The organism is Paraprevotella xylaniphila YIT 11841 (genome assembly GCF_900683745.1).
In the GTDB taxonomy this organism is placed as follows: Bacteria; Bacteroidota; Bacteroidia; order Bacteroidales; family Bacteroidaceae; genus Paraprevotella; species Paraprevotella xylaniphila.
Genome location: NZ_LR215980.1, coordinates 1,666,361 through 1,724,031, shown reverse-complemented (window position 1 = coordinate 1,724,031; position 57,671 = coordinate 1,666,361). Strand labels below are relative to the sequence as shown.

Here is a 57,671-nt window from a genome sequence, read left to right as displayed (position 1 = left end):
TGGGGTCTATGTCTTCGAGCGGTTGTTTCGGGAACTTGGCACGGTATTGGGCGAAGCGGTCGTCCAACAGAACCTTTTGGATGAAGTTGCCGAATATGGGCAAGGCCGTCCGGCTGCCTTGTCCTAAGGCTCCGGTACGGAAGTGTATGCTCCGGTATTCTCCTCCGACCCATCCTCCTGCGACTAACTTGGGCGTTACGCCCACGAACCAGGCATCGGAATGGTTGTTGGATGTACCGGTTTTACCTCCAAAATCGGTGTATTTCAGTACCGGGTGGATGTAGCTCCACAGAGCAGCCGTAGTTCCGCCCGGCTCAGTCAGGCCTCCCCGCAAAAGCCGCTGCATAAAGAAGGCGGAACGGTATGGGATTGCCTGTTGCTCTTCCAGTTCTGCTGCATAGATGATGTTGCCGTCGCGGTCGAGAATTTTAGTAATAAGAATGGGCGGATTCATCTTGCCGTCGTCGATGACCGTGCAGTAGCCGTTGACCAGTTCCAACAGATTGACATCGGAGGAACCCAAGCTTAGCGACGGAGTCTCGTGCAGCGGTGATTCAATTCCCATGGCATGTGCGGTTTGTGCCACGTTGTGGATACCCAGTTCATACCCCAACTTGACTGCAACGCTATTGATGCTCTGTGCAAAAGCCGATTTAAGCGGCATCGCAGCCCCAGAGAAAGTCCCGTTGGCGTTATGGGGAGTCCATTTCGTGGGTTCTCCGTTTACCGTGTCCGGGTACTGTTGCCATTCGTCGATACGGGTGTCGCAGGGGGTCAGTCCTTGGTTCATCGCTTCTGCATATACAAAGAGTTTGAAGGTTGAACCGGGTTGGCGCATGGCGGTGACTTTGTCGTATTTCCACGAGCCAAAGTCGATGTCGCCCACCCATGCCTTGACTTGGCGGCTGTCCGGTTCTATGGCTACGAAACCGCAATGTAGGAATTTGACCATATAACGGATGGAGTCCATGGTGCTCATCTCTTCTTCTTTCGGACCGTCGTAACTGAATACCTTGACCTTGTGGGGCAGATTCAGATAGTAAGCGATGGAGTCCGGTTGGTCGGGGAAACGGGTTTCGAGATATTTGTATGCTGTCGTTTTTTTAGCTAAGTCCTCGATAAAGTTTGGAATCTCCCGGTGTCTTTCGTCTTGCCACGGGTTTGTGTTGCCCCAATGTTGCTTGAAACGTTGTTGGAGTACCTCCATTTGTTGGATGGCAGCCTCTTCCGCGTATTTTTGCATACGGGTGTCCAATGTGGTGTATATCTTCAGACCGTCGGCATAGAGGTCTAATTTGTTTTCTTCATCTATGCCGGCTATCGCGCCTTTCTTGCACAGCATGTCGATGTACTCCGGCAGGGTCGCACGGAAGTAAGGTGCGATACCGTCATAACTGCTTTCTTCTTTGCGCGGGCTGACTATCATAGGTAATGCCATGAGAGAGTCCAGTTGTGCACGGGTGGCTTTGTGTCCATTGATGACCATATGCCCGTGGTCATACAAATTGGTCAGTACCACATTACGTCGTTTGGTACTGTTCTTGGGATTGAGCTTCGGGTTATAGTTGGATGTCGCCTTCAATAAGCCTACCAGTGTGGCGGCTTGTTCGTAGGTCAGTTGGTCGGGAGTCGTGTTGAAGTATGTGCGGCATGCTGTCTTGATGCCGAATGAATTACTGCCGAAATCCACGGTGTTGAAATACATGGTGAGTATTTCTTCTTTGCTGAATATTCTTTCCAGTTTTACGGCTACAATCCATTCTTTGGCTTTCATGACTAAGATTTTCACCCCGGGGATTTTGCCTAAAAGGCCGGTTGAGTATTGTGTGCGTACTCGGAACAGGTTTTTGGCCAGTTGTTGGGTGATGGTACTGGCACCGCGGGCACGTCCGCTTGCGATGTCTTTTACCGCTGCGAAAAGCCCTTGGAAGTCTATACCATGGTGACGGTAAAAACGTTCGTCTTCAGTATCGATGAGGGTCTGGATGATAATGGGGGAGATATCTTCGTACTCGACCGGAGTTCGGTTCTCGCTGAAAAAACGGCCGATAAGTACACTGTCGGCACTGTATATCTCGGACGCTTCATTAGTGACCGGGTTTTTAATGTCTTTAAATCCGGGAGATTTCCCGAACAGGTAGAGAAAGTTGAGGTCAACGGCAATGAGAAGTAAAATAACCGATAGGACACAGGTGGTGGCCCATACCACGGTTTTCTTGTACCAAGGGCCTCGATAGAGGTTGGTGAATCCCCTTCCGGCCTTTTTCAACCAATGGATTGTCTTTTGAAGAATGCGACTCATGTGATTTGACTTATGTAGGTTGAATGATGTTTAATAGGAGCAAATTTAGAAAAAGTTTATGGCATAATCTCTTTTTCCATGAGTTTTTTTATGGCTTCCGTTTCATCCGGATGAAACCAATGAATGCTTTCGTCGCGGCGGAACCATGTCATTTGCTTGCGTGAGTAAATGCGGGTGTTTTGTTTGATTTTCTCCACAGATGTTTCCAAAGTCCAGGAACCGTCTATGTATTTGAATATTTCCTTATATCCTACGGTATTGAGGGCGTTGGTATGCCTATAGGCTATGACTTTCCGTGCCTCTTCCACTAATCCGTCTGTTATCATTTGGTCCACGCGCCGGTTGATACGTTCGTATAGTTCTTCCCGTTCCCGTCTTAATCCGATTTTAAGGATGTCGAACGGACGTGCCTTGGGTTGGTTGGTGCGAAAGCTTGAATAAGGTTTCCCCGTCATGTAGCATATCTCCAATGCGTGAATGACACGTTTGGGATTTTTGTGGTCTACGAGGTTGTAGTATTCCGGATCGAGCAGTTTCAGCTCTTTGCAAAGTTGTTCCAACCCCACTTCTTCGTATCTTTCCAACATAAGGCGGCGGGTTTCTTCGTCTACGGTAGGAATGTCGTCGATACCCTTGCAAACCGCGTCGATGTACATCATGCTTCCACCTGTCAGTAGGGCGTATGGATGTTGGGAGTAGAGGCCGTCCAACAAACGAAGTACGTCTGTTTCGTATTGTGCCGCACTATAATAGTCCGTTAGCCCGAGTGTGCCGACGAAATAATGTCTGACACGCTGTTGTTGCGCTTCAGTTGGTGCTGCGGTTCCGATAGGCAGGTCACGGAATAGTTGCCGTGAATCCGCGTTGATAATAGGAGTATGAAGAAACTCAGCCAACGAAAGGCTGAGTTCTGTTTTGCCCACTCCCGTAGGTCCTATCAATACGACAAGTCGGGGCTTCATGAATCAATGATAAGGGTTACCTTCGCTGATCTCGAATCCTTCCGGGTCGAATTCTTCTGTGTCGAAGCTCTCGCTTCCGTAGAAATCTTCGTTTAAATCTTCCGAGGGTTTGGTGGTCTCCTTATTCAGGAACTCTTCCAAACCCATGGATTGTTGCGGAGCTTCGCCATGGCTTCGGCTACATACCGGCTGTTCCTGCGTCTTTCTGAAACTAATTTCAGTCAGCTCAATGAAAAACATACGGTTGTCTAACGGGTCGAAAACATAGACCATACGTTGTTTTTCGTCTTCCAACAGCTCGTTGAGCCGTGTCTTTTTCATCAAATACAGGTCTTCGTCCGAGCGGCTTGTGCCCATGTCTTCCAACAGAATCTCCTGTTCTTGTTCCCACTCTTGGTTACAGATGAAAAAAGAAGTAGGCACATTGTCTGCATAGTGGCACGAAGACAATATGGCCTGATGCAGGTCGTAAAAAGTGGCCTCGGCATCTATTTTGATTTCTCTGATAAAATCTTCTACTTCATTAGAGATAATGGTAAAACGGTATACCATGGCTTTTTATGATATTTAGTGGACAAATCCTCTTTTGGAGTTTTCGATGAACTCGATGATATAGTCTATTTCCGGACTGGCAGGCACTTCTTCCTGTACTTTTTGCAAGGCTTCGTTCAAAGGTACGCCCCCCTGGTAAATAATGCGGTAAGCATTATGTATGTTTTCTATCAGTTCGTTGCTAAAGCCTCTCCGTCGTAATCCGACAAGATTCAGACCGCAATAGGCAACCGGCTCGCGTGCACATATAGTATAAGGTGGAATGTCTTGGCTGAAACGTGTACCTCCGCCTACCATCGTATATCCACCCACACGGCAGAATTGGTGCATCAGTACGTTGGCACTGATGATGGCGTGGTCGTCGATGATGATTTCACCGGCCAGTTTGGTACCGTTGCCGATGATACAATCGTTTCCTACGAAAGCATCGTGGGCTACATGTACGCTTTCCATCAGCAAATTACCACTGCCTACGCAGGTTTTTCCTTTTGCCGCCGTACCACGGTTGATTGTTACGTTCTCACGGATTTTGTTATTGTCACCGACTTCGGCTGTGGTTTCTTCTCCCCGGAATTTCAAATCTTGAGGCACGGCACTGATGACAGCTCCCGGAAAAATGACATTGCCGTTGCCGATGCGTGCTCCGTATAGTACGCTTACACTGTTCATCAACACGTTATTGTCGCCTATTTCCACGTTTTTGTCAATGAAACAAAACGGGCCTATTTCGCAATTTTCACCGATTTTAGCTTCCGGATCTATGAAAGCCAAAGGACTTATTTTGCTCATAAATTCTATCTTACTTGTTTTTTACGATTTGTGCAGTAAACGTAGCTTCGGTCACAATGCTTTCTCCCACAAACACATAACCACGCATGGACGAAATGCCATGACGTACCGGAGCCAACAGTTCTACTTTAAAAAGGAGTGTGTCCCCCGGAACCACTTTTTGGCGGAATTTCACTTGGTCTATGCGTAAGAAGTAGGTGCTCCAACGTTCCGGTTCATCTACCGAATTCAACACTAAAAGACCGCCTGCTTGAGCCATGGCTTCGATTTGCAGCACACCGGGCATGACCGGTTCCTGTGGAAAATGTCCGGTAAAGAACGGTTCGTTGCTTGTTACGTTTTTAACAGCCACGATGGTCGTAGGTCCGAGTTCTATAACTTTATCCACAAGTTGCATGGGATAACGGTGGGGGAGAAGTTCGCGGATACGATTGACATCCATTACCGGCGGTTCGTTACAGTCGTACCCCGGAGCCTGTATTTCATGCGCCCGAATTTCTTTGCGGATCAAGCGGGCAAACTTGTTATTGATGGTATGTCCGGGACGGGTAGCGATGATACGCCCTTTGATGGGCTTGCCAATCAGTGCCATGTCACCGATAATGTCAAGCAATTTGTGGCGTGCCGGTTCGTTTTCCCATACCAGAGGCTTGTGGTTCAAATATCCTTTTTCTGTGGCATCATGATGGGGAACTCCGATACTGTCGGCCAATTTGTCCAACTTTTCTTGAGACATCTCATTCTCATAAATCACGATCGCGTTGTCCAAGTCTCCGCCTTTGATGAGACCGGCAGCCATCAGTTGTTCTACTTCACGAACGAAAACGAAAGTACGGCTCGGGGCGATTTCAGATTCGAAATTCTCCATGTTGTCCAAAGTGGCAAATTGGCTGGAAAGCACTTTGGAATTGAATGAAATCATCGCCGTGATGCTGAACTGTTCATCCGGTAGGATTGTAATGCAAGAACCGGTTTCCTCGTCTTTGACTTCTAACTTTTTACGGATGATATAGTAGTCTTTGACTGCGTTCTGTTCGGCTATGCCTACACGTTTGATGTTCTCCACGTAAATTTCCGCGCTTCCATCCAGAATGGGAACTTCAGGGCCGTTGACTTGCAAAAGGCAATTGTCCACTCCCATGGCGTATAAAGCAGCTAAGGCATGTTCTACTGTACTGCAACGGGCTTCTCCTCGTCCCAAGACGGTGCCGCGTGTGGTTTCTACCACATTTTCGGCTACGGCGTCAATAATGGGACGTCCGTCCAGGTCGATTCGTTGTATTTTATATCCGTGGTTTTCGGGAGCAGGATTGAATGTAACGGTCAGATTCAGACCTGTATGCAATCCTTTGCCGCACAAAGAAAAACTTCCTTGCAATGTTTTCTGTTTCAGCATAGCTCTTTATTTCTTCTTATTCAGTATTTCTTTTAATTCTTCTATTTCTTTTTTCAAATGGTTCACATCCGCATACATCTCAGGCAGTTTTTTGTACACAACACTTGAACGTGCAAAATTTTTAGCTTCGATGGCAGGAGAACCTTGTACGGTAACGTGTCCCTTGCGTATGCTCCCGGCAATACCGGCTTGGGCACCGGATTTGACTTCATCACCGATGACCGCATGCCCTGCGATACCCACTTGGCCGCCGAACATGCACCATTTCCCGATTTTAGTAGAACCGGCCACGCCTACTTGGGCTGACATCACCGTATTTTCCCCGACTTCTACGTTATGGGCAATTTGGACCAGATTATCCAACTTGACTCCTCGGCGTACGAACGTGGATCCCATTGTAGAACGGTCCACACAAGTATTGGCACCGATTTCCACGTCGTCTTCTATGGTTACGATTCCGATTTGCGGAATTTTGTCATAGCCGTTCTCGGTCGGTGCAAAACCGAAGCCGTCCGCACCGATTACGCAGCCCGCATGCAAAATGACCCGATTGCCGATTTTACAATCGTGATATACCGAAACATTGGAATACAGTACACAGTCTTCGCCCACCGAAGCATTATCGTACACGGTGGTATGGGGATATATTTGTGTACCTTTACCGATATGCACGTTTTCACCGATATAAGCAAAAGGGGCAATGTAACAGTCTCCGTCGATTTGAGCCGTAGGTGCGATATATGCCAATGAATCAATGCCTTTTTTCTTGGGCTTGCTCATCTCATACAAAGCCAATAATTTGGCTACGGCCTCGTATGCATTGTCCACACGAATCAGCGTGGCTTGGGTTTCTTTTTCTAATTCAAGATTCCGGTCCACCAATACAATACTGGACTGTGTGTCATAGAGATAATGAGTGTATTTAGGATTGGACAGAAACGATATGGCTCCCGGTACACCTTCCTCTATTTTGGCAAAAGTATGTACCGATGCGTTTTCATTTCCCTCAACTGAACCCTGTATGAATTCTGCTATCTGCTTAGCGGTAAATTCCATGGTCTTTAGTTATTGTCATTACTAATTTTGCAAATTTCGCAAAAAAAATCGAATTACACCATATTTTGAGATAATAAAATAAACGGCAAGCCCGATTTAAGCCACCTTTCCCCGTAGCCAAGATGTATAGTAAAGGATATATAAATATGGATGGGGCTTATAAAAGTCAGCCGTCCGGTATTTGGATTCCCAGACGGCTGTCAAATAATAACATGATGACTCTGTGCTTATAACTTTTTTAATTGCACTGCCATTTTTTGTTGCACTTCACGTGCCTTTTCACCGGCTACGACAGCGAAGCTTTCTGTGGAATCGGCATAAATGATGGCCCGGCTGCTGTTGACAATCAAGCCGCAAGTGCTGTTCAAGCCGTATTGGCAGACTTCTTCCAATGAGCCTCCTTGTGCACCGATGCCCGGCACGAGCAGGAAGTGGTTGGGGACGATTTTGCGGATGTCTTCAAACATGCGTCCTTGGGTGGCACCCACTACGTACATCATGTTTTGGTCGTTGCCCCATTCTTGGCTTTTCCGCAGGACCTTTTCAAACAGACGTTCGCCTTCAGCGTCAGTCGTCAACTGGAAATCATGCGAGCCTTTGTTGCTGGTCAGAGCCAGAAGAATGACCCATTTGTTTTCATAACCTAAAAACGGGGTTACGCTGTCTTCGCCCATATAAGGAGCTACCGTCAGGGCATCGAGTTGCATTTCCTTAAAGAAAGTACGGGCATACATTGCCGAGGTATTACCGATATCTCCCCGTTTGGCATCCGCGATGATGAACTGGTCGGGGTAGTTCTTGTTCAGGTATTGAATCGTCTTTTCAAATGCGAGCCAACCTTTTACGCCCATGCTTTCATAAAATGCCAGGTTAGGCTTGTAAGCGATACAATAAGGTGCGGTGGCGTCGATGATGGCTTTGTTGAAGGCGAAAACGGGGTCTTCTTCCTTTAGCAGGTGCGAGGGGATTTTTTGAATGTCAGTGTCCAATCCTACACACAGGAAAGATTCTTTCCGTTTGATGTTCTCAAAAAGCTCTTGTTTGTTCATGTCGTATATGTTTTTTAGTTCGTTTTCTTTTGAATAAAATAATAACCGGAATAAATAAAGTTCAGGTTCTTGTCTCCTGCATATCCGGATAGTGAGAAGTCGGTGAGGATAAAAAGATTGTCTTTTTGCCTGCCGGTGAACTTTTGTGGAGGAATCGTATCCATGGCACTCCATTTTCGGATGTCGGACGGGTGGACGTATATCGTGTCTATCACTTGATGCCCGTCGGTAAGTTCTATAGGCATGACTTCTTCTTTCCAATATTTGCAAGGGATGGAGTCTTCGCTCTTATGATATGCGACCAGTTCCGAATATCCGGTGTTTAATTCCATTTTGACAGAAGATGGCGATGATGCCTCAAAATGGAGGTATGTTCCTTTTGCTATGACTTCCGTACCATTTTTCTTTTGGCTGAAATGCGCTTCGGAGTTTTCTTTAATACATTTCTCCGCTCCCCAATAATTGATGTCGGGAGCGACAAGACGATGGATTTCTTTGTCTTTGAAAGTATAATCCAGTATTTTGAGACGGCTGTTAGTGAGCCGGGCTGTTTCCTGCGGAAGCGATGCTAGCCAGTCCAGATATTGCTCTTCGTCCATGGGGAGTTCCCCTTTATATGATGTTTGGATTTGGATTGATAAGGCCTGGAACATGTAACGGTGGGTGAGCCGGGCATAATTTACCGGAAGTACGGATGTGAGCAGAAAGATGCCGGCAAACGACACGGCAATCCATTGAATGCGCTGTGCCCGTAGAACGAATAAGCCGATACAGACTATGTAAAACCAGATGTTCAGAGTCAGAAGATACAGGCGGTTGAGCGTGATGCCGTAATCGTTGAGTCGTCTGGCGATGCCGATAGTCATCAGTACTAACAGGGGCAGGATGGCGATGGGCAACCCACGCGCCACACGTTGCTCAAAACGTGAAAGTCCCTGGCGGAGAGAAGGGTACATGCAGAATTCTACTCCGATGCAACCCGCAGTCAGTGCGATGACTAACCAGGAAACCCATCCGTTCGGTAATTGCCATTGGACGAGAATCTTCAATGCGTAGACATAAAGTACCAATAAGTAACATCCCAATAACGGAAGGAACAGATAGCGAATCACTTTGCTGAGGTATGCAGAAGTATAACCGGTACGGTCGTGTTTGGCTTCTCCGGCCGGGATTTGCCCTAAAAACAGCAATGAGGGTAAGGTCAGGCAAAACACAATGAGCCATGTGGTATAGAAGTTACTATTTACTTCCCAACCGAATAAGCCGGAGAAGGATGCTGTCAGCAGGCAGAGGCCGCCGCACATGATACCGCCGATTATCCATGAAGTAACGGCATGGGATACCAGTTGTAGGGTGAAATTCCATGAGGGAATATCGTCTTTTTCACGGAAAAAAGGAAGTGTGAAGATACTTAATCCCAAAGCCGTCAGGGCGGAACCGTGGGCAAGTCCTGTTTCCAAGAAAGGAAAGTCTTCCGGCAATAGGTACAAGTATCCGGCGTCCGCTAATAGGAGCAAATGGAGTAGCGCGTTGGCGATGTATACGATACGTTTACGTTTCACTTCCTCTCCCCATAGGCGAAGGGAGAGAGAGAGCAAACTTCCTACAGTCAGATAATAATTAATGGTGAAAGTCTGACGTTCCGTGAACAACTCGTCTTTCCCCCAGCATACTACTAATAAGAAAACAGCGAGCGATACTGTAAAGCCGACCGTGACCGGAAAACGTTTCAAGCATTGCTCGACGCTTTTTATGATAATCTGCCGGGTGAAAAACTTTTTCATGTCCTTTACCGTTTAGAGTTCGCTTTCTTTCATCCGTTCGGCATTTTCCGCCACGGTCAGTTGGTCGATGCAGTCTTGGATATTGCCGTCCATGAACGAAGGCAGGTTCTGCATGTTATAGCCGATGCGGTGGTCGGTGATACGGCTTTGCGGATAGTTGTACGTACGGATTTTGGCCGAACGGTCACCGGTGGACACCATTGTCTTCCTTCGGTTGGCAATGTCGTCGATATATTTCTGGTGTTCTTTGTCGTAGATGAACGTGCGCAGGCGTGCCAAAGCTCTTTCCTTGTTCTTGGGTTGGTCACGCGTTTCAGTACATTCTATCAGGATTTCCTCGGTCTCTCCCGTATTGGGGTTTTTCCACAGATAACGTGCACGTACGCCGGATTCCACCTTGTTCACGTTCTGTCCGCCTGCGCCGCTGGAGCGGAAAGTGTCCCATTTGATTTCGCCCTCGTTGATTTCCACGTCGAATTCTTGGGCTTCGGGCAGTACGGCCACCGTTGCGGCCGAAGTATGTACACGGCCTTGTGTTTCCGTAGCCGGTACGCGTTGTACGCGATGTACGCCCGATTCGTATTTCAGCGTGCCGTACACCTTTTCTCCCGTTACGCTGAAGATGATTTCTTTAAAGCCGCCCGCAGCTCCTTCCGTAAAGCTAGAGATAGCTATCTTCCAACCTTTCATTTCGCAGTATTTGGTGTACATGCGGAACAAGTCGCCTGCGAACAGTGCGGCTTCGTCTCCTCCCGTTCCTCCCCGTATCTCCATAATGACATTTTTGTCGTCTTCCGGGTCGGCCGGGACGAGGAGCAACTTGATGCGTTCCTCCGTTTCGGGGATATGTTTTTCAGCGGCCGCCATTTCTTCGCGCGCCATCTCCTTCATTTCCGGGTCGTCTTCGATGGCTAGCATTTCCTTGGCGTCTTGCAACGTTTGCAGGCTGTCCATATATTCTTTGCGGGCTTTCATGATATCGCCCAAGTCCTTATATTCTTTAGTCAGCTTTACGTAGCGTTTTTGGTCGCTGATCACATTCGGGTCGGTAATCAAAGTGCCCACCTCCTCGTAGCGGCTTACCAGCCCCTCCAATTTGTCTAATATAGAATTGTTTTCTGCCATAATATCAAGTTTCCGGCTGCAAAGATACGGAGAAAAAATGAAAGGACGTAAAAGGCCGCGACAATATAATGGGAGGACGAAGCCGAAAAGGATTTTATAACGAATTGATTTCTTCCGCGCTCAGTCCGGTGATGTCGGCAATATCATCGGTGGGGTATCCTTTGGTTTTCATGCGTCGTGCATTCTTAAGGCGTTCATTCATTTCCCCTTCGTTTTTACCTTGTTCGATACCTTTGGCTATTCCTTTGGCCATTCCTTGTTCTATTCCTTTAACCATTCCTTGCCGCATTCCCAGTTCCAATCCTTCTTGCTTGGCGAAGTCGAGCACGGCAAGGTGGTCGCGGTACACTTTGATGCTTTCGTCATATTTCATGCGGTCCTCTTTGCTGAGCGAAGCGATGTCTACGATTTGTTCCAGTTTTTCAAACACCGATTTACGGGCTTTGAATGGGAGTCTTTGAAATGTTTCCATATTTTTCAGTACATAAATCCAACGTTCAAAATCAGTTTGGCATTCATCTTCTTCCTTGGTGAAGCAGGGGAGCTGCAGGAAAATGAAACGGAGCTTGTCGGAGAACACTTCGTTCGTATCCCGGTCGGACAAGACGATGTCCGTGCGGAATTTGCCGGGTGAGTGGGACAGGTGGAAATTCATGAAGAAGATGCCATACACGGCTTTCAGGTTGAATTTCCATTCGGCACCCCGTTCCCCTTGCCGGGCGATGGCCTGCGAGAGGTAGTACAAAGCCCGTTCACGGAAAAAGGTCTGTTCACGGTTTTGCATTTCCACGATGAACTGTTCACCGTCCTCATTCGTACAATATATGTCATAGATGACACCCCGGTCGCCGGAAAAGTCCGGCAACAGCTCTTTGTCCAAGAATGTGATGTCCGTTATCCGCTTTTCTCCTACTAACAAGTCGTTCAAGAAGTCTATCAACAATTCTTTGTGGATGGCTTGCCCGAAGATGCGCTTAAAACCGACATCGGTAAAGGGATTGATGAATCTTGCCATATTTTTCGCTTTTGACAGTAATCAAGGCAAAGTTACAAAAAAGAATTGAAAACCAAGGGGATGTTGGTCTTTTTGTCAACTCCTTGCGGGTGGAGGATAAAAAACGAGAGGGGGCAAACGCCCGTAAACCGGACTGCCCCCTCTCTTCCGAAACATGGGTTTATCGTAACATCAGTTTTTGTGTCTTGCGTCCGGCTTGCAGGATGTAGACGCCCCGGAGGCCGGAAGTCGAAATTTGCGTGTCTCCTGAGGCTTCGCTCTGGTGGAGCAACGTGCCTTGCAGGTTGTAAAGGCGCAAGGTCGTGGCGGAGCGTATGCCTTCGATGCGGATGATGCCGCCGGTCGCGTAGATGCGTACCTCTTCGGCCTCCACCGGGACGATATCGGTGTAGGGGGCTGCGGTGAAGGTTACGGTTTCGCGGATGCCGGAACCGTCTGTGGCTGCGGCTTCCACCGTCACTTGGCCGCCCGTGGCATTGTCTTTCAGGCTTACGGTGCCGTCTTGTGCGACGGTGGCCAACGTTTCACCCTCCACGACGCTCCATTGTACGCGTTTGAGCGTGGTGCTCATCGGCAGTACGACCGCTTGCAGGTGCAGTTGCGGTTGTTCTTGGTCTAATTTCAATTCTGCTTCTTGCGAAGTGATGACCACGCTCTGGGCCATGGTGACGTCAAAGGCATCGGCAGAGCAAACCACGTTGGACCGGTTGCGGGCATCATCCGCCGAAGCCCGTTTCTGCGGCACGTCGAAGCGTACGGCCAAGGCGTAGTATGTGGCTTCGTCCGAAGTCCGCGCGTGGGTGTAGCTCAGGGTATGGCCGGACACGGCGGCCAGTTCGGTGAGCCGCTCGGGCGACGGGCCGCTCAATATCACGTATTGCATCACGTCGCGTCCTTCGTATGGGGTCCAGCTCAGGTTGATGTCGTGCCCCATGGCGCGGTTCACCATCAGGTGGGCGTTGGCATGTACCGCGCTGCTCCGGCTCTCGCCGCCGTAGTTCGTGGCCATCGTGATGAAGTAACGCTGCGAGAGCAAGGCCGGAGTAGAGGTCTCGTCCACATAGCTTCCGTCCGTCAGCGGGACTTCGCCCAACAGTTCGTAACGGTCGCTCACGGCCGTCTCGCGGTAGATGCGTACCGTCCCCGGTTGCAGGGGCGCAGGCAGTTCCGTGGGGATGCTCCAACTGATACGGTTGCATCCGGTAGCCTCGTCGGTGCCTATTTGTCCGATGACGGGCACAAAGCCGCTGCCTGTCACTTCCACCTGGGTGTTCTGGTATATTTCGCCGAACACGTCGTCTGTTGCTTTCACGTTCAGGTCGTAGGAACCGTCCCTTTCCGGGAAGATGAACGTGGCTTCGGCCTGTCCCTCTTCGTGGATGAATGCCACGCCTTCGTCGCGCAGGACTTCAAAGGCGACCTCGGATGAGAGCAAGTGTTCCGGCAGGGTAGCCTGTACGGGAGTGCCGGCCAGGACTTGCTGTGGCAGGTCGATGGCCATGCCCGGCAGGTCGAGGATTTCGATTTGTGCGCGGCTCACGATGTCGTCCACGGTCAGGGTGACGGTCTTCAGTCCGGATGTGCTCCATTTGATGGTGTTCCCGTCTATCACGCCTCCGTCGGTGTCGATTTGCGGACTGCCCAAGATGGTAGTCTCGAACGGGATGGGCCAGCTTACGCGTCCTTTGCCCGGCAGGCTCAGGAGCGATACGGCCTGCGCCGTGTACTCGTAGACGGGCGAGAAGTCCGAGTGGGCATTCCATGCGTCCACCGCCTGCACTTGTATTTCATACGTCTGTCCGGCTTCCAGGGCCGTGGTGGGGATGGTGAAGCGCGTGGCCGTGCGGTAATGCACATAGCCCGGTTCGCCCGTCTGTGCCTTGTTGTCGGTCAGGTTCAGGGGTGAGATGACGTAAGCCCCTTCGCCCGATGCGCCTTTCTTCTTTACGCTCAGGTTGTAACGCAGGCTGTGCGAGGGTGTTTCCTTGTCCGTCGCCCCGTCCCAATATATCGTCAGGCCGTCCGTCGTTTGGCTGGCGTAGACGTTTTGCGGCACGGTGGGCGCGGTGTTCTTGAACGAAGAACGGATGCGGAGGTTGGCATCGTAGTCGGGCGTGCCATCGCCGTCTACGTCGAGATAAGAACCGGAAGGCGTTGACGAACCGATGTTGCCGGGGATGAGTTCGAGTGACAAACCGGATACGATATTCTCCATGTAGGTCAGTGTCCCGTCTTTGTCTTGGAAAATGAGGCTGTCAGGGTTGGTGGCCGACACATATTCGGGCAGGCCGTCGTGGTTCAGATCCACGGTCGGTTCCCCCGGCAGGGGAGTGCGTTCCGTAAAATCGAGTTCCGCATCGCAGAGGTTGGCATAAAACATCTTTTCCTTAGAATCCTTATAAATCAGGTCGGGTCGTCCGTCGCCGTTCACGTCAGCGATGCCGACAAGAGTGAGCGAACTGCTTTGTGTGGGTAGCTCGTGTGCCTCAAACTTCCAATCGCCTTGGTTCAGGTAGAGTCGTTGACGATAGATGGGGGTACCCCGGTCCCAACGGTATGCAGCCACGATGTCCAAATAACCGTCGCGGTTGAAGTCAGCCACGGCGACAGGCTCGATGTATTCCTCACCGCTGTATAGCTTTTTCTCTTCCCACACGCCGTTTGCGGTATTTTTGTACATCAGGGTGTTCTCTATGAAGTCCACGCGTCCGTCGTTGTCCATGTCACCGATGGGTGTAAGGTAATTATATTGTCCTATCTGGCTGTTGGACGTGTTGAGGCAAATCTCCCCTTCGTAGGCATGGAAGTCCATGTCGCCGTCATTCAGCAAGAATCTTTTTTGTTGGTCGCTTACTTTCAGGTAGTTGCTGTAGATATCGGGCCGTCCGTCCCGGTTGAAGTCGACCACATAGCCGCCGTGGCTGATGTTCAAGTCGGTGTTGAACGACTTCATCAGTTCCTTGAACGTACCTTGCGTGTTGGTGTAGAACCTTTCAGAGAATCCTTCCGCCCATCCGTCCTGGTTGAGGTCGAACACATTGCCGCTGTAGCCGTCTTCGTTGGTTTCCGTGCGGAACGGGACTACCTGTACGCCCTGCGTAAACGTGTGCCCGTCGAGCGAGAGGGTAACGGTTTTCTGTCCGAAACTCTCGAACGAGATGTCGGCCGACCCATCTGCGTTTTGGCTGACGATGCGTCCGTCGGGTTGCAGGTTGTATTGGTAGTTCGCGCCTTCACGGGCGTAAATTGGTGCGATATGCAAGGTGTCCGCTGTGCTCAACTCGTTGACCGAAGCCGTGAAGGCCGGGCTGACCAGATGGTTTTCAAACGAGGTCTCTTTGCTCCACGCGCTGCCGATGCCGTCCGGACTGATGGCCTGTACGGCAATATGGTAAGTGCCTTCCGGCCACGTCCCGGCATTAAGCATCAGGTAGGTGGCGGAGCCTGCATTACCATTGGCGAACGTGCGGCGGCTTCCGTCGGCATTGGATTGCGCCTGCACGATGTCGCCACGTCCCGGGGCTGTGCCTACTCGGACTTCATACGTGAGTCCCGGTTCTTGCGAAGGTGCTTTCCATTCCACCCGAATCAGTCCGGTGGTCGCGTCCACGGCACAGGTCGGGGCTTCCGGGGCGGCCACTGTGGCAGGTTGAGCGTTTTCCAGAGTGTAGAGATAATGTTCCATATTGTTGGGGGTGATGAGGAAATCGGGTTTTCCATCGCCATTCAAGTCGGTTATGAAAGGATTTTCTTTGTTGGACAACATGTAACCTTCGGGGAGAAGCATGGTCCCGTTCAGGTTGAAGTTCGCGTCCCATTGGAACAAATAGAAGTCATATTGTAAGTAGCCTTGGGTGTTCGTGACTTCTTTCACAGCCGTCAGCCCCGGTTTTCCGTCAAGATATGCGACCTCGTGAAAGGTGTATTCGCCTTCCATGCCCTGCTCCGACTTCTTGAACGTGCCGTCGCCTTGGTTGCGCAGGAAGATGATGAAGGCGTAGGTGGTTTGTTTGGTTTTGTCTATGGTGAGTAGAAGGTCTTGATGGCCGTCACCGTCCAGGTCGCAAACCTGCACATCCGTGAGGTTGGAGTTGTTGGTGAGTCGTTCCGTCTCATACCCTGACGGTGTACTGCGCATCAGGTTCACGTCGCCCGTGTTTGCATCGAAGAGCACGTAATCCGTCAGGCCATCGCTGTTCACCTCGCAGGCAGTGACCGACGTGCCCATGGAAGCTGTGTAGTAACGTCCGTCCGGCAGTGAGATGAAGCCCGCGCCGTTGGGTGAGAAGAGGTCGGGGTAGCCGTCGGCGTTCAAATCCAAGGCTTGCATGCGGTCGCTTTCCTGGGCGTAAGACGTGCCGCGTTCGGGAATCCATGCCCCACTGAATATGGTGTTGTCCACGCGGAACATGCCGCTTCCTCCGCTACTGTAGTCCATGCCTTCCAACTCGTCGGCATCCGTGACGATAGGGAGAGGCTTTTCTTGGAATCCGTCCGCTGTCTGCAACAGGATATACGGGGCGTAGAGGGTTGGCCAACTTTGTATCCGTTTAAAGAATACCAAGTCCATGCGTCCGTCCCGGTTGAGGTCTGCTTGGGTGAGTTGGCTGCCTAAGGAGGGGCAGCTTGTGGCTTTGTAGCTTCCGTCGGGTTGGCTCAGGTACATCTTCGTGTCGTTTCCGTCGGAAGCGATGAAGTCCGGTTTGCCGTCCCCGTTCAGTTCGAGGAGATGGTCGATGGTAAGCACGTCGTCTGCCACGCGCTCTACCACCGTGCCGTCCAAGGCAAACCATGCAGTGAAGCGTTCCTTGTTGTTTTCTGTGCCGAGATATTCCATCTTTCCGTCCCCGTTCACATCATAATACATGCTCTTCAGGGTAGGCGGGGTTCTATCCAGAGGCGTAAGTTCTTGTCCCGCGATGGGGCGTATGCCTGTAAATGCCAGGCATGTGGCAAGGGTGAATAAAGTAGTCGTTCTCATAATGGTTGGTTTTTATGTTTTATCGAACTGTTCCTTTCAGATGTGCGTTTTTCTGCTGTTTTCGCAGTGGTTCAAAATTAAGGGATAAAAACATGTAGTTCAATACGTAAACAGTATTTTGTACGGAATGAATCCAGTTTTTTACGCATTGAACAAAAAAATCCGGGCAAGCAGGTGGCTTGTCCGGATAAGGCAGGAGGGAAAAGGAAATGAAGCTCCCCTTCCTTAGTAGTTGAATTCGCCGAATTCACTCTTGATGGTCAGTGAACGCGGCCCTTCTTCGATGTGTCCGACGATTTGCGCGTCGATGTTGAAACTCTTGGCTATGGCGATGACTTGTCCGGCATGTTCGGGAGCTAGGTAGACTTCGAGGCGATGCCCCATGTTGAACACCTTGTACATTTCACTCCAGTCCGTACCGCTTTCCTTGGCAATCGCCTTGAACAAGGGAGGTACGGGGAACATGTTGTCTTTGACCACCCTGCAATTCTCACCTACGAAGTGGAGCACCTTGGTCTGCGCACCGCCTGTGCAGTGTACCATGCCGTGGATGTCCGCACGCATCTCGTCTAGCATCTTCTTCACCACCGGAGCGTATGTACGGGTGGGGGACAGGACGAGCTTGCCAGCATTGACTGGGGCACCCTCCACCGGGTCGGTCAGCCGGTAACTGCCGCTGTAGACCAACTCTTCCGGAACGGACTTGTCGTAGGTTTCGGGATATTTTTCGGCCAAATACTTGGCAAACACGTCGTGGCGTGCACTGGTCAGCCCGTTGCTGCCCATGCCGCCGTTGTATTCCTTCTCGTAGGTGGCCTGTCCGCAACTGCTCAGTCCCACGATGACATCTCCCGGACGGATATTGGCGTTGTCGATGACGTCGCTACGTTTCATGCGGCATGTCACGGTGGAATCCACGATGATGGTGCGCACCAAGTCGCCCACGTCGGCTGTCTCGCCGCCTGTGGCATAGATGCCGATACCCATCTTGCGCATCTCGGACAGCAGTTCGTCCGTACCGTTGATGATGGCACTGATGACTTCGCCCGGGATGAGCATTTTGTTACGTCCGATAGTGGACGACACCAAGATGTTGTCTACGGCACCCACACAAAGCAAATCGTCCGTGTTCATGATGAGCGCGTCTTGCGCAATGCCTTTCCATACGGACAAGTCGCCCGTTTCTTTCCAGTACGCGTAGGCCAACGAAGATTTCGTGCCGGCTCCGTCGGCGTGCATGATGTTGCAGTATTCCGGGTCACCGCCCAGAATGTCGGGGATAATCTTGCAGAATGCCTGCGGGAAGATACCCTTATCGATGTTCTTGATGGCGTTGTGTACGTCCTCTTTGGCTGCCGACACGCCGCGCATCATGTAACGTTGGTTACTCATATCACTATATGTTTTTGAATGATTGTCTGTCATTAAAACTCTACTTTCGGGGCTTCCGATGCACCGGAGGATGCCTCGAACTTTTCCTTTTTGCTGAATCCGAACATTCCGGCAAATAAGTTGTTGGGGAATTTACGTATCAGGACGTTGTAGTCTTGTACGGCTTCGTTGTAACGTTTACGGGCTTCGGTGATGCGGTTTTCCGTTCCTTCCAATTGGGCTTGCAGTTCCGAGAAATTCTCGTTGGCACGGAGTTGCGGATAGTTTTCTGTTACGGCCAACAGTTTTCCGAGGGCGGAGCTCACGGCACCTTGGGCTTTCTGATATTCGGCCAACTTTTCTGCGGTCAGGTTCGCCGGGTCCACGGTGATTTGCGTAGCTTTGCTACGGGCGGCTACTACGGCTTCCAACGTGCTGCTTTCGTGCGTGGCATAGCCTTTTACGGTACTCACCAGGTTCGGAATCAGGTCAGCCCGGCGTTGGTATTGCGTTTCCACGTTACTCCATGCCGTAGACACAGCTTCGTCTTTCTCTACCATCTTGTTGTATGAACAGCTGTTCAAAAGAACCATGCACACCATGGCTATGGCGGCGGTCATCCATTTCTTTGTTTTCATTGTTTTCCTTATATATAAATAGGTGTTTGATTCGAAATCTGTGTGTCGGTCAGAACTTTCCACCGGCTCCTCCGCCTCCGAAACTGCCTCCCCCGAAGCTTCCGCCGCTGAAACCACCTCCGAAACCTCCGCCTCCGAATCCGCGATGGAAAGGTCCTGCCACGGGAGGGAAACCTCCAAAGCCGGTGCCGTTGTCGAACGGTTCGTCATGGGAACGGGATACGGTATGCCCGCATTTCGGGCAGCGGTAATAGACCGTGTGATGTTCTATGCCTTGGAACCGGTCAACCCGGACTTGGGAATTCGTGCGGTGCATGGGGCTATGTCCGCATCGGGGACATGTGTTCCGTTTGCGGTTGGAATAAATGGAAATCAGGAACCCGCCCGTGACAATGGCCAAGGCGAGCCACATCAAGCCATATCCCTTTGTACCGGTCGGTTGCCCCGAATCGTCGTGGAGCAGACTGTCATCCCCGTGGATTACACGGCAGACGGCAGACACTGTTTGCAGCATGGCGGTATCCCAGTCTCCTGTTTTCAGGTAAGGCACCATTCGCCGATTTTCTATCCGGCGGCAGATGGCATCAGGCAGCGTGCCCTCCAACCCTTCGCCGGTCAATATCTGGTAACAGCGGTCTTGCGTGGAAAGCAAGATGATGAGACCCGTGTTTTGCCGGTTGCCCACCCCGAGTTTGTTACCCAGTGTAATGGCGAAATCATAGCATTCCCCTCCTTCGATACGCTCCACTACGGCTACCACGGACTGTACGCCCTTCTCCGTTTCCAACCGATATAGCAGGCTGTCCATTTGTTGTACGGCCTGTGCGGAAAGGATTCCATCGGGATTGACCACGTGCTTGGTCTTGTCCTGCAAATAAACCATAGGCAGGTTGTCCACCGTATACGTGCCGGCATACAGGAGTTGTGCGCTCCGGCATACAAGGAATAAGAGGAACAGGCAAAAAGCTTTCTTCATGACACACTTTGTTTACTGGTTTGGCAAGTTATTCATATCTTTTGGAATATTATATCGTTCGACGAAACTTTTGACGATTTCTGTATATTCTTTAGCATATTTTAGATAAGAATCGGCATGTGTCGCGCCTTCCACGTGCCATAGCTCTTTGATGCCCTTCTTGGCGGCATACAGGCTGTCACCCATCCAAGTCGGTACGAACGTGTCTTCCGTACCGTGAATGAACAACATGGGAAGCCGGCATTTTTTTACTTGTTCCAGTGGCGAGGCTTCCCGGAAATCCCATCCGTAACGCAGGCGTGTAGCCCAACTGGCCAGATGGAGCAAGGGAAAAGCGGGCAGGCCGAACTGGTTTTTCAGTTCTCCTGCGTATTCATCCCACACGCTGGTATAACCGCAGTCTTCCACAAAGCAGTTCACGAAAGGCGGTTGGGGTTCGCCGCTCACGCATAGGGTCGTAGCCGCTCCCATGGAGATGCCGTGTACCACCATGCGGGTCTGGGAACCTTCCGGGGCAAACAGTTCGTTGGCCACTTCCATCCAGCGTAACACATCAAGGCGGTCTTTCCATCCCATTTGGATGTGGTCGCCTTCGCTCTGTCCGGCAAAGCGGAGGTCGGGGAGCAATACGTTGTAATGCAGGTCGTGATTGTATAAGTAAGCGATGTGCAGCATACGCACGGCATTGTCGGTATAACCGTGCACGGCTACGGCTGTATGAGCCGTCAGGGTGTCTGCATAAAGGTAAAGGGCGTGCAGCCTTACTCCGTCTTCGGCAAGGATAAACGTATCCCGCAAGGCGTTTTCCCGTTGCAGGCTGTCTACCCAGTGCGAAAGGAAAGGGTAGTGCTCATACATGAAAGCGTATGACATTTCGAGATTCTTTCCCCGTTCGTTGCCACCGGCCTCCAACGCGTACCATTGCAGGTATAGCGTGCTCCCCGTCAGTGTGAGTACTAATAAGGTGAGCACGGTCCAGAAGATCCGTTTGAACTTGTTCTTTTCCTTGTGCATGTCGTCAGTCTTCGCTGTGCCAGAATTCCCATCCGGCGTATGCTTGGAGAATCAGCATCTCCAAACCGTTTTTGGTGATGGCACCTTGTTCCCGTCCTTTTCTGAGAAAGAGGGTCTCTTCCGGATTGTAAACCAAATCGTACAGTAGGTGGTTGCGTCCGACGGCTGCATAAGGGAGTGCCGGGCACTCTTCCGTATGAGGATACATCCCCACCGGGGTACAGTTTACAATCACTTTGTATTCGTCCATGATTTCCGGTGTGAGTTGCGGGTATGTCAACGAATCCTCTTTCGGGTTACGGCTGACAAAGCGGGTTTCGATGCCCAAGCGGTGAAGTCCGTAGCGTACAGCTTTAGAAGCCCCTCCTGTACCTAATATCAAGGCTTTCCGGTGTATCGGTTCCAATAACGGTTCTATCGAGCGGGTGAATCCGATGACATCCGAGTTGAAACCTTTCAGATGCGTTTTCCCTTTCCGCATCCCGATTCGTACGACGTTGACAGCCCCGATATGGCGGGCTTCCTCGCTCAACTCGTCCATGTAAGGAATGATTTTTTCTTTGTAGGGGATGGTCACGTTGAGTCCGCACAGATTTGCGTTTTCTGTGATGATTTCCGGAAAGCGTTCGATAGAGGGAATCTCAAAATTGACATATTCGGCATCAATCCCTTCGTTCTTGAACTTTTCATTGAAAAAGTCACGCGAGAACGAATGTCCTAAAGGATAGCCGACTAAACCGTATTTATCCATGATGTGAATGCTTATTTGGTGGCAAGATACATCGTGCTGATGCCGAAAGTGAAACGTTTGAAACGCACGTCGCCGAAACCGGCTTTCCGAAGTATGCCCTGCATGACCTCTCCTTGAGGGAAAGCGGCCATCGTGGCCGGCAGGTAAGAGTAGGCACTATGGTCCTTGGAAACCAACCGGCCAATCAGCGGCATGACGATTTTGGCGTAAACAGAGAAAAGTTGTTTCATGGGGAAACGGTGGGGAGAACTCAGTTCAATGATTAACAGATGTCCGCCTGGTTTCAATACCCTGCACATTTCCCGTAGTCCCTGGTCCAGATGTTCGAAGTTGCGTACGCCATAGGCCACGGTCACGGCATCGAACGTGTCGTCGGCAAAAGACAACGCTTCACAGTCCTCATGTTGAAAGCGGATGATTCCGTCCAAATGCAACGCTTCCACTTTTTGCCGTCCTATTTGCATCATGCCCTCGGAAATGTCTACTCCCGTGATGGATTGCGGAAAAAGCCTCCGGGCAGACAAAATGGCAAAATCGCCTGTCCCCGTAGCAACATCTAAGATTCGGCGGGGGTGAAAGGGCGACAAAGAGTCGACGGCTGTGCGCCGCCAACTCTTGTCGATGCCCCATGAAAGGAAATGGTTCAACCGATCGTAAGAATGGGCGATGCGGTCGAACATGCGCTCCACTTGTTCACGCTTATGGCCTTCGTCCTTGTAGGGCTTTATCTTTTCTTGTTCGTACACCTGTCGTGCCTTATTTCTGGTTCAAATATTCGGTGACGTTCTTTTCGATGCGTGCGGCCAAATCGTCATGGTCGTCGGCCTTGTTGAACTTCTGTCCCACGATATGCTCGTACAGCTCGATATAGCGGTCTGACACGCTGTTTACGTATTCGTCCGTCATTTCCGGCACTTGCTGGTCTTCCTTGCCCATGAAGTTGTGGTCGATGAGCCATTGGCGTACGAATTCCTTGGAAAGTTGCTTCTGGGGTTCGCCTTTTTCAAACTTTTCCTGGTATCCGTCTGCGTAAAAGTAACGGCTAGAGTCGGGCGTATGGATTTCGTCGATGAGATAGACTTTGCCGTCTTTCTTGCCGAACTCATACTTGGTATCCACCAATATCAGTCCCTTTTCCGCAGCCATTTCCGTGCCGCGGGCGAATAGGGCGTAGGTATATTTCTCCATAAGTTCGTAGTCTTCCTTGCTCACGAGCCCTTGGGCGATGATTTCTTCCTTAGATATGTTTTCATCGTGCCCGGCATCGGCTTTCGTGGTAGGAGTGATGATCGGGGTGGGGAACTTCTGGTTTTCTTTCATGCCTTCGGGCAACTTCACGCCGCAGAGTTCACGGCAACCATTCTGGTATTCGCGCCATGCCGAGCCGGTCAAATACCCGCGGATAATCATTTCCACGCGGAAGCCTTCGCATTTCAGTCCCACGGTCACCATCGGGTCCGGAGTGGCCAGTTTCCAGTTGGGTACGATGTCGCTTGTGGCATCAAGGAAAGTAGCTGCAATCTGGTTCAGCACTTGGCCTTTGAAAGGGATTCCTTTGGGCAGAATCACGTCGAATGCCGAAATACGGTCGGTGGCTACCATGACCATCAGTTCGTCGTTGATGTTGTACACGTCGCGTACTTTTCCGTGATATACGCTTTGCTGTCCCGGAAAGTTAAAATCAGTGTGAGTTAAAGCTTTCATATCTGTTTTTCTTTTTGAAGTTGAAGTTCTGTTTGTGCTTAGTTGTCGCCCCAACCCGTCAAATCTGTGATGACGAATGATTCTTCGGATTGTGGTTTTTCGGTACTGCGCTTATGTGCGGAGACCTTCCTGTCATGCTTTTCGTAAGCTTCCACGATGCGGGTCACTAATTTGTGGCGCACGATGTCTTTTTTGTCCATTTCTATAAAAGCGATACCCTCCACGCCTTTCAGTATGGACGTGGCTTCGGCCAATCCTGAACGTTGGGATGGTGGAAGGTCTATTTGCGTCATGTCTCCGGTAACAATCATTTTGGTGTTCATTCCCATACGCGTCAGGAACATCTTGATTTGTGCCGTAGTCGTGTTCTGTGCTTCGTCCAATATGACCACCGCGTCATTGAGGGTGCGGCCGCGCATGAAAGCCAAGGGAGCGATCTGAATGACGTTTTGTTCCATCATTTCCTGTAACTTCATGGTAGGAATCATGTCCTGCAAGGCATCATAAAGCGGTTGCAGGTAAGGGTCTATCTTGTCTTTCATGTCACCCGGCAGGAAACCCAGTTTTTCACCGGCTTCCACAGCGGGACGGCTCAAGATGATTTTGCGTATTTCTTTGTTCTTTAAAGCCCTTACCGCTAATGCGATGCTGGTGTAGGTCTTGCCCGAACCGGCAGGTCCGATGGCAAAAATCATATCGTTGTTTTCGTATGCTTTGACCAATTTTTGCTGGTTCTCGCTACGGGCGGTGATAGGTTTGCCGTTGACGCTGTATACAATGACGCCTTCTGCACTTTCTTTCGGGGTCTTTTTGCCTTTGATGATGGCCAATATGTCTTCCTCTTTCAGGCTGTTGTATTTTACACAGTGCTGTTCGATGGCCATGATGTTTTCTTCAAAAGCACACATTTCCTCTTCGTCGCCCATTACTTTGATGATATTGCCGCGGGCCACGATGCGCAATTTGGGATAGAGCGCCTTGATCATTTGTATGTTGGTGTTGTTTACCCCGTAGAAAATAACGGGATCCACGTCTTCCAATACGATATGCTTTTCTATCATTCGCTTAATTTTGCCGCAAATTTAAGCATTAAGTTTTGAATTCGCCACGTTTTCCGTATCTTTGTGCTGCAAAATAAAGAAAACGTTGAGAAAACTCAAGAGAGAAATATTTTGGGGAATGGCGGGGGTGACCGTCTGTGTGTTGGGCGTGGTGCGCTGTGTCAATCCGGCGGTGGTGGGTGAAACGGTTGGTGTTTCATCTGTTCCGCTTGATTCTTCAGTGCAGGCCGTCGTTCCTGATTCGAAAAAGGAGTCTATTGAGGTTGTCAGGAAAACGGGGTTGCATACACCTTATTCCATACCGGTTTTCAAAGAAGCGGACGGTCGGCCATTGAAGAGTAAGATCTATAGTGTACCAGGGTTTGGACGTACGTTTCCCGACTTGCAGGATGTACATATCGTGGCGGCCCGGAAATGGGGCGTTTCTCCGGTGGAGGATCGGGAAGAAGCGGAGATGAGGAAAGATGAACTGGTCTATGTGGGCAGCAATCCTTATTACACGATGGACAAGCAGATGTCTTATTCCATCCCTTATCTGGTGCCTCGGGCCAGTGACCTTCTGCAAAAAATCAGCCGGAACTTTCTGGATTCTTTAGCTATCAAAGACATTCCGCTACATACGTTAATTGTAACTTCCGTCTTGCGTACGGAGAACGATGTGCGGAGGTTGCGACGTTTTAATTGCAATGCCTCCGAAGAGAGTTGCCATCGTTTCGGAACGACGTTTGACATTTGTTATAATCGCTATAATACGGTGAGTCATCCCGACAGGCCGGAACGGCGTCCGGTAAGAAACGATTCGCTGAAGTGGGTCTTGTCGGAGGTGTTGCGTGATTTGCGTGAACAAGAGTTATGTTATGTAAAATATGAAGTAAAACAGGGCTGTTTTCATATTACGGTGAGATAATGCGTTAAACCTTTTTCGTTTGGATGTGTCTTTATAAATAGGAAGAATATTTGTCTATTATATATAAGGTGCAATGAAAAAGATAGTTCTATGGGGAATGTGTGCGGCCTGTCTGGTTGGTTCGGGGACGGCAATGGCACAGGGCGGGAAAGACCGCAAGGGTGACATGCGATGGGAGCAGATGATGGAAAAACGTGCGGAAAGATTAGCTGATGAACTGGATTTGAACGGAGATGCACGTTCGGAGTTTCTGGTTACTTATAAAAATTATCAGCAGGATTTGATGTCCCATCGCAAGACACCCCTATTTCCGGCAGGCTTGGGAGGGAAAAAAGAATCCGAGTTGACGGAGGAGGAAGCGGCAGAGCGCATAAAAACGGAGTTTGACCGCAAGGCGCAGCAAATCGTAAATGCGTACAACACGCTTGAAGTGGATAAAAAGTACTATGAAGTCTTTTCTAAAACCATGTCTGCCAAACAGTTGATGAAAATCTTTGTTCCCGTGAGAAAAATGAATGTTCGTAATGGGGGTAGGCAAGGCATAGGAAGGGGTGGAGTTCGTCCGCCCGGAAACTTAAATGGTTTTCCTCAAAATGATTTTGATAGGGATGTCGACTGGTAATACCAGTTAGGTAGGGTTGATTTTAAGGTAAAAGGGGAGGGAGATTTGCTGTTGCAAATCTCCCTTTTTCGTGTTTGGGTTCCTCTGTAAACTCCCGTATATTTTCTCAAAAAAGGTTTCATGTTTCAGAATTCTCTATAACGGTTTGATGAATAGTGCTTTATGAGCTGAATTATGGAATCCCCATCTTTCAGCCTTCCTTCAGTTGACTGGCTGCTACCGTTGTGCGCCAAACGGAAAATCAATCTCAGGCGAGTGATTTTTCAATCTCAGCCGAATGATTTTCGGATGTGCGCCAAACGGAAAGCAGCATTCAGCCCGTCTTGCGCCTGACATGGGCTGAAAGATGAAGGATTGGAAGTTCAGGATGTATCCGTCTTGCTTTGAAAGGGTTACGTGGTATCCTGAAAGATGAAGTCCATTTCCGGGAAAAGGCATGGAGGAATGAAGGCATGGGGGTGAACGTAAACGTGCACAAACCTGCGGAACCGTGCGGAAATGTGCACAAACGTGCACCCTTCGCCGTGCGGCCCCCTAACTTTGCCGTAAAAACGAAGCACATGGAACTGAAACAGATCGTAAAGAGGGCGGTACGCCGGTGGGTGGAGAAAATCGCGAGTAAGCGGGCGCAGAGGCAAGCTCGCTTGGCTTTGCCGAGTGGGAGCGATTTATTAAAAAGGAAGGCGGAAGCATACGGCACGAAAGACCGCACGTCTGCCACCCTTGAGCGTCGGTTGGCCGCTTTCGCGGAGGCGCGTTACGACCTGCGCCACAACCTGCTGACGGGGCAGGCGGAGTTCCGCCCCAAGGGACAGGATGCGGCCTCCTTCCTCCCCCTCACGGCACGCGACCTCAACTCCCTCTGCCTCTCCGCCCACGAGGCAGGCATCCCGTGCTGGGACCGCGACGTGTCGCGTTTCGTGGCCTCCGACCGCCTGCCCGACCACCATCCCTTCCGTGATTATTTCGACCGCCTGCCGCCGTGGGACGGCAAGGAGCGCCTCGACGCGTTGGCCCGGCGCGTGTCGGACAGTGCGCCGTGGGTGCGCGGGTTCCGCCGGTGGATGTTGGCCGTGGCCGCGCAGTGGATGGGGATGGGCGACGGCCATGCCAACAGTGTGGCCCCGGTATTGGTGAGCGGTCGGCAAGGACTGGGAAAATCCACGTTCTGCCGCAACCTCCTGCCACCCGAACTGTCCGCCTATTACACCGACAGCGCTGACGTGGCGAACACCGCCCGTATGGAACAGCTCTTGGTGGAAATGGGGCTCATCAACCTGGACGAGTTCGACCGCATCCCCGTCCGCCGCCATCCGGCCTTGAAGAACGTGATGCAGCTCACCGCCCTGCACGTGCGCAAGGCTTACCGGCGCGACACGCTCCGCCTGCCGCGCATCGCCTCCTTCATGGCCACGTCCAACAGCCACGAACTGCTTTCCGACCCTTCTGGCAGCCGCCGCTTCCTCTGCGTGGAGGTGGAGCGCCCCATCGACAGCACGGGCATCGACCATGCCCAAATCTATGCCCAACTGAAGGGCATGCTCCTCGGCGGCGGGCGTTACTGGTTCACGGCGGAAGAAGAGGCGGAAATCCAACGTGCCAACGTGGCTTTCTACCGCACTTGCCCTGCGGAAGAAGCATTCGCCCGCCACTTCCGTGCCGCCCGTCCGGGTGAAGAGGCCCTGTCCGTTTCCCTCCCCGAGCTCATCGCCCTGTTGCGCAAGCGTCATCCGGGCACGCTCACGGGCATCGGGATGCAGGAGTTCAGCCGCGCCCTCGTGGCCGCAGGCGTGGAACGGCGGCATACGGAAAAGGGTAACCGTTACAGGATTGTACCATTGGAGGCTTCTTCTTAAAATTAGTGCCTTTTCAAAGAATGGGTTTCGCTTTATCGGGCTTTCTTGCTCCATGATACGTCATTCATGTTACATTCTACGCTTTTTCTTGTTCTTTTATCCTCCTTTTCACTCTTTTTAGCGAAAGGAATCGCTTGTTATGGAATATATTGCCTATATTTGTTTATACTTATTTATTAACTTATTAAAAACATAAGCGTATGACTAGTTTTACTTCATTAAAAAATTGGATGTTGTTGGCTTTGTTGTTTGTGGCAGGACAAGCAGCCGCCCAACAAGTGATTTTGAGTGAGGATTTCAGTAAGTGTACATCGAAAGATCCTGATAATCCGGGAACCAAGATGGATGATGGAATGGATCCTTATACACTCACTACGGGTTGGAGTTGTGTAAACGGCTATGCCGGTGAGGGGAATGCTAAATTCGGTGCGAGTAAAAAAGGGGGGATCCTTGTTACACCGTCTATTGATTTGTCTGATGCCTCGGCTACATATACATTGAAGTTCAAGGCATGTGCATGGAGTAAAGATGCTACAAGCCTGATGGTACAGGTAGATGAACAAGAGGCAGTAGAAATTACAGGTTTGACGAATGATCCGGCTCCTTATGCAGCCAATATGAAAGACTTTTCTTTGGAGATAAAAGGAACTGCTGCTTCAAAAATTACATTTTCGTCTTCGGTAGAATCGAAGGGACGTTTTTTCTTGGATAATATTGAAGTGACAAAACTTGAGGCAGGCGAGATACCGGATGCATCTGTGTCAGCTCCCAGTGCTGTGGCTTTTGGTGCTATTGGAGTGGGAACTGAATTGACCCAAAAAGTAGCTATTTCAGGTTCTGATTTGACTGGTGATTTAACTGTTGTTGTGGAAGGGAAAGCTTTTTCTTGTGCTACGACAACTATCCCTAAAGATGATGCGGTTAATGCAGAGTTGGAAGTTCTTTTTGCACCGACGTCTTCTGGTGATTATATGGGTACTTTGACAATTTCCGGTGGAGGGTTGAAGGAGCCTGTGGTGGTGTCTATGACAGGAATGGCTGTCCAATTGTCTGGGGAAGGTACAAAGGAGGTTCCTTATACGGTTTCTGATGTGCTCATATTGGAGAATCCCAACAGAGAAGCTTGGGTAAAAGGTTATATTGTAGGTTACGTGAATGGGCAGAGTATAAATGAAGAATCTGCTATTTTTGGTGCAGAAGGTGAGAGTGTGTCGGTAAGCAATATGTTGATTGCTAGCGATGTTAATCAGAAAGACTATACTCAATGTGTGGTAGTGCAATTACCGCAAGGTGATGTTCGTACAGCACTGAATCTGAAAGATAATCCAGAAAATTTGGGGAAACAAGTTAATCTGTTGGGTAACTTGGAAGCTTATTTCGGAGTTTGTGGCGTCAAAGAAGTGTCTGATTATGTATTAGAGGATGGTGAAACTCCAGAACCTGTACCTACAATAACATTTGCTAAGGTAAATGAGATTGTCAGTGGCCAACGTTATGCTATGTTGGTAACACAGGATGAAAATAGTAAGGTTGCACAGAACATAGTGGAATCAAAAGAGTATGGGTATTTGGATGTGTCTGATGTAACGATGTCAAATGGTGAATTTAGCACAGAAGAAACCAATGCATTTACGATTACGGCAGTGGATGGCGGTTATACTATTCAGGATTCATACGGTCGGTATTTGTATATGAAAGGAACTTTCAATAGTTTCAATGTAAGCAAAGAGATGCCAGAAAGTGGTTATGTATGGACCATCAGTATTGCAGATGATGGTTTGGCTACTATTACAAATGCAGAAATGAATAAATGGATTCAGTATTCAGCCCAATATACAAGCTTTGGAGCGTATTCGGATGCACAGGGGATATTACCGGAACTTTATATTGAGAAAGACGGTTCATCTGTAGGCGGTATTGAGGTTGAGAATAATTCTCCGGTTGAAGTTTACACATTAGGTGGCGTGAAGGTAGGAGATAGTTTGAATGGATTGCAGAAGGGCATTTATATTGTGAAGCAAGGTCAGCAAGTGAAGAAAGTGGTTAGATAAGCCATTTGGGCTTTAGATGATAATAGTTGGCCGCCTCTTGATGGGGCGGCCAATATTTTTTTTGCGTGGTTTGTGCTTGTGTTAAAAACATGTTTTACAGCATGTTTCTTGCATGTTTCGGTTTGATTTTGTATCTTTACATGTCATTTTCGCCAAAAAAAGTTGGCGTAAAATTTGGTGGTTACTGAAAAAGTGTCTACCTTTGCACTCGCAATCGGGAAGCAACGCCGCTAACAAGGCAAAACGGAACGAGAGCGACAAGTAAACAAGAGTTCATTGAAAGTCTTACATAAAGGAAGAAGTAGTACAAGAGCTTGGCATCTGTTTTTTCTTTGAGAGGCAGGATGTCAAGGGTAAAAAAGAAACCAACCGTCAGTTCAGTTTTCATAAACTGAATGATAAAAAAGACAGGTAAGCGACAAAGTAACGTCCGGAAGAGCACAGATACAAACATTCCTGTTTCAAGCAGGAGTAAGATGATATTCTACAATGGAGAGTTTGATCCTGGCTCAGGATGAACGCTAGCTACAGGCTTAACACATGCAAGTCGAGGGGCAGCATGAGCTCAGTTATTCTGGGTTTGATGGCGACCGGCGCACGGGTGAGTAACGCGTATCCAACCTGCCCTTTACCCGGGGATAGCCTTCTGAAAGGAAGTTTAATACCCGATGATTTCGTTTAGTCGCATGACTTGATGAATAAAGATTAATTGGTAAAGGATGGGGATGCGTCCCATTAGCTTGTTGGCGGGGTAACGGCCCACCAAGGCGACGATGGGTAGGGGTTCTGAGAGGAAGGTCCCCCACATTGGAACTGAGACACGGTCCAAACTCCTACGGGAGGCAGCAGTGAGGAATATTGGTCAATGGGCGCGAGCCTGAACCAGCCAAGTAGCGTGGAGGACGACGGCCCTACGGGTTGTAAACTCCTTTTATAAGGGGATAAAGTTGGCCATGTATGGCCATTTGCAGGTACCTTATGAATAAGCATCGGCTAATTCCGTGCCAGCAGCCGCGGTAATACGGAAGATGCGAGCGTTATCCGGATTTATTGGGTTTAAAGGGAGCGTAGGCGGGCAGTCAAGTCAGCGGTCAAATGGCGCGGCTCAACCGCGTTCCGCCGTTGAAACTGGCAGCCTTGAGTATGCACAGGGTACATGGAATTCGTGGTGTAGCGGTGAAATGCTTAGATATCACGAGGAACTCCGATCGCGCAGGCATTGTACCGGGGCATTACTGACGCTGAGGCTCGAAGGTGCGGGTATCAAACAGGATTAGATACCCTGGTAGTCCGCACAGTAAACGATGAATGCCCGCTGTCGGCGACATAGTGTCGGCGGCCAAGCGAAAGCGTTAAGCATTCCACCTGGGGAGTACGCCGGCAACGGTGAAACTCAAAGGAATTGACGGGGGCCCGCACAAGCGGAGGAACATGTGGTTTAATTCGATGATACGCGAGGAACCTTACCCGGGCTTGAATCGCAGGTGCATGGGCCGGAGACGGCCCTTTCCTTCGGGACTCCTGCGAAGGTGCTGCATGGTTGTCGTCAGCTCGTGCCGTGAGGTGTCGGCTTAAGTGCCATAACGAGCGCAACCCCCCTCCCCAGTTGCCACCGGGTAATGCCGGGCACTTTGGGGACACTGCCACCGCAAGGTGCGAGGAAGGTGGGGATGACGTCAAATCAGCACGGCCCTTACGTCCGGGGCGACACACGTGTTACAATGGGGGGTACAGAGGGCCGCTGCCCGGTGACGGTTGGCCAATCCCTAAAACCCCTCTCAGTTCGGACTGGAGTCTGCAACCCGACTCCACGAAGCTGGATTCGCTAGTAATCGCGCATCAGCCATGGCGCGGTGAATACGTTCCCGGGCCTTGTACACACCGCCCGTCAAGCCATGAAAGCCGGGGGTGCCTGAAGTCCGTGACCGCGAGGGTCGGCCTAGGGTAAAACCGGTGATTGGGGCTAAGTCGTAACAAGGTAGCCGTACCGGAAGGTGCGGCTGGAACACCTCCTTTCTGGAGCATTCCTAGAGGCGTTATGTTTAAATGTCTTGATGGTTGGGTTTCCTCTTGTACACTGATTTCTTTCTTTGAATGTAGACAAAAAAGAATAAGAGAATGAAGATAGGTTCGGCAACTCCGAGGTGAATCTTCAGGCAGACCTTCAGTTTTATAGTTCAATAGGATAGAATGCCTGTTTTGCAAGCAGGGGGTCAACGGTTCGAATCCGTTATTCTCTACGATGGAGTTGAAACTCCAAACGTTCTTTGACATATTGCACAACGTAGAAACTTGAAAAAGTAAAAGATACAAAATCGAGCGCAAGCTCTTGTATCAGAGATTTGATACAAGACGCATTATAAAGTATATACCGCCCTTTGCGATTTGCAAAGAGGAGTGTAACCGTAAAAGGTATAGAAAGTATTCAAGGGCGCACGGCGGATGCCTAGGCTCTTACAGGCGATGAAGGACGTGATAAGCTGCGACAAGCCGCGGTGAGGCGCAAATGGCCATTGACCCGCGGGTATCCGAATGGGGCAACCCAACGTTTTGAAGAAACGTTATCCCGCGAGAGCGGGAGGCGAACGCGGGGAACTGAAACATCTTAGTACCCGCAGGAGAAGAAAATAAATAATGATTCCCCCAGTAGTGGCGAGCGACCGGGGAATAGCCCAAACCGGCGTTGTCCAGGCATCGCCGGGGTTGTAGGACCGCGATGTCGCAAGAGTGATGGCGAGTGGAAGGAACTGGAAAGTTCCGCCATAGAGGGTGACAGCCCCTTACACGAAGCCATGCGAAGCGTAGCGGAATCCTGAGTAGCGCGGGACACGTGTAATCCTGTGTGAATCAGCCGGGCCCATCCGGCAAGGCTAAATACTCGTAAGAGACCGATAGTGAACCAGTACCGTGAGGGAAAGGTGAAAAGCACCCCTGTTAGGGGAGTGAAAAAGATCCTGAAACCGTGCGCCTACAAGCGGTCGGAGCGCCCATTGGGCGTGACGGCGTGCCTTTTGCATAATGAACCTACGAGTTGCCGTCACCGGCAAGGCCAAGGGGCATGAGCCCCGCAGCCGCAGCGGAAGCGAGTCTTAAAAGGGCGCAGGAGTCGGTGGTGGCAGACGCGAAACCGGGTGATCTACACTTGTCCAGGATGAAGTCCCGGTAACACGGGATGGAGGTCCGCACCAATAAGCGTTGAAAAGCTTCTGGATGAGGTGAGTGTAGGAGTGAAAGGCCAATCAAACTCGGAGATAGCTCGTACTCCCCGAAAGGCATTTAGGTGCCGCCTGTGGAGTTCCCGGCGCGAGGTAGAGCGACTGATAGGATGCGAGGGCTTCACCGCCTGTCAAGTCCTGACAAACTCCGAATGCGCGCCGGCCAATCCATGGAGTAAGGGCACGGGTGCTAAGGTCCGTGCCCGAGAGGAGAAGAATCCAGACCACCGGCCAAGGTCCCGAAATGCTGGTTAAGTTAGACTAACGCAGTCCGTCCCCCCAGACAGCTAGGATGTTGGCTTGGAAGCAGCCATTCATTCAAAGAGTGCGTAACAGCTCACTAGTCGAGGGGATGGGCGTGGATAATAATCGGGTATGAAACCAGTTACCGAAGCCGTGGGATATGAGAATATCGGTAGGGGAGCATTCCATCCTGCGTCGAAGGCGCCGCGCGAGCGGCTCTGGAGCGGATGGAAAAGCAAATGTAGGTATAAGTAACGATAAGGAGGGTGCGATCCCCTCCCGCCGAAAGACCAAGGTTTCCTGAACAACGCCAATCGGTTCAGGGTGAGTCGGTCCCTAAGCATAAGCCTAAGGGCGAGGGCGATGGATCAAACGGTTAATATTCCGTTACTGTCTTGGTGTGTGACGCGGCGACGGAGAAGTGACACGGCCGCCCCCTGACGGAAAAGGGGGTTTAAGCGCAAAGGTTACGAGGGAGGCAGGCAAGCCCACCTCCCGAGCCGAAGCGCGAAAGTACGCGGCGCCCTTCTGGGCAACGCGACAGCGCCGGTAACCATGCTCCCGAGAAAACCCGCTAAACTCCAGCACCAAGTCATCCGTACCGTAAACGGACACACGTGGTCGGGTAGAACATACTAAGGCGCTTGGGAGATTCACGGTTAAGGAACTAGGCAAATTGACCCCGTACCTTCGGAACAAGGGGTCCTCGTGTAAACGAGGCGCAGAGAATAGGTCCAGGCAACTGTTTAACAAAAACACAGGGCTGTGCAAATTCGAAAGAAGCCGTATACAGCCTGACACCTGCCCGGTGCCGGAAGGTTAAGAGGAGGGCTCATACTTATGTAGAAGGCCCGAATTGAAGCCCCGGTAAACGGCGGCCGTAACTATAACGGTCCTAAGGTAGCGAAATTCCTTGTCGGGTAAGTTCCGACCTGCACGAATGGTGTAATGATCCGGACACTGTCTCAACCGTGATCCCAGTGAAATTGTAGTATCGGTGAAGATGCCGATTACCCGCGATGGGACGAAAAGACCCCGTGAACCTTTACTACAGCTTAACGTTGTACCCGGGCCGTCGATGTGTAGGATAGGCCGGAGGCGTAGAATGAGGCACGCCAGTGCCTTTGGAGCCGTCGTTGAAATACGGCCCTTTGGCCGTCTGGGTACTAACTTGTTGGATACAAGGACCGCGTTTGGCGGGTAGTTTGACTGGGGTGGTCGCCTCCAAAAGCGTAACGGAGGCTCCTCAAGGTGCCCTCAGGCCGATTGGTAACCGGCCGCAGAGTGTAATGGCAGAAGGGCGCTTGACTGGGAGGCCGACAGGCCGCACAGGCAGGAAACTGGAGCATAGTGATCCGGCGGTTCCGCATGGAAGGTCCGTCGCTCAAAGGATAAAAGGTACTCCGGGGATAACAGGCTGATCCCTCCCAAGAGCTCATATCGACGGAGTGGTTTGGCACCTCGATGTCGGCTCGTCACATCCTGGGGCTGGAGAAGGTCCCAAGGGTTGGGCTGTTCGCCCATTAAAGTGGCACGCGAGCTGGGTTCAGAACGTCGTGAGACAGTTCGGTCTCTATCTATCGTGGGCGTTGGAAATTTGCGTGGTTCGGGCACTAGTACGAGAGGACCGTGCCGGACCGACCTCCGGTTTGCCGGTTGTGCCGCCAGGCGCACCGCCGGGTATCCGCGTCGGGTATGGATAAGCGCTGAAAGCATCTAAGCGCGAAGCCTTCCACAAGATTAGATTTCCTTTTAGAGGGCCGTCAAAGACGATGACGTGGATAGGGTGCAGGTGTAAAGGCGGCGACGCCAAAGCCGAGCACTACTAATAGCCCGAAAGCTTTCATGCCTCAGGTTACGGGGGTATATCCTTTATGATGCGTGTGTTTTGTATCAGTAAACAAGTAAAGTCAATACAGTGTGATATGTCTGCCATATTTTGGTGGCTATAGCAGCGGTGTTCCACCTCTTCCCATCCCGAACAGAGAAGTTAAGCCCGCTCACGCCGATGGTACTGCCCGCAAGGTGGGAGAGTAGGTAGCCGCCTTTTTAATTTGTTTTCCCCGCGCAGGGCTTTTGCCTTGCGCGGGGAATTTTTCATTTGTGTGAGGATGGTTTTTTCTTATTTTATAAATTAATAAAATAAGAGTTAAAATACGGGGGGGGGTAATTGTTGACTTATTGAAAGTATGTTGTATCTTTACATCTCATAAAAGTTTTTTAGACAGCTGTTTATAGATGTCTGGCTTTATAGGATTGTATTAATAAATAAATATTAGAGATGAAAGGTTTATTAAAAAAGTTGTTTTTTACTTTATTGTGTGGAAGTTTGTGTTATGCGCTTTCCTCTTGTGATGACGAAAATGAAAATCATGGTAGTCATGTCGGTTTTGGAGAGGAGAGATTGGATGTAGATCGTTTGGGCGGCTATTATAGACTAAACGTTCACGTGGAGGAAGGGCAGGCATGGACGCTTTCCGTTCCTGAAACTAATGAATGGATTACCGTGTTGACACCAACCGGTAAGGGGGATGCTTCCGTTGAGCTTTATATAGAAGACAATGGGACAAAAGAGAGCCGTACGGATAATTTGGTCTTGGTTATTGAAAATGGCACGAAAGTCCAGATACCGGTGAGTCAGACTAACTTGTTGAATGGTGAAAGCATGCCGGAAAATGACGATGTGGAATTTTATGATGTATTTAATAATAAGGGCATCGGTAAAGGGTATGACATCATAAACCGAAAAGTCAAGCAGTCTGTTGTGCAAATGACGGGCTTGAAAAAACTTATTAATGGGGAAGATGCCCCTTATGCGGATCTTGGCTTATATACGGAAGCCCCCATTGCAGCATCTGATGTGAAGATTATAAGTTATGATTCCATAGACAATAAGTTAGACTCAATCAATGTAAGTTTGAAGATTGGCGTATCTTTCGGTTTGTTTAAACTGGATATTTCCGGTGCTTATATCAGTGGGGAGAAAGTGGCCGATGCGAATGTGACTTACAGGATGGGATGCCGTTATCCGGTGTATGAAGCGTCTTTGGGATATGCGGATTTGTTAGGTTATGTTGCTGAAGAAGAGGATGCAAAAATAAAGCGGCAAATGTTGAGTATCGGTTTCCTTAATTTGAGAGACAAAATTAATGAATTGGCGGAGAATCCGTCAGCCAATAAGGCACAATTGGATGCGGCTTTAGTTAAGTTGGATGCGACTTATGGACCTGTGGTAGTGACAGGAACTACTTTAGGAGGTGAAATGACAATGAAGTTGGACGCAGATAGTTTTGATGTAGCGGACAATATGGGAATAAAAGGTGATGCCAGTCTGTCCATACAAGCTGCCATTTCCATTACGGGAGAAGCACATGCGGATTATATCCGGAAAGGTGAGATGTTGTTGTCCCATTCCAATTTGGAGCTGACCATGTTAGGCGGGCAGGTAGCTAAGGGGCAAGAGATGGCCAAATATTTGACGAGTACGATGGCTGTCAAACGCGCGGAAGTGAATCAATTGGCCACAGACTGGGCGAATAGCATTGTGATGGACGGAGCCAATAAAAAGAATAATACGGCCGAAGTCGTGGAAATGACTTTGACACCGATATGGAGCTTCTTTGACGACGAGGTTGCCGTAATCGTACAGGACTATATCGTAAAGAAATACAAGGATAATCCTAAAGCAATAGTGGATTTTAGTAATTACTAATTAGAATATTAAGTGAAGTGAGGAGCTTATCCATGATTTCCATGTTTGCCATGATTTTGGCAAACATGGTTTTGTTTTCTTGTTCAGAGCATGAAAATGCGTTGGTTTTACCCGATGTCCAAATAGAGGTCAGCGAGGCTGAGATAAGTTTGGGGCGTGTGGGACGGTACTATGATGTGAGCATACGCTCGCCCAAAAAATGTGTGGTGGAATGTATGGCTGACTGGGTGGCTCTCACTTCTGATACTTTGGCAGAAGACGGTATTTTAGAGTTTTATGCCGCCACCAATGATGGTGATAATGGGCGTAGGGCTGAAATCAGGGTGAGTTATGCCGATTCGCCGGAACAGTTTGTGGGGATTTCCATATACCAGTGCGGGTGGCTGGATGCGGAGGATAATGCTTTGTCGGGAGGTGAGTTGACGCAAGACTTCCGTGTGGGATGGGGATACAATATATTGCAGGATTTTATGAGTGAGAATAGCCTGGTGGCTCCGGTTCTGGATTATAACAAGCTGTTGAAGTATGAGGCAGAATTGGGCGACAATTTCATTCAAGAGGATAACCGGAGCTATGAGAAAATAGAAATGTATTCGGGGTATTCGCTTGACGAGTTGTCCCAGACCTTTACGGAAGCCCAGGAAAGAGAGAAAAGCAACCTGTCAGGGTCGAAAAAGACCGTAGGCAAATTTGTGAAGACCAATAATTATTCGACCGTAGAAGAACGGTGCTATGGGTATTCCCGTTTGTCCAAGGTTGTGGCTTCACGTTATTTGGACGAGGCGGGGCTACTGTATTTGGCCAACGGGGGGAAGGACATTTATTCTGAGGCTTTTAACCGACTACGCGAGAAAATCATGAATGACCCCACCATTGAAAATGTAGACCGGTTGCTAAAGGATTTCGGGACGCATCTTGTTATTTCTGCCGATTTAGGAGGGATGATAGAGTATATGGTAGACTTTCAGAAGAAAGAAGTGGCGGACGTGCAAACCTATACGGAAATGCGGACGAAATATGTGTATGGCAAGATACAGCCTTCGGCAGAGACTTCGCGGATAGATGCCAGTATTTCCACGGATTGCAGTGCTTCGAAGTCTTTTACCATCCGGGCAGGAGAAAATGAATGTGTGGAGAAAATACGGAAATCCATCGAGAATTTTAGCAATGAGAGCCAAATAGACCAACATTTGCTCTCTGATTGGATGAACAGTTTGGAGGGGGATTACCGTAATGATGCGGAGTTGCGTAAACGGTTGACCATTGTAGGATGTACGACTTTACCGATATGGGTGTTTTTTGAGCCGGAACTGGCTCGTCTTATCCGCGAACGGGTGGAAGAAATCTCCAAGCAGAGCAATTATGATTATGACAAGGATATCATGCAGGGCGATAACTGCATGATTGAGTTGAATGACGGGATGCTCCGTTTCGACACAGGGGATGATGCAACCTTGGTGAAGGTGGTGTATCACGGGAAAGTACCGGTGGCAGAGATTTGCCATGAATACGTGCCGGATATCCGGGCAGACCGTAGGGTTACGGTGATGTATCCTTTGGTGAAAGGGTCGCCGAACCTGAACCGTGGAATATTCCTTGGGGATGGAGAGGGTAATCCTCCTTCCTACATCGCTTTTGAAGGAGGGTTAGTTTATGTGAACCCCATAGACGGTATGGGGCTGACGGATAAAATCACGAAATTGTATTATGTTAATGGTAACCTCTATTTAAATGACATGAATGCGGGAGTGTCTTATGGGGGCATCACGGTGGAAGATGCCTATTGCGTGTTGATAGACAACGTGACGGACCGCTTGCCCTTCGTGAAGATCGGTGTGGGTTACTGGTTGCGTGCTAATTTGGAGCACAGCATTTATTTGGGGGAGCCGGACGACCCGGATGACGAATACAGCAATGTTACGGTGAATGAAATATTCGATGGGAATAGGTATTATACCAATACTTTCGGTGTAATAGATCCTACTTATAGGAGCATGAACGAGGAATTTATTGGAGTAGACAAGTGGTATCTGCCCCAGACTGATGACATTATGAATTTGCGCAATTATGTGTATAAAAATCCAAAGGTACTGTTCAAAGGGCAATTGAGTGGTTTCGATGCGCAGTTTGACGGTTTTTATGGAGTGTATGACATCATGAACGATGACAAGTATTTGGGTTCTTTTGATTTTCATTATGTAAATGAATATAGTGTTATCGCATGCAAGGGCGAAGGACAGACCGGTGCGGCATTGGTGTTGACACCGGATTACCAGTTGCGCACGACAACCTTGAAGTCGGCAAATGATAATTTCTATCCGGTACGTTTGTTCCGTTCGTCCAACTTTAAATATACGGAAAAGAAATGATACGAAAAATATTGTTGTGCATATGTATGGGTGGGATGTTGGCAGCTTGTTCTGAGGACATCTTGCCAGAAGTTCCGATGTTTTCCGGAAGTGAAGACCATGTTCCCATGGCAGACTTTATCTTTGATGGAACGGAAGGTTACCGTGAGTTACAGGTGGATGTACGCGATGTCGTGGCAGGAGAAACGGAAGGAGGATTCCTGACTTTTGTCCCAAAGGAAGGAAAATCTTATTTGTATTTGGAGCAGAATGATGAGAAAACACACCGTTGCGGAAACCTTAAATTGAGGTTGGCAGACGGGCGGACGGAATGTTATACCGTGGTGCAGGAAAGCCGTGACCAAACTTCGCGTGATGCCATTGACAAAGGTTTAATCCGGAATTATGGCGTGGGTTATTCCTTTGAAGGGTATAATGGCGAGAAATGTTCTTTTAACAGCGTAATGAGCCAGGTAATCAACCTCCAGATGTTGAAAGAAGTGGAAGAAAAGGAGAATGACCGGTTGCTTAACTCTGATTATGAGCATGCCATCTACTATGTAACCTCGTCGGGGTATAGTTTGTCGGATTATGTGCACAGCGTGGAGCTTGAGGCAGAAGCGGGTGCCGATTTAATCCTTTACAAAGGGACCTTGAAAAAGACAATGGACGTATTTGAAGTGGTCAACAAGAAGAACTTTTATGTGAGCACGTCTTACATATCCCCTAAAGGCATACGTTCATTGGAAACGGAAAAGTTGAAATATTATGTGAAAGAATACCCGGAGCTTCTGACGCACAGTTTCCGTAAGGCCATCGAGGATTTGTCCCGCCATCCATCGGACATTATGGCGTTGGATTCTTTCCTCGTACGGTTCGGAACCCATGTCGTGCAGTCGGCTACCTTGGGAGGAAAGTTGGATTTACATGTGTCGGTCTCCCAACAAAGCTTCGACACCTACGAGGAAGAAGGGTTGTTTAGTGAAAACACGATAGCCCTGTTTTTCAAGAAAATGAAGTCGGAAGGCAGTAATTATAATTTCAAGGATGTCTTCAATGCGGCGGAGAGCCGTATGGATGTGTCAGGAGGCAGGATTTCCATCTTGAACGAGGCCGTAATCAATCCCGACTTCAACAATGCACGGGTGCAACCGGAATTGTTGGCACAATGGGAAAGCAGCATACAGTATGACGAAGATAACTATGCAGGCAACAATGTGGAGATGGTCGATATGGCAGTCTGCCCGATATGGGATTTGATACCCGACCCCGAAGTGGCGAAATCTGTGGAGACCCGTGCCGTGGGGACGGCTTCCCGTTTGAGCGAAGTGTTCGGGTTCAACCATTTTGCCAATGCGTCTTTTCCCATGTCATTCGATACCGTGCAGTGCAAGATGGGGGGAAAGGAAACGAGCGTGGAGATGCCATACGTGGTAAACATCATTTCGGCAGGCCGTTATGTGGCTACGGTGTGCCGGGAGTGGGTGCCGGAGATTAGCAAGGACGAAGCTGTGAGCGTGGCTTATCCGATATATGGCCGTACGATGGATTGGACGGGAGGGCTTTGTGTGTATCAGGGACGCGCCTACCGTGTGGCATGGCATCACGGTCGTTTTGTCGTGACACCGGTGCCGGATCTTCCTTCGGGGAAATTTTACCTCACCGCAGGTCGCTTGGAGGTGCAGTCCACCGAAAATACGGTATATCAGAAAGCCTATCCTGTATTGGGTTATGAATGGCCCGGAAGTATCGGCATTGACGGGACTTTGACAGGGAAATACTATTACCAGACGCGTAAGTTCTTGGGACATTTTTATTTGGCGACGGATAAGGAGTTTTCCGATTTGCCGAACTGGCGTTGGCAAACGTCTGTGCCGGAAGAGGTGGATAACTACCGCGAAGAGATAAATGGTAGCGAAGAGGCATTCCGTCTTTCCGGGGTTGATTTGGGACGTGACTGTACGGACAATTTGAAGAACCGCATGGTCATGGAAGACGATTATGAATTCTTTTGGAATACGAGCGAAGTTAATTATTAATATGGAGGAAATATGAGAATCTGGCATTATTTTGAGATAGTTTGTTATGTGGTAATCGGACTTGGACTGTTTGTTTCCTGTAATGAAGAGGAAGAAGTGGGGAAAGGGGATGAAACTTCACAGGAAGGTAAAGACCCATTGGTACCCACCCCCGAGGGGGAACGCTTTATGAAGGCGCAACAAATCATCAAAAACCTATGCGAGGTGGACAGCGTGAATGGGAGTGCCACTTATGATTTTAAGATAGGAGAGGTGCTTGATGTGACGAGGCCTACGGAATTCAGCGTGGGCATGGACGACTTGGAAGAAGCCACGGAGTTTTTCCGTTCTTCCATATTGGGGACTACGAATGAGCCTGTAGACCTCAACGGGGTGTTGGAAGTGGATTTACAAGAACAGGGAAGCCTTGTTTTTGCTCCAGGTGGCGATAATGGGGCGTTGGCTACATTAACCATCAATTTGGTGGATTTGCCTGTAATGACCAAGTTGTATTTCATACCTGCCACGCTGTGGCCCGACAATGCCAGTTCGCCTTATGCCAAAGGTAATATTTTGTATGACAAAATAGATAACCGTTATTATGTCTGTATTGCCAGTTATGACACTGGGAGGGATGGAGTCTTGTTTACCTTGGACGGAGGTTGGTCTTATGATAGTAATGATGATAAGGATGAAATGGCTACTGATGGTGGTAAGGTTGTTAATTATTACAATGTCCCTTCTGAGGCGGATTTTAATTCATTGTATGATTATTATACTACCAAGCATGATGATTTGTTGGCTCGCCTGCTGTTGGCTTTTCCTGACTATACGGAAGCAGGGTGTTTCCATAATAGGAAAAGCACAGAAAAAACTTCCACACGTCCACATAAAATGGATGAAGCTTACAAAGATGTGTTGTCCGGTTCGGATTGGCAGAGGGATGATTTTGACAACAAAATGCGCGAAAAAGGGTTTCATATGACCACGACAGTGAAGGAATATTGGGCGTGGTTTGAATATTGGCATGAGTATTGGTTCTATGGTTACAGGTTAAAGAATGTAGGAGGACAGTTTGGAGAAAAATACCAGTTGCAATATATAGATACACAAGAATACAACGTCCCAGGAGTATATTTGTTGTTGTGTTCCATGAGGCACTTTAGTTATGGGGCGTTTGACAATAACCGTTATGAGCTTAAACGCAGGTGATGTATGAGAAAGAATCTGCATAGGCTATTGTGGCTTGTTTGGGGCGGATGCTTTTTGGTGGCCTGTTCGGGAGATGAAACCTGGCGACCGGACGATGTTTCTTTAGGGTTGGAAAAGTGGAGGCTTACCTTGATTTGCAGTCCCAATGGATTGGGAGACAACGGATATAATGACAAGATATTCGAAGGCGTGTGCCGTTTCCTCGATGTATATGGCGATGAGGTGGAGTTCCATTTGAAGACCCCCTTGTCCATTGACGCGGCTTTGCAGGATTACGAGGACTGGTTGGCGGAGCCGGAGAAAGAGGGGAAGAACGACCTGTTGGTGTTGGCCGGAAGCGAATACCGTGATTTTCCCTCCCTGAAAGGAGGGCCGCTTGGCCATCGAAAAGTCTTGCTGTTCGAGACGAAAGGGGGGGACTATCCTGTAGGGGTATATACGTTCAATCTTTCCATGTATGGTGTAAGCTATTGGGCTGGAAGTGTGGTTGGACTGTCTTCCGGGGATTCCGAACTGTTGGATTCCACATTGGTGTTGGCCGCCATGCCTGATGAACCGGTGTTGGAAGAAGCCATCAGGGGCTATTCGGATGGATTTTATGCCCAAGGCGGTCGTTTTTGCCGTACTTGTTATTTGGCTGACGGTTATGAAGGTTTTGCCATGCCCGACAGTGCTTACCGTATGTTGGACCGGATAGGCGAGGGTTATTGGATGGTATATCCTTTGTTGGGCGGGTCGGCTGCCGGGGTGTACCGGTATTCCCGTGAGGTGCTTTGGACACCGACCATCGGGATGGATGTGGATTGCTCTTCCATCACTACGGCCGTGTTCTTTTCGGTCATCCGTAAGATGGACGGGGTGATGGAGATGTATTTGGGGGATTGGGTGGCAGGCAAAGAATGGCCTGTGAGCCAGACGTTAGGTCTGTCTTCCGGTTGGGTGGACATCGTGGTCAGTCCCAGATTGTCGGATAATAATATGGCCACGATGGTAGAGGCTTGCCGCACGGAGGCCGTTGAAAAAGATAAGGAATATGAAACTTCAAAGCATTAAATATGGCATCCTTGCACTGGCATGCGGGCTGTGCGGTGCTTGCGAGGACGAACCTGCCGTACAAGGCAGCGGGGCAGAGGTGAAAGAATACCGCGTGGCCGTGGTCATGCCCGGTGAGAACCAAAGCCGTTGGGAGAGAGTCGTATCTTGGGCCATGGAGGATTTGGAAAAGGCTCAAAGGGGATTGTCCCGGAAAGTGAAGCTCAAAGTGGAGTGGAAAGATGAAAATGCTCCTGATTTGGAGGACTATCTGAAGGCTGTGGCTGCCGATTCGGACGTGGCAGCCGTGATAGGACCTTATCATTCATCGTCAGCCCGTATGGCTTCCGCCTGTTGCGGGGCACGACGTAAGACTTTGATACTCCCAACAGCCTCGTCCGTGGAATTGCAACGTAGTTGTGCAGGAAAGGATTTCCTGTGGGCTTTGTCCGAATCGGACATAGGCCAGTGTGAGGTGATGCTGACCCAGGCGTTGATGGGCGGGGCTGAAAATGTGTATCTCCTTTCCCGTGAAGATGACTATGGGCAAAGTTTTATAGATTGGTTTACTTTCCAGGCTGTAGAATTGGGATTGATGTCACAAGGTAATTATACCTATTCCACACCGGAGGACATGGCCGTGGCTTTGGATAAGATTAATGCGCGTTTCGAGGATTTAAGGCATGACGATGTATTCCAGACTTTGCTTTTCGCACCGTCCCGTACGGAAGATGCCGTGTGGTTGGACAGTTTGGTGCGGATTCATCCTGAATGGAAACTGAGGGGTATCAATTTGATTTGCTCAGACATGGTTTATGCTCCGACCTTGGCAGGACGTTTGACTTCGGGGCTGAATTGGGGAGGAATGGCTTTGGCGGCTGATCCTGTTTCCGGCTTTCCCACAGTTTATCAGGTGAAATATGGGGATGAACCCTTGAATGGCGAGTCCCATCTGTATGACGCACTGGTCTTCTTGGCTTATGGTCTGACGGCCCTGCAATGGGAGCCGGAGTCTGGCCTGAATGAGGCTCTGAAGCGTGTGGTAGACGGGCGTGCGGCCTATGATGGCGGTTGGATGGCAGATGACATGCGGCAGGCTTTTGCTTTGTTGCAATCAGGTGTTTATCCGAATCTGGTGGGCGTGACCGGCAGTTGGGATTTCGATGAGGAGAAATATACTTCCGTCCTTCATTCCACTTATGCACATTGGAGTTATACGCCGGAAGACGGTTTCCATACGTGGGATTATTTGTCTACGGACGGCAGCAGGCGGACTTCTTCCACACTGGCCGGATGGAACTGGGCGGCATCCCGGATGGAGAGTTTTGACGAAAACGCGATAGATCCCGCATATCCTTCCTTACGGCATAATTGGTGCGTTTTGGTGGCGGCTTCCGAAGGTTGGGCGAATTACCGTCATCAGGCGGATGTGTATGCCATGTACCAGTTGATGAAACGTCACGGTTATGATGACGACCATATCATTTTGGTGGCGGAGGATGACATTGCCTGGAATCCCAAGAATTTGTATCCGGGAGTAGTCCGCGTGCACCGGGATGGTGGGAATGTGTATGACGGGATACGCATTGATTACCGTTTGGATGATTTGAAACCGGAAGATTTGGAGGCTATCCTTGCGGGGGAGGCCGGAGGCCGTACGCCTTATGTGGTGACGGGAGACGAACATACCAATGTTTTCCTGTTTTGGAGCGGGCATGGTGTGTATAATGGGTTGAATTGGGGAGAAGGATATGAGATGTTGCGGGGACAGCAGTTGGGTAAGATGATACGGAAGGCTTATGAGCGTGGGAACTATCGGAAAATGTTCGTGGCTTTGGAGGCTTGTTACGGGGGGAGTATGGCCGAAGCTTGCAAAGGGATTCCCGGTGTCGTGTTCATGACAGCGGCCAATGCCGGTGAGACCTCGAAAGCCGACGTGCAGGATTATGAAATGAACATCTGGCTTTCCAATGGTTTTACCCGTGCTTTTCAGGAGACGATTGATGCCAATCCTTCGATTTCCTTGCGTGATTTGTATTACAAGTTGGCTCGCAACACTGTGGGTTCCCATGTGTCGGTCTACAATGAAGCCCTTTATGGGAACATATTCCGGAATACCATGTCTGAGTATCTGCGCGAATAATTGCAAGTTGTATTTTCTTAAAAAATAGTGGGAAATCTTATACTTATATAATAAGGAAAATGGATTCGTCTGAATTTGCGTAAATTGCGGTCGTTTTTATTATAAATACGGATAAACTTTAAAAAATATATGGTTATGAACAAATCGATTCTTATGTTTTCTTTCCTCTCGGGAACTTTGGTGTTTTCGAGTTGTGTGACGAAGAAACAGTATGCGCAGTTACAGACGGACTATAACAAATTGGACAAGTCCTATCAGGATACGAAAATGAAACTGGTGGCTTGCGGTACGAAATCCAAGAGTTTAGAGGAGCGTTTGGCCGAGGCGCAGAAGGCGAACGACGAGCTGAAAGCTTCATACGCAGCCTTGCAAGGTTCGTTGGACAAGAGTATCCAACAGAATTCTCAAGGCAATGTGAATATCTCGAAGTTGGTAGACGAAATCAATGCTTCCAATAAGTTTATCAAACAGTTGGTGGAGGCAAAGGATAAGTCAGACTCTTTGAATATGGTGCTGACCAACAACTTGACACGTTCGCTGAGCCGTGAGGAAATGAAAGATGTGGATGTACAGGTGTTGAAAGGCGTAGTTTATATATCTTTGGCAGACAATATGCTGTATAAGTCGGGTAGTTATGAAATTAGCGAGCGCGCCGGTGAGACATTGAGCAAGATTGCCAAAATCATCATGGATTACAAGGAGTATGAGGTGCTGATTGAGGGTAATACGGATACCGATCCTATTTCACGTCCTAATATCCGCAACAACTGGGACTTGAGTACATTGCGTGCATCCTCGGTGGTTCAGGCTTTGCAAAATACATACGGGGTGGATCCAAAGCGTTTGACGGCTGCAGGACGGGGTGAGTATAACCCTGTGGCTTCCAATGACACTCCGGAAGGTAAGATGCGTAACCGCCGGACGCAAATCATCATTACGCCGAAGTTGGATCAGTTCATGGAACTTATTGATCAGGCACCGGAGTCAACGGAACCTGTGGCTGAATAAGCTTTGTCGTAAACAAGCGTAAAAACAGCCAAGCCTGAACTTTTATATGGAAAGTTCGGGTTTGGTTGTTTTTTTGTGGAGGACTGTGCCAGATACAGATTTTATATGATTTTTTATGCTGGATTATGCTTGCCGATTATTTTTTATTGTATATTTGTTGTTGAGCAAATCTGATAGTTATGAAGAAGTTACTACTTGAATTCTGGTGCCTTGCGTGCTGTGGGCTGATGGCTTACGGACAGGAGGATTATTACAGGCCGGTGGAAGGGCTGAAGAAGTCGGAGTTGAAAACCGCGCTTCATGAGTTGATACAGCCGGAGGGCGTGTTGGACTATGGCGGGAAGGGCGAAGGTTATACCTGGTCGGGCTTTGTCGTGACCGACCGTATGCCGGACGGAACGGTGCGCGACCGCTACAGTGACGTCGTTCGCGGGTTCAACGGATTGAATGCCGTGGAAGGCATGAACATCGAGCATTCTTTTGCCAACAGTTGGTGGGGGCATACGGTGAACAACGCCTATTGCGATTTGTTTAACCTGTTTCCCAGTGACGGAACGGCCAACGGGAGGAAAAGCAACAACCCGATTGGAGTGGTCACGGAAACGCCCGCTTTCGACAATGGGGTGACCCGCGTCGGGAAATCCGCGTCTTATCGTGCGGATTCGTTGATTACGGTATGGGAACCGGCAGATGAGTGGAAAGGAGATTTTGCACGTACTTACTTCTATATGGCTACTTGTTATGAGGATTACGCTGATTTGTGGCAGACGACAGAAGGTTTGTTGATGGTTGAGAAAAACCGTTATCCGACTTTGCGGCCTTGGGTGAGCAACCTATTGTTAGCGTGGAGCGAAGCCGACCCTGTGGACGACGTGGAACGTGAGCGTAACGAAGCCGTGTCCGGTATTCAGGGAAACCGTAATCCCTTTGTGGATTATCCGCAGTTGGCCTCTTATATTTGGGGAGACAGTACGGATTATGCTTTTTATATCGACCGCACATCCACGAGCCCCGAGTTGTTTGTGCCCGGAGAAGGGGAGACGGTGGATTTCGGTCTGCAAGCCTTGTCCAAGGGATTGGAGGGCCGTTTGACCATTCGGGGGCGTAACTTGCCCGGAGGACTGGCTTTGGATTTCGGGCAGTCCGGTTTTGAGGCGGACAAGACGCAACTGGCGGAAGACGAAATCGTTCGGGGAGTGACCTTGACGGTACGTTGCCGTACTGCCGAAGCCGGGGTGCACGAGGCTGTACTCCTGTTGAAAGGCGACGGTTTCGAGCACCGGAATCCCCTGAGAGTAGAGTATGTGGACGGTATTCCTGCCTATCCGGCCCGTGATGTGGTTTGTACGGTGAATGCCCAACGATTTACAGCTTCGTGGATGGATATGGGAGAGGGATTGGATTACACGTTGGCTGTCTATACGAAGGATGAGAGTGGACAACAGCAGATGCTTGAAGGCTATCCCAAAACATTGACAGGCGTTTCCGCCACAGTGGAAGGGCTATTTCCCGCTACGACTTATTATTATACGGTAAGCCTTCCGGACGGAGAGGGCGGAGAGGCGATGGTTTCCAACGAGGTGGAAGTCCGTATGCCGGAGGTCACGCCTGTGTTTACGGCCGATGCTTCTGAATTGCATTTCACGTCTGTGCCCGGACGGGTTTCTTCCCCGCAGACAGTGACGGTCACGGCTTTAGGCGTAGACCAATATGTGACCACAGCCACGGTAGAGGCTCCGTTTGAAGTGAGTGAAGACGGTAAGGAATGGAGTACAAAGGCATCTGTGGAAGGCACGGAACAACGTCTCATGGTGCGCATGGGGGCAATGCCTGAGGAAGGGATGACAGAAGGCGAAATGGTGCTGTCCACTCCAGGGGCGGAAGACATCATCGTGAGCCTTTCGGGAGAGGTGGATCAGAAAAAGGCATTTTTCGAGACCTTCGAGACCGGTTTTAAAAACAGTTATAAGGAAGGCCAGGTGACGTGTGTGGCCGCGCAGTGGCGGATGGCGCAGACCTTGATAGGAGGTTTGGCGGACGACAGGAAAAACGATGATTGGAGCGTGCGTATGCAGGCCAAATCTGGTGTCACGACAGAATTGGAGATGATGGAGGATAAGACGGAGGGTTGCGACTCTTTGTGGTTCTATGCCGGGCTGTATGGTGAGAAGGATACGGGCGTAAAGCTCAGTGTGGACTATTCTTTGGATGGGGGGATGACGTGGCTGCCTGTGGCAAAGGATATAGCTTTCAACAAAGGAGAGTGGAAGCGTTACGGTTACAAATTGGACGTAGACGGGCTTGTGCGGTTGAAGTTCAGCGTGACGGGAACCTCTTCGAAGCGAATCAACGTGGACGACATACAGATGAGCGATTACGGTACGGGCGACGGTGTGCGGCAAATCCGGGTGGAGAATCCCGACGAGTGGGTGGATGTGTACACTTTGGGCGGCATTTGGCTACGTAAGGCTAAGCGTAAAGATGCGTTGAAGGGTTTGAGGCCGGATTATTATATTGTGAAATAAACACATACCGGCATGATACATTGGAGCAATACGTAGCGAGTCAGCCAAAGTGGCGTTTCGTTACGTATTGTTCTTTTGGGTACAAAGCTCATGAGAAAGAGGAGAAATAAAACTGCCACTGTTTTTATTTCATTGAAAAGGAGTAAAAAGAGTCTCTTGTCGTTCTGCATAAACTGCATTTTTCGTACTTTTGCAGAAATACAGTTGAACGAAAATACGACTATATGAATAAGGAAGTCCTATATGTCCTTTTGCCCGATTATGCGGCACATGAGATGGTATATCTTTCAGAAGCCATTGCTTCCGACGAGTTTGCCTTGAAAGAGAACCCGAAATATGTTAATAAAGTTGTGGCTCCGACTTTAGAGCCGGTAAAGTCGATAGGCGGATTCCGAGTCATACCGGATTATTCATTTGACACGATGCCTGAAGACTATGCGGCGTTGGTGCTGATTGGCGGTTTCGGATGGACTACACCGGTTGCAGAGAAAGTCGCACCGATTGTCGGTAAGGCCATTGAGGCAGGCAAGGTGGTAGGGGCGATATGTAATGCCGCATCGTTCATGGCTAAATGTGGTTTCCTTAATCATGTCCGGCACACCGGGAATGGTTTGGAGCAACTTAAGCTTTGGGGAGGAGGCCATTATACCCATTTCGAAGGTTACGTCCATACGCCGGCAGTCAGTGATAATAGGATTGTAACAGCCAACGGTTCTGCAACGCTTGAATTTGCCAAAGAACTTCTTCTGTTGCTTGAAAACGATACGCCGGAACGTATCGAAATGTACTATCAATTTAACAAGCAAGGGTTTTGTGACTTGTTCCCGCAATAACCTTGGCTTTGTGAAAGTGTTCAGACGGATGCAAAGATATTTTCTATATTTGGCTTATGACGGCACGAGTTACCACGGTTGGCAGATTCAGCCCAACGGTATCAGTGTGCAAGAGGTGTTGCAGAAAGCTTTGGCCACCCTCTTGCGGCAGCCCGTGTCCATCACAGGAGCGGGACGGACGGATACCGGAGTACACGCCCGGATGATGGTGGCTCATTTCGATTTCGAGTATGCCGATGACCCTGTGCGACGGATTGACGGAAGGTGGCTGACGGACAAGCTCAACCGCCTGTTGCCGCCGGATATCTCCATTTACAAGACGGTGCCTGTGGCAGCCGATGCACATGCCCGTTTCGATGCCTTGTCGCGCACCTACCATTATTACCTGCATTTCGGCAAGTCCCCGTTCTTGCGGGCTTATTCCTGCCGTCTGTACCAGATGCTCGATTTTGGGAAGATGAACGAAGCTGCTGCTGCATTGTTCGATTATACCGATTTCACCAGTTTCAGCAAAGTGAATACCGATACGAAGACCAACAACTGCCGTATCATGCAAGCCCGTTGGACGGAGCTTGCGCCAGGCGAATGGCGTTTTGAAATCCAGGCGGATCGTTTTTTGCGCAACATGGTGCGTGCCATCGTCGGTACGCTCGTCGAAGTGGGGCGGGGCAAGCTTACGCCGGAAGGCTTTCGGGCGGTGATAGAAGGAAAAGACCGTTGCCGTGCGGGAGAGTCCATGCCGGGGAACGCCCTCTTCTTGGTGGATGTGGCCTATCCGGACAAATGTTTCATGGTATAGAGTAGAAACGGAAAAGAAAGAGATATATGTGGTTGATTCTGGCGTTTACTTCCGCCGCCCTGTTGGGCTTTTACGATGTGTTCAAGAAAAAGTCGTTGAGAGGCAATGCTGTGATTCCCGTCTTGTTTCTCAATACATTGTTTTGCAGCCTTATCTTCCTGCCGTTCATTCTCGGTTCGGCATGGGGAATGACGGACACCGGCAGCTTGTTTTATATCCCCCCGACCGACTGGGGGGCGCAGAAGTACATCCTGTTGAAGTCCTGCATCGTGCTTTCTTCATGGATATTCGGTTATTTCGGCATGAAGCATTTGCCGTTGACGATAGTGGGGCCCATCAATGCCACACGCCCCGTCATGGTGCTCGTCGGTGCGCTGTTGGTCTTCGGCGAGCGGTTGAACCTTTATCAGTGGGCGGGTGTGGCCTTGGCTGTGCTGTCGTTCTTCATGTTGAGCCGGAGCGGCAAGAAAGAAGGCATCGACTTCCGGCATGACAAGTGGATTTATTTCATCGTCTTGGCCAGTGTGCTCGGAGCCGTGAGCGGCTTGTACGACAAATATCTGATGGCCTCGCCGGAGAATGGGGGAGTGGGGTTGGACCGCATGGTGGTGCAGAGTTATTATAATCTCTACCAGTTGGCGATGATGGGCGTCATGATGCTTCTGTTATGGTGGCCGCGCAGGAAGCAGACCACGCCTTTCCGGTGGGATTGGTGCATCCTTCCGATTTCGCTCTTCCTGTCGGCGGCAGACTTCGTTTACTTTTATGCACTCAGCTTGGACGGTGCCATGATTTCCATTGTCTCCATGGTACGCCGCGGCAGTGTAATCGTTTCGTTCCTTTTCGGAGCCATGGTTTTCCGCGAGAAGAACTTGCAGAGCAAGGCCGTGGACTTGGTGTTGGTCTTGCTCGGGATGGTGTTCCTTTATTTGGGTTCCCGTTAACGTGAAGAGATGTTATTAATAAGGTGTGAGGTGCGGAATGTCGATAAAAATGACTAAGTTTGTGCCCGTAAAATAAAATGGATGTATGAAACGTTTTTTACCTCTTGTCATAACGTTGGCATTGGGACAGGCTCTTCAGGCGCAGAAGATGCGCGACGTGTTTGCCGCCATGCCCGACAGCGTGTTGGGCATCATGACGAAAAATAACCGTTTGGATTGTATCGACTTCATCGAGAACACCATGGCCGCCAAAGTGCACAACCGGTTCGATGGCGACACGGAACTGAAAGCTCTCACGGTGGACTATCTCGAATTGCAGCTGACAAAGAATTGCCGGGTGGAGATGAAGCTTTTGCCGTCGGAGGACACGTTGTATTATATTTGTGTGGCACGTACTTATTCCGGACCGATGGCAGAGACGAAGGTAGCCCTTTACACACCGGATTGGGAAACATTGCCCGAAGAGAAATGGATGTCCCGTCCGGTGTATGCCGATTTTTGGGAAACGAACGATTCGGTGGACAAGGAGGAAGTGGCACGTCTGCAGCATTTGCAGGACATGCGCTTTGTGACGGCTTCCCTGCAACCGGACGATATGCGGCTGACTTTTGTTTTGCAGCCCGGCGAGGTGGATAAGGATGAGGCGGAGCGTATGAAGAAAGTTTTACGTCCTGTCGTGTATGGGTGGCAAGGTAAGCGGTTTGTACGAGTTGAAGATTAAAATATTGTATTTTAGCTGATTATATCTTTTAGAAAAATCTGCGCCAAACGGAAAATTGTTTGGCGCAGATTGATTTTTCGTTCTGCTGTGATTGATTTTTCATTTGGCGCAGAATGAAATCACGGTCTTTTGAAGCCTATTCCTCAGGGGTAGGAAATGGCGAAAAAATGCGACTTCATTCTGCGGTGTGTCTCCTTTTTGTGCAAAAGAAAACGGTGTGGAAACTGTTGTCACCACACCGTTTTTTATCTTTTCGATAAAATATGGAATCCCGATTTATTTGCGGCTCTTTCCGTAGCGGCTCATGAACTTGTCTACGCGACCTGCCGTGTCCACCAACTTGCTCTTGCCTGTGTAGAAAGGGTGAGAGCTACTGGAAATTTCAATTTTCACTACCGGATAGGTTTCGCCTTCAAATTCTATGGTCTCGCTCGTTTTGCAAGTAGAACGTGAAAGGAACATGTCGCCGTTGCTCATGTCCTTGAACACTACGGGACGATAATTCTCAGGATGGATATCTTTCTTCATTGTCTTATAATTTTTTGTCAGTTCAACTTATAGTTGGTAACTATATGTGTAATGGTCTGATTTACGAGGTGCAAAGTTAAGCCTTTTATTCAGAACCACCAAACTTTCTGCGGAATATTTTCGGCTATAATCCGTTCCAACTTTCTATATTATAAGTTTGTTCTACAGGTGTCTCTATCCGGTCGGGCAGGTTGCAGAAGAAGTCGATGCCCGTTTTCTCTTCCAGTTCGTCGATGCTTACGGCCCAACTACGCAGGTCGGGGTTACCGCCATACGACTTGTGTTCCACCCAAAATCCGATGGCCTTGTAAGTGTTTTGTCCACCTGCGTATTTCTTGCAAAGCAAGGCCATGAAATAATACTTCGGGACGGGCATTCCGCTTCGGGTGTATGCTTTAATCTGGCCGTCGAGAATCGTGCCGCCTTTCACGACGAAGAGCGTGTCACGAAAGGAACTGTTGCGCCCCCAGTTTTGTACCTGACCTTCCAAGTCCACCCAGTCGTCCTGGTTGAACCGTCCCATTTGCGGACTCATGTTGGACAGGTAAAAGGTTTGCCCGTTGGCATCTTTGGAGAACAGCCGGTCGGCCGAGGCGCAAAGGTGCCCCCGGTTGTAGCCGCTTCCCCGGTAGTCTTCCAGTTCCGTGCGCTCTCCGGCCGGAATATCCGGGTCGGCTTGGAAGGGATCCCCCTCCCATACGGTGCCGTTCCATTCTGTGCCTTTCCAGTTGTTGCGGTTCCAGGAAGTGCCCGCCGTTGTATTGGTAAAAATGAAAGCCACCCAACGTGAATGCTTTTTTTCTTTATGCCAATCTACGGTATAGTTCAATACTCGCGTACCATTGTAGGTCACGTAATGGGAATAAATGTCGCCTGTCTGGTCGTCCAACCTCGGCATCTCGAGATTGGCTGCATTGGGGATGACCGAAGGGTTGGCGTTTTGGTTCGTGGTGTCGCCTGAGGCTCCATCGGAAGAGTCGTCGTTGCAGGCGGTAAAGATAAGGGCTGCGGTTAACAAACCGGATAAGATGGCTATTCTTTTCATTGTTCCTGTTTTAAGATGAACAGAGGATGTGTCCTTTCAGACACATCCTCTGTTTCTGATTGGATGATTATTTACTTTATTTGACGGCTACGTTTTTTATTTCCCACGTTAAAGTCTCGTCACCGTCGGCATTTTTGTATTTGAAGGCCAAATGAGCCTGTGCACCAATGGCCGGTAGAGTGGCTTGCGCGTCGCTGAAAGCCCATCCGGATTCTGCCGGATAGTTGATGGTCACTTGTGTCCATGTGGCAGTTGACACGTCACCGGAATAGTTATTGGATACCCATACGGTGTAAAGTTGGCTGGCGTTGTCCATACTCTTGTTATAAGGGCCGAAAGCTTGCTCGAAAGTCAGTGTTCTTGCTTTGCTCAGGTCGATAGCCGGTGAAATCAGCCAGTCTTCGTTTTTTACAGACGTTCCGTTGGCATAAGCCGACATTTTCATGCATTTGTATTGGGTGTCTGCGTTCCAGGCTTGTTCTCCGGTGATGTCGGCTGTGGTAAAGCTACCGATGCCGTTAGCAAAACTTTCGGAGAAAATGGCATCTCCCGGTTCTTCCGGTTGTTCCGGATTGCCTCCTTCGATGATTCCCCCGTCGTTAGTTTGCAAGGAGAAATCGTCTATGAGGACGCTTTGTCCAGGATTCTTGCCGACCATGACCACCAAGTTTACTGTGGTATTTGCCTCCAATGTGAATTCGTGGGTGGCTTCTACCCATGTATCTTTGGTAATGTCATTAACGTATGCTCCATATTTGTAACTATCTCCTCCGGCAATGCTTCCGTCAGCTTCGTTTACAGCGTATCCTAAACGTATGCTGGCGTTGGCATCTACGGCTTTGAAGTAGGCTTTGATAGCATACGTGCCGGCTTTCAAGGTTATTTCCGTGCTGCCCAGACGCTTGTTCGCATCTGTTGATCCTTCTATCATGGCTGAATAACTTCCTGCATGGGCGTCGGTAGATTGGGTAACGGTGGCATTTCCTGCACTGTTGCTTGACTTCCAACCTGTGGCCACACCGTTTTCCCAAGTTTCAAAGCCACCGTTTTTGAGGAGGTTTTCTCCTTCTATGGGAGGTTCGGGAGCTGTGTCTTCAATCTTTCCTTTAATTACTTCTATTTTCTTTACTTCCCATGTCGAAGATTGAGTATCGCTACAAGTATGTCTCAAAGCAATGCGGACTTTTCCACCCATTAATTCAGCAGGAATAGCTGTTTTCTTATTCTTGAATGTAAAGTCAGAATTGAGTCCTTCTGTATCATACGTTAATTGTGTCCACGTCGCATTGTTTGCATCTCCTGTGTAATTCTTACTGATAAGAATGGAATTGTTAGCATTGAGGTCACCACGTTCATAGTTGATGGCCATGTTAGTAGCGACATACGCTTCTTCAATATGTGACAGGTCTATTTCCGGACCGACAAGGAAGGTTACTCCGGCTTGATTTTCTTTCTCACCGTCTCCATTAAAGTCCTTATATCCCGTAATCATTGCACTGGAATAATCATTATACCATTCAAGAGTTCCAGATGTTGAAATAGAAGTGAAGTCGCCAAGCGATTGTGAAAAGTCTGCGCTGAAGATGGCTTCGCCTGATTCTTCTGGCATGTCACCTATCTCCTGTCCGTCAAGGATGGCGGCAGTAACGGTTTTCACCCCGGCGCTGCCGAAGTACTTCTCCATGGTGCCATAGAGCATGACTTCCTTGCCTAAGTTTTCCGGATGGGCTTGCAGGTTGAGTGCGTTACGTACGTCGCCGCTCGGGAGCTGTACGGCCATACAGTTGTTGATGTCCTTGCTGTCGGCCGAAGTGGCAATCACGATGTTGGTAGTGCCGGCTCCTTCTGTTCCGAATACGATGTCGGAAATCGTGGAAGAAGTATTGTCGCCAGTCGGGATGTAACCTACGATATAGGCTTTTACCCACGCGTAACCGCCGTTTTGGTTCAATGCAGCTCCCTTGATGGTGTAGGGAGATTCTTTGGAACCGGTTCCATATATGCTGTTGGCATCTCCCTTGCCCGGTATGTCGTAAGGAGCAGGGACGTCGTTACATGCCTGGAACAGGAACACGCCTAATGTCAGGCATAATAAGCTGATAAAACTTTTGGTTTTCATATTGTTTCGTTTTTGTTGGTGAATGCTTTTTATTGAATGTCTCTTGAAGTGCGTACGGTGAGTTGCCATTCGCCGTTATATTGGGTGAGTAATCCCGTGACGTCCACTTTTCCCATCTTCATGTAATTCGTGGCGAAGTTGGCGTAAGTGCTAGTGCGGAAAGGAATGTTGGTGTTTCCGACTTTGAGGGTACGGTTTACACCGTTTCCTCCGTCGCCTTCTGCTTCCGGAGCATATTGGGTCAGTCCGTCGGCTTCTACAAATTCCGCATCGTTGATCTTGACAAAGAATGCAGCGTCGGCTTTATTGGCCGAAGAAAGCCAGGCTTCGTCGATTTCCATAGGAACCAGTTCGGGGTAAGATAGGTCTGGTTGGCCGATGACTTTGACATGGTCCTTCCATGTGTATTCCGGCATGCGGCCTATCTTGCCTTGGTACAAGGCACCCAACTGGGCCATGGAGCCGTAGCCGCCTACATAAAGCCCTTTGCAGTTGATGGCTATTTTTTGTCCTACGGGCAAGAACGCATACAGTCCGGTGGCGTTTATGCCCACTACTAAAGTACCGCTTCCGTCATTGACATACAGGTTCTTGTAGATGTTGCCGGATTCGTCATCGCCTACTACGACTCCGGAGATGACCAGATCCTCTTGTACTTCTTCCGCTTTGTTGCTGCTGACGATGCCGGCATATTTTGTCTTTAAGTCGGCGATAGTCGTATTGGCTTCTCCCACGGCGGGATTTCCGTATGTATAATTAGTCGGGTCGTCATGGTGGTCCATACAGCCGGAGAAAACGGCTGCCAACATGGAGACGAGCAATAATTTAATATTTTTCATATTCAAGTTCGTTTTAATGAGGTTAGAAGCGGAATCCTACGTTGAGGAAACCGTTGAGTCCTTGTGCATAGTAATATTTAGAGTGGCGTGAGAACTGGTAAGGACGCTCGCGGCCGTCGTCGTATGCATCATCGCGGTTCTGTTCGTATCCTCCGGTTTTCATGTCCGTATTGTTGGTCACGTTGTTCAGCGTCAGGTTGATGCTCAGAGAGCGGCCCTTTTGCAGGCGGATGTATTTGCCTATGGAAAGGTCGAGCATGAAACCGCCATCGAACTCTTCCTGTCCGGGGATGTTTACGCTTACCTTGTTGCCGTCTTCACCTACGGTCCCGTTCTCACCGGCTGACACACCCAAAACCTTACCTAATCTGCGGTAAGTGGAGAAGTCGATGAATCCGCGGTGGTAGTAGTTACCGTTGATACTG

At 49.6% G+C, this 57,671-nt stretch carries 40 protein-coding genes, 1 tRNA gene and 3 rRNA genes (2 of these 44 running past the window's edge); 20 read left to right on the top strand and 24 right to left on the bottom strand.

The window, feature by feature from the left end; translation table 11 throughout:
• From E0E47_RS07425 to E0E47_RS07335, 19 genes are all read right to left on the bottom strand, one after another.
• On the bottom strand, window positions 1–2,302 hold the 5' portion of the coding sequence (locus E0E47_RS07425) for a transglycosylase domain-containing protein (protein ID WP_130893338.1). Its footprint begins 122 nt before the window's first position; only the first 2,302 of its 2,424 coding nucleotides appear in the window; its start codon is at window positions 2,300–2,302; its stop codon lies beyond the left edge, outside the window.
• Window positions 2,303–2,358: 56 nt separating this feature from the next.
• A complete protein-coding gene (miaA, locus tag E0E47_RS07420) occupies window positions 2,359–3,264 on the bottom strand; it encodes a tRNA (adenosine(37)-N6)-dimethylallyltransferase MiaA (RefSeq protein WP_130893337.1) in 906 nt (301 codons plus the stop codon).
• A 3-nt stretch (window positions 3,265–3,267) separates the two neighbouring features.
• The gene (locus E0E47_RS07415; protein WP_130893336.1) at window positions 3,268–3,816 is read right to left on the bottom strand and encodes an IS1096 element passenger TnpR family protein; all 549 of its coding nucleotides are present in this window, start codon (window positions 3,814–3,816) and stop codon (window positions 3,268–3,270) included.
• Window positions 3,817–3,831: 15 nt separating this feature from the next.
• A complete protein-coding gene (gene lpxA, locus E0E47_RS07410) occupies window positions 3,832–4,605 on the bottom strand; it encodes an acyl-ACP--UDP-N-acetylglucosamine O-acyltransferase (protein ID WP_130893335.1) in 774 nt (257 codons plus the stop codon).
• 10 nt (window positions 4,606–4,615) lie between these two features.
• Window positions 4,616–6,001, bottom strand: coding sequence for a bifunctional UDP-3-O-[3-hydroxymyristoyl] N-acetylglucosamine deacetylase/3-hydroxyacyl-ACP dehydratase (locus tag E0E47_RS07405; protein WP_008621132.1), 1,386 nt, complete (start codon window positions 5,999–6,001; stop codon window positions 4,616–4,618).
• Between the two features lie 6 nt (window positions 6,002–6,007).
• A complete protein-coding gene (gene lpxD, locus E0E47_RS07400; protein WP_130893334.1) occupies window positions 6,008–7,057 on the bottom strand; it encodes a UDP-3-O-(3-hydroxymyristoyl)glucosamine N-acyltransferase in 1,050 nt (349 codons plus the stop codon).
• Between the two features lie 227 nt (window positions 7,058–7,284).
• A complete protein-coding gene (pyrF, locus tag E0E47_RS07395; protein ID WP_130893333.1) occupies window positions 7,285–8,106 on the bottom strand; it encodes an orotidine-5'-phosphate decarboxylase in 822 nt (273 codons plus the stop codon).
• Window positions 8,107–8,120: 14 nt separating this feature from the next.
• On the bottom strand, window positions 8,121–9,890 hold the full coding sequence (locus tag E0E47_RS07390) for a DUF4153 domain-containing protein (protein WP_130893332.1): 1,770 nt from the start codon (window positions 9,888–9,890) through the stop codon (window positions 8,121–8,123).
• A 12-nt stretch (window positions 9,891–9,902) separates the two neighbouring features.
• The gene (gene prfA, locus E0E47_RS07385; RefSeq protein ID WP_130893331.1) at window positions 9,903–11,015 is read right to left on the bottom strand and encodes a peptide chain release factor 1; all 1,113 of its coding nucleotides are present in this window, start codon (window positions 11,013–11,015) and stop codon (window positions 9,903–9,905) included.
• 94 nt (window positions 11,016–11,109) lie between these two features.
• Entirely contained in the window at window positions 11,110–12,030 is a 921-nt protein-coding gene (locus tag E0E47_RS07380; protein ID WP_130893330.1) for an Rpn family recombination-promoting nuclease/putative transposase, read from the bottom strand.
• A 160-nt stretch (window positions 12,031–12,190) separates the two neighbouring features.
• On the bottom strand, window positions 12,191–17,011 hold the full coding sequence (locus E0E47_RS07375) for an FG-GAP-like repeat-containing protein (RefSeq protein ID WP_130893329.1): 4,821 nt from the start codon (window positions 17,009–17,011) through the stop codon (window positions 12,191–12,193).
• Between the two features lie 225 nt (window positions 17,012–17,236).
• The gene (locus E0E47_RS07370; RefSeq protein WP_130893328.1) at window positions 17,237–18,403 is read right to left on the bottom strand and encodes an AIR synthase-related protein; all 1,167 of its coding nucleotides are present in this window, start codon (window positions 18,401–18,403) and stop codon (window positions 17,237–17,239) included.
• A 32-nt stretch (window positions 18,404–18,435) separates the two neighbouring features.
• Window positions 18,436–19,002 carry a LemA family protein gene (locus tag E0E47_RS07365; RefSeq protein WP_232038518.1) on the bottom strand — a complete coding sequence of 189 codons (567 nt, stop codon included), beginning with the start codon at window positions 19,000–19,002 and terminating at the stop codon, window positions 18,436–18,438.
• A 67-nt stretch (window positions 19,003–19,069) separates the two neighbouring features.
• A complete protein-coding gene (locus E0E47_RS07360; RefSeq protein ID WP_130893327.1) occupies window positions 19,070–19,996 on the bottom strand; it encodes a TPM domain-containing protein in 927 nt (308 codons plus the stop codon).
• A gap of 12 nt (window positions 19,997–20,008) precedes the next feature.
• Window positions 20,009–21,010, bottom strand: a complete 1,002-nt coding sequence (locus E0E47_RS07355) for an alpha/beta hydrolase (RefSeq protein WP_130893326.1) — start codon at window positions 21,008–21,010, stop codon at window positions 20,009–20,011.
• A 4-nt stretch (window positions 21,011–21,014) separates the two neighbouring features.
• Window positions 21,015–21,761: a shikimate dehydrogenase family protein gene (locus E0E47_RS07350; protein WP_130893325.1), complete on the bottom strand. Its 747-nt coding sequence runs from the start codon at window positions 21,759–21,761 to the stop codon at window positions 21,015–21,017.
• 11 nt (window positions 21,762–21,772) lie between these two features.
• A complete protein-coding gene (gene ubiE, locus E0E47_RS07345; RefSeq protein ID WP_008624801.1) occupies window positions 21,773–22,507 on the bottom strand; it encodes a bifunctional demethylmenaquinone methyltransferase/2-methoxy-6-polyprenyl-1,4-benzoquinol methylase UbiE in 735 nt (244 codons plus the stop codon).
• A 10-nt stretch (window positions 22,508–22,517) separates the two neighbouring features.
• Window positions 22,518–23,465 (bottom strand): phosphoribosylaminoimidazolesuccinocarboxamide synthase, encoded by a 948-nt coding sequence (locus E0E47_RS07340; protein WP_130893324.1) that lies wholly within the window; start codon window positions 23,463–23,465, stop codon window positions 22,518–22,520.
• 38 nt (window positions 23,466–23,503) lie between these two features.
• A complete protein-coding gene (locus tag E0E47_RS07335) occupies window positions 23,504–24,526 on the bottom strand; it encodes a PhoH family protein (RefSeq protein ID WP_130893323.1) in 1,023 nt (340 codons plus the stop codon).
• Between the two features lie 118 nt (window positions 24,527–24,644).
• On the opposite strand from E0E47_RS07335, the gene E0E47_RS07330 reads away from it, so the two are divergent.
• The 20 genes from E0E47_RS07330 to E0E47_RS07240 all read left to right on the top strand — a co-directional run bounded on the left by E0E47_RS07330 (window position 24,645) and on the right by E0E47_RS07240 (window position 52,715).
• Entirely contained in the window at window positions 24,645–25,433 is a 789-nt protein-coding gene (locus E0E47_RS07330; protein ID WP_008624804.1) for a DUF5715 family protein, read from the top strand.
• A gap of 73 nt (window positions 25,434–25,506) precedes the next feature.
• A complete protein-coding gene (locus E0E47_RS07325) occupies window positions 25,507–26,055 on the top strand; it encodes a hypothetical protein (protein ID WP_008624807.1) in 549 nt (182 codons plus the stop codon).
• Window positions 26,056–26,615: 560 nt separating this feature from the next.
• A complete protein-coding gene (locus tag E0E47_RS07320) occupies window positions 26,616–27,911 on the top strand; it encodes a VapE domain-containing protein (protein WP_130893322.1) in 1,296 nt (431 codons plus the stop codon).
• A 200-nt stretch (window positions 27,912–28,111) separates the two neighbouring features.
• Entirely contained in the window at window positions 28,112–29,962 is a 1,851-nt protein-coding gene (locus E0E47_RS07315; protein ID WP_130893321.1) for a DUF6359 domain-containing protein, read from the top strand.
• 486 nt (window positions 29,963–30,448) lie between these two features.
• A 16S ribosomal RNA gene (locus E0E47_RS07310) occupies window positions 30,449–31,978 on the top strand.
• A 158-nt stretch (window positions 31,979–32,136) separates the two neighbouring features.
• Window positions 32,137–32,199: transfer RNA gene (locus E0E47_RS17295), tRNA-Ala, on the top strand.
• Window positions 32,200–32,377: 178 nt separating this feature from the next.
• Window positions 32,378–35,269 (top strand): 23S ribosomal RNA (locus tag E0E47_RS07305).
• Between the two features lie 89 nt (window positions 35,270–35,358).
• Window positions 35,359–35,470: ribosomal RNA gene (gene rrf, locus E0E47_RS07300) — 5S ribosomal RNA — on the top strand.
• The 16S, 23S and 5S rRNA genes sit together here with 1 tRNA gene alongside, the layout of an rRNA operon.
• A gap of 231 nt (window positions 35,471–35,701) precedes the next feature.
• Entirely contained in the window at window positions 35,702–37,132 is a 1,431-nt protein-coding gene (locus tag E0E47_RS07295; RefSeq protein ID WP_130893320.1) for a BACON domain-containing protein, read from the top strand.
• 32 nt (window positions 37,133–37,164) lie between these two features.
• A complete protein-coding gene (locus E0E47_RS07290; protein WP_130893319.1) occupies window positions 37,165–39,501 on the top strand; it encodes an MAC/perforin domain-containing protein in 2,337 nt (778 codons plus the stop codon).
• Window positions 39,498–41,519, top strand: coding sequence for an MAC/perforin domain-containing protein (locus tag E0E47_RS07285; RefSeq protein WP_130893318.1), 2,022 nt, complete (start codon window positions 39,498–39,500; stop codon window positions 41,517–41,519). Before E0E47_RS07290 ends, E0E47_RS07285 begins: the two co-directional genes overlap by 4 nt.
• Before the next feature lie 12 nt (window positions 41,520–41,531).
• Window positions 41,532–42,710 (top strand): hypothetical protein, encoded by a 1,179-nt coding sequence (locus tag E0E47_RS07280; RefSeq protein WP_008630232.1) that lies wholly within the window; start codon window positions 41,532–41,534, stop codon window positions 42,708–42,710.
• A 3-nt stretch (window positions 42,711–42,713) separates the two neighbouring features.
• A complete protein-coding gene (locus tag E0E47_RS07275; protein ID WP_008630230.1) occupies window positions 42,714–43,763 on the top strand; it encodes a type 1 periplasmic-binding domain-containing protein in 1,050 nt (349 codons plus the stop codon).
• The gene (locus tag E0E47_RS07270) at window positions 43,744–45,885 is read left to right on the top strand and encodes a C13 family peptidase (RefSeq protein WP_130893317.1); all 2,142 of its coding nucleotides are present in this window, start codon (window positions 43,744–43,746) and stop codon (window positions 45,883–45,885) included. Before E0E47_RS07275 ends, E0E47_RS07270 begins: the two co-directional genes overlap by 20 nt.
• A gap of 135 nt (window positions 45,886–46,020) precedes the next feature.
• Window positions 46,021–46,893 carry an OmpA/MotB family protein gene (locus E0E47_RS07265; protein WP_172604674.1) on the top strand — a complete coding sequence of 291 codons (873 nt, stop codon included), beginning with the start codon at window positions 46,021–46,023 and terminating at the stop codon, window positions 46,891–46,893.
• 179 nt (window positions 46,894–47,072) lie between these two features.
• Window positions 47,073–49,418 carry an endonuclease I family protein gene (locus tag E0E47_RS07260; RefSeq protein WP_130893316.1) on the top strand — a complete coding sequence of 782 codons (2,346 nt, stop codon included), beginning with the start codon at window positions 47,073–47,075 and terminating at the stop codon, window positions 49,416–49,418.
• 224 nt (window positions 49,419–49,642) lie between these two features.
• Complete coding sequence (locus tag E0E47_RS07255) at window positions 49,643–50,251, top strand: DJ-1/PfpI family protein (RefSeq protein WP_130893315.1); 609 nt, start codon at window positions 49,643–49,645, stop codon at window positions 50,249–50,251.
• Between the two features lie 28 nt (window positions 50,252–50,279).
• Window positions 50,280–51,050, top strand: coding sequence for a tRNA pseudouridine(38-40) synthase TruA (gene truA, locus E0E47_RS07250; RefSeq protein ID WP_008630220.1), 771 nt, complete (start codon window positions 50,280–50,282; stop codon window positions 51,048–51,050).
• 26 nt (window positions 51,051–51,076) lie between these two features.
• Window positions 51,077–51,994 (top strand): DMT family transporter, encoded by a 918-nt coding sequence (locus tag E0E47_RS07245; RefSeq protein ID WP_008630219.1) that lies wholly within the window; start codon window positions 51,077–51,079, stop codon window positions 51,992–51,994.
• An 85-nt stretch (window positions 51,995–52,079) separates the two neighbouring features.
• Window positions 52,080–52,715 (top strand): DUF3256 family protein, encoded by a 636-nt coding sequence (locus E0E47_RS07240; protein WP_118146869.1) that lies wholly within the window; start codon window positions 52,080–52,082, stop codon window positions 52,713–52,715.
• Window positions 52,716–52,991: 276 nt separating this feature from the next.
• Here the strand turns inward: E0E47_RS07240 and E0E47_RS07235 are convergent, their stop codons facing one another.
• The 5 genes from E0E47_RS07235 to E0E47_RS07215 all read right to left on the bottom strand — a co-directional run.
• Window positions 52,992–53,243 (bottom strand): type B 50S ribosomal protein L31, encoded by a 252-nt coding sequence (locus E0E47_RS07235; RefSeq protein WP_008630214.1) that lies wholly within the window; start codon window positions 53,241–53,243, stop codon window positions 52,992–52,994.
• Window positions 53,244–53,367: 124 nt separating this feature from the next.
• On the bottom strand, window positions 53,368–54,288 hold the full coding sequence (locus E0E47_RS07230; protein ID WP_130893314.1) for a DNA/RNA non-specific endonuclease: 921 nt from the start codon (window positions 54,286–54,288) through the stop codon (window positions 53,368–53,370).
• Window positions 54,289–54,364: 76 nt separating this feature from the next.
• Window positions 54,365–56,407, bottom strand: a complete 2,043-nt coding sequence (locus E0E47_RS17290; RefSeq protein ID WP_172604673.1) for a DUF6359 domain-containing protein — start codon at window positions 56,405–56,407, stop codon at window positions 54,365–54,367.
• A gap of 29 nt (window positions 56,408–56,436) precedes the next feature.
• Window positions 56,437–57,246, bottom strand: a complete 810-nt coding sequence (locus E0E47_RS07220) for a DUF5689 domain-containing protein (RefSeq protein WP_130893313.1) — start codon at window positions 57,244–57,246, stop codon at window positions 56,437–56,439.
• Window positions 57,247–57,268: 22 nt separating this feature from the next.
• Window positions 57,269–57,671, bottom strand: the 3' end of a protein-coding gene (locus E0E47_RS07215) for a TonB-dependent receptor (protein ID WP_008630202.1). It continues 2,156 nt past the right edge of the window; 403 of the gene's 2,559 nt are visible here — the last part of the coding sequence; its start codon lies off the right edge, out of view — the gene reads right to left on this strand; the stop codon is at window positions 57,269–57,271.

Excerpts from the sequence above, each read along its gene's own strand:
- miaA (WP_130893337.1), bottom strand. The coding sequence starts at position 3,264 with ATGAAGCCCCGACTTGTCGTATTGATAGGACCTACGGGAGTGGGCAAA.
- E0E47_RS07415 (WP_130893336.1), bottom strand. The coding sequence starts at position 3,816 with ATGGTATACCGTTTTACCATTATCTCTAATGAAGTAGAAGATTTTATC.
- lpxA (WP_130893335.1), bottom strand. The coding sequence starts at position 4,605 with ATGAGCAAAATAAGTCCTTTGGCTTTCATAGATCCGGAAGCTAAAATC.
- E0E47_RS07405 (WP_008621132.1), bottom strand. The coding sequence starts at position 6,001 with ATGCTGAAACAGAAAACATTGCAAGGAAGTTTTTCTTTGTGCGGCAAA.
- lpxD (WP_130893334.1), bottom strand. The coding sequence starts at position 7,057 with ATGGAATTTACCGCTAAGCAGATAGCAGAATTCATACAGGGTTCAGTT.
- pyrF (WP_130893333.1), bottom strand. The coding sequence starts at position 8,106 with ATGAACAAACAAGAGCTTTTTGAGAACATCAAACGGAAAGAATCTTTC.
- E0E47_RS07390 (WP_130893332.1), bottom strand. The coding sequence starts at position 9,890 with ATGAAAAAGTTTTTCACCCGGCAGATTATCATAAAAAGCGTCGAGCAA.
- prfA (WP_130893331.1), bottom strand. The coding sequence starts at position 11,015 with ATGGCAGAAAACAATTCTATATTAGACAAATTGGAGGGGCTGGTAAGC.
- E0E47_RS07380 (WP_130893330.1), bottom strand. The coding sequence starts at position 12,030 with ATGGCAAGATTCATCAATCCCTTTACCGATGTCGGTTTTAAGCGCATC.
- E0E47_RS07375 (WP_130893329.1), bottom strand. The coding sequence starts at position 17,011 with ATGAGAACGACTACTTTATTCACCCTTGCCACATGCCTGGCATTTACA.
- E0E47_RS07370 (WP_130893328.1), bottom strand. The coding sequence starts at position 18,403 with ATGAGTAACCAACGTTACATGATGCGCGGCGTGTCGGCAGCCAAAGAG.
- E0E47_RS07365 (WP_232038518.1), bottom strand. The coding sequence starts at position 19,002 with ATGACCGCCGCCATAGCCATGGTGTGCATGGTTCTTTTGAACAGCTGT.
- E0E47_RS07360 (WP_130893327.1), bottom strand. The coding sequence starts at position 19,996 with ATGAAGAAAGCTTTTTGCCTGTTCCTCTTATTCCTTGTATGCCGGAGC.
- E0E47_RS07355 (WP_130893326.1), bottom strand. The coding sequence starts at position 21,010 with ATGCACAAGGAAAAGAACAAGTTCAAACGGATCTTCTGGACCGTGCTC.
- E0E47_RS07350 (WP_130893325.1), bottom strand. The coding sequence starts at position 21,761 with ATGGATAAATACGGTTTAGTCGGCTATCCTTTAGGACATTCGTTCTCG.
- E0E47_RS07340 (WP_130893324.1), bottom strand. The coding sequence starts at position 23,465 with ATGAAAGCTTTAACTCACACTGATTTTAACTTTCCGGGACAGCAAAGC.
- E0E47_RS07335 (WP_130893323.1), bottom strand. The coding sequence starts at position 24,526 with ATGATAGAAAAGCATATCGTATTGGAAGACGTGGATCCCGTTATTTTC.
- E0E47_RS07330 (WP_008624804.1), top strand. The coding sequence starts at position 24,645 with ATGGCGGGGGTGACCGTCTGTGTGTTGGGCGTGGTGCGCTGTGTCAAT.
- E0E47_RS07325 (WP_008624807.1), top strand. The coding sequence starts at position 25,507 with ATGAAAAAGATAGTTCTATGGGGAATGTGTGCGGCCTGTCTGGTTGGT.
- E0E47_RS07320 (WP_130893322.1), top strand. The coding sequence starts at position 26,616 with ATGGAACTGAAACAGATCGTAAAGAGGGCGGTACGCCGGTGGGTGGAG.
- E0E47_RS07315 (WP_130893321.1), top strand. The coding sequence starts at position 28,112 with ATGACTAGTTTTACTTCATTAAAAAATTGGATGTTGTTGGCTTTGTTG.
- E0E47_RS07295 (WP_130893320.1), top strand. The coding sequence starts at position 35,702 with ATGAAAGGTTTATTAAAAAAGTTGTTTTTTACTTTATTGTGTGGAAGT.
- E0E47_RS07290 (WP_130893319.1), top strand. The coding sequence starts at position 37,165 with ATGATTTCCATGTTTGCCATGATTTTGGCAAACATGGTTTTGTTTTCT.
- E0E47_RS07285 (WP_130893318.1), top strand. The coding sequence starts at position 39,498 with ATGATACGAAAAATATTGTTGTGCATATGTATGGGTGGGATGTTGGCA.
- E0E47_RS07280 (WP_008630232.1), top strand. The coding sequence starts at position 41,532 with ATGAGAATCTGGCATTATTTTGAGATAGTTTGTTATGTGGTAATCGGA.
- E0E47_RS07275 (WP_008630230.1), top strand. The coding sequence starts at position 42,714 with ATGAGAAAGAATCTGCATAGGCTATTGTGGCTTGTTTGGGGCGGATGC.
- E0E47_RS07270 (WP_130893317.1), top strand. The coding sequence starts at position 43,744 with ATGAAACTTCAAAGCATTAAATATGGCATCCTTGCACTGGCATGCGGG.
- E0E47_RS07265 (WP_172604674.1), top strand. The coding sequence starts at position 46,021 with ATGAACAAATCGATTCTTATGTTTTCTTTCCTCTCGGGAACTTTGGTG.
- E0E47_RS07260 (WP_130893316.1), top strand. The coding sequence starts at position 47,073 with ATGAAGAAGTTACTACTTGAATTCTGGTGCCTTGCGTGCTGTGGGCTG.
- E0E47_RS07255 (WP_130893315.1), top strand. The coding sequence starts at position 49,643 with ATGAATAAGGAAGTCCTATATGTCCTTTTGCCCGATTATGCGGCACAT.
- truA (WP_008630220.1), top strand. The coding sequence starts at position 50,280 with ATGCAAAGATATTTTCTATATTTGGCTTATGACGGCACGAGTTACCAC.
- E0E47_RS07245 (WP_008630219.1), top strand. The coding sequence starts at position 51,077 with ATGTGGTTGATTCTGGCGTTTACTTCCGCCGCCCTGTTGGGCTTTTAC.
- E0E47_RS07240 (WP_118146869.1), top strand. The coding sequence starts at position 52,080 with ATGAAACGTTTTTTACCTCTTGTCATAACGTTGGCATTGGGACAGGCT.
- E0E47_RS07235 (WP_008630214.1), bottom strand. The coding sequence starts at position 53,243 with ATGAAGAAAGATATCCATCCTGAGAATTATCGTCCCGTAGTGTTCAAG.
- E0E47_RS07230 (WP_130893314.1), bottom strand. The coding sequence starts at position 54,288 with ATGAAAAGAATAGCCATCTTATCCGGTTTGTTAACCGCAGCCCTTATC.
- E0E47_RS17290 (WP_172604673.1), bottom strand. The coding sequence starts at position 56,407 with ATGAAAACCAAAAGTTTTATCAGCTTATTATGCCTGACATTAGGCGTG.
- E0E47_RS07220 (WP_130893313.1), bottom strand. The coding sequence starts at position 57,246 with ATGAAAAATATTAAATTATTGCTCGTCTCCATGTTGGCAGCCGTTTTC.